General features: G+C 62.8%; 46 protein-coding genes and 3 pseudogenes (2 of these 49 only partly in view). 28 read left to right on the forward strand and 21 right to left on the reverse strand.

The genetic code is table 11. The features are described 5' to 3' along the window. The 8 genes in view from FGD77_RS03435 to FGD77_RS03470 are tightly spaced (at most 30 nt apart) and all read left to right on the forward strand, a layout consistent with a single transcriptional unit that may run on beyond the window. Positions 1 to 4,293: the 3' end of a YdbH domain-containing protein gene (locus FGD77_RS03435; RefSeq protein ID WP_255006401.1), read on the forward strand. 5,208 nt of this gene lie to the left of the window's left edge; the window shows 4,293 of its 9,501 coding nt (coding positions 5,209-9,501); its start codon lies off the left edge, out of view; it ends in the stop codon at positions 4,291 to 4,293. A 30-nt stretch (positions 4,294 to 4,323) separates the two neighbouring features. Continuing rightward, a complete protein-coding gene (locus FGD77_RS03440; protein ID WP_255006404.1) occupies positions 4,324 to 5,898 on the forward strand; it encodes a hypothetical protein in 1,575 nt (524 codons plus the stop codon). Between the two features lie 6 nt (positions 5,899 to 5,904). After that, positions 5,905 to 6,879: a hypothetical protein gene (locus FGD77_RS03445; protein WP_255006406.1), complete on the forward strand. Its 975-nt coding sequence runs from the start codon at positions 5,905 to 5,907 to the stop codon at positions 6,877 to 6,879. Next, a complete protein-coding gene (locus FGD77_RS03450) occupies positions 6,876 to 10,739 on the forward strand; it encodes a hypothetical protein (RefSeq protein ID WP_255006407.1) in 3,864 nt (1,287 codons plus the stop codon). Before FGD77_RS03445 ends, FGD77_RS03450 begins: the two co-directional genes overlap by 4 nt. Further along, positions 10,739 to 12,190 carry a hypothetical protein gene (locus FGD77_RS03455; RefSeq protein WP_255006408.1) on the forward strand — a complete coding sequence of 484 codons (1,452 nt, stop codon included), beginning with the start codon at positions 10,739 to 10,741 and terminating at the stop codon, positions 12,188 to 12,190. The genes FGD77_RS03450 and FGD77_RS03455 overlap by 1 nt, the downstream gene beginning before the upstream one ends. Positions 12,191 to 12,215: 25 nt before the next feature. Next, positions 12,216 to 12,497: a phosphopantetheine-binding protein gene (locus tag FGD77_RS03460; protein WP_255006409.1), complete on the forward strand. Its 282-nt coding sequence runs from the start codon at positions 12,216 to 12,218 to the stop codon at positions 12,495 to 12,497. Continuing rightward, complete coding sequence (locus FGD77_RS03465) at positions 12,494 to 13,729, forward strand: beta-ketoacyl synthase (RefSeq protein ID WP_255006410.1); 1,236 nt, start codon at positions 12,494 to 12,496, stop codon at positions 13,727 to 13,729. Before FGD77_RS03460 ends, FGD77_RS03465 begins: the two co-directional genes overlap by 4 nt. A gap of 5 nt (positions 13,730 to 13,734) precedes the next feature. Continuing rightward, a complete protein-coding gene (locus tag FGD77_RS03470) occupies positions 13,735 to 15,375 on the forward strand; it encodes an AMP-binding protein (protein WP_255006411.1) in 1,641 nt (546 codons plus the stop codon). 54 nt (positions 15,376 to 15,429) lie between these two features. On the opposite strand, the gene FGD77_RS03475 is transcribed toward FGD77_RS03470, so the two are convergent. From FGD77_RS03475 to FGD77_RS03500, 6 genes are all read right to left on the reverse strand, one after another. Further along, positions 15,430 to 16,818, reverse strand: coding sequence for a hypothetical protein (locus FGD77_RS03475; RefSeq protein ID WP_255006412.1), 1,389 nt, complete (start codon positions 16,816 to 16,818; stop codon positions 15,430 to 15,432). Positions 16,819 to 16,846: 28 nt separating this feature from the next. Further along, entirely contained in the window at positions 16,847 to 18,742 is a 1,896-nt protein-coding gene (locus tag FGD77_RS03480; RefSeq protein WP_255006413.1) for a DNA/RNA non-specific endonuclease, read from the reverse strand. 158 nt (positions 18,743 to 18,900) lie between these two features. Continuing rightward, on the reverse strand, positions 18,901 to 19,557 hold the full coding sequence (locus FGD77_RS03485; protein ID WP_255006414.1) for a hypothetical protein: 657 nt from the start codon (positions 19,555 to 19,557) through the stop codon (positions 18,901 to 18,903). A gap of 65 nt (positions 19,558 to 19,622) precedes the next feature. Continuing rightward, a complete protein-coding gene (locus FGD77_RS03490) occupies positions 19,623 to 20,042 on the reverse strand; it encodes a hypothetical protein (RefSeq protein WP_255006416.1) in 420 nt (139 codons plus the stop codon). Positions 20,043 to 20,052: 10 nt separating this feature from the next. Beyond that, positions 20,053 to 20,949, reverse strand: coding sequence for a hypothetical protein (locus tag FGD77_RS03495; protein ID WP_255006418.1), 897 nt, complete (start codon positions 20,947 to 20,949; stop codon positions 20,053 to 20,055). After that, positions 20,949 to 22,841: a peroxidase family protein gene (locus tag FGD77_RS03500; RefSeq protein ID WP_255006420.1), complete on the reverse strand. Its 1,893-nt coding sequence runs from the start codon at positions 22,839 to 22,841 to the stop codon at positions 20,949 to 20,951. The genes FGD77_RS03495 and FGD77_RS03500 overlap by 1 nt, the downstream gene beginning before the upstream one ends. A gap of 181 nt (positions 22,842 to 23,022) precedes the next feature. On the opposite strand from FGD77_RS03500, the gene FGD77_RS03505 reads away from it, so the two are divergent. From FGD77_RS03505 to FGD77_RS03540, 8 genes are all read left to right on the forward strand, one after another. Continuing rightward, positions 23,023 to 24,435 (forward strand): FAD-binding protein, encoded by a 1,413-nt coding sequence (locus FGD77_RS03505; RefSeq protein ID WP_255006422.1) that lies wholly within the window; start codon positions 23,023 to 23,025, stop codon positions 24,433 to 24,435. 3 nt (positions 24,436 to 24,438) lie between these two features. Beyond that, a complete protein-coding gene (locus FGD77_RS03510) occupies positions 24,439 to 24,852 on the forward strand; it encodes a hypothetical protein (protein WP_255006423.1) in 414 nt (137 codons plus the stop codon). 7 nt (positions 24,853 to 24,859) lie between these two features. Further along, positions 24,860 to 26,398 (forward strand): hypothetical protein, encoded by a 1,539-nt coding sequence (locus FGD77_RS03515; protein WP_255006424.1) that lies wholly within the window; start codon positions 24,860 to 24,862, stop codon positions 26,396 to 26,398. A gap of 7 nt (positions 26,399 to 26,405) precedes the next feature. Further along, entirely contained in the window at positions 26,406 to 27,377 is a 972-nt protein-coding gene (locus FGD77_RS03520) for a hypothetical protein (protein ID WP_255006425.1), read from the forward strand. A 299-nt stretch (positions 27,378 to 27,676) separates the two neighbouring features. Further along, the gene (gene sstT, locus FGD77_RS03525; protein WP_255006426.1) at positions 27,677 to 28,909 is read left to right on the forward strand and encodes a serine/threonine transporter SstT; all 1,233 of its coding nucleotides are present in this window, start codon (positions 27,677 to 27,679) and stop codon (positions 28,907 to 28,909) included. A gap of 232 nt (positions 28,910 to 29,141) precedes the next feature. Then, complete coding sequence (gene repA, locus FGD77_RS03530; protein ID WP_255006427.1) at positions 29,142 to 30,332, forward strand: plasmid partitioning protein RepA; 1,191 nt, start codon at positions 29,142 to 29,144, stop codon at positions 30,330 to 30,332. Next, a complete protein-coding gene (gene repB / locus FGD77_RS03535) occupies positions 30,332 to 31,312 on the forward strand; it encodes a plasmid partitioning protein RepB (RefSeq protein WP_255006428.1) in 981 nt (326 codons plus the stop codon). The genes repA and repB overlap by 1 nt, the downstream gene beginning before the upstream one ends. A gap of 21 nt (positions 31,313 to 31,333) precedes the next feature. Continuing rightward, a complete protein-coding gene (locus tag FGD77_RS03540; RefSeq protein WP_255006429.1) occupies positions 31,334 to 31,672 on the forward strand; it encodes a hypothetical protein in 339 nt (112 codons plus the stop codon). Between the two features lie 54 nt (positions 31,673 to 31,726). On the opposite strand, the gene FGD77_RS03545 is transcribed toward FGD77_RS03540, so the two are convergent. The 5 genes from FGD77_RS03545 to FGD77_RS03565 form a co-directional block, all read right to left on the reverse strand. Beyond that, entirely contained in the window at positions 31,727 to 33,154 is a 1,428-nt protein-coding gene (locus FGD77_RS03545) for an amidase (protein WP_255006432.1), read from the reverse strand. Positions 33,155 to 33,193: 39 nt separating this feature from the next. Next, positions 33,194 to 34,441, reverse strand: a complete 1,248-nt coding sequence (locus FGD77_RS03550; protein ID WP_255006434.1) for a TRAP transporter large permease — start codon at positions 34,439 to 34,441, stop codon at positions 33,194 to 33,196. Continuing rightward, complete coding sequence (locus FGD77_RS03555) at positions 34,438 to 34,950, reverse strand: TRAP transporter small permease (RefSeq protein ID WP_255006437.1); 513 nt, start codon at positions 34,948 to 34,950, stop codon at positions 34,438 to 34,440. The genes FGD77_RS03550 and FGD77_RS03555 overlap by 4 nt, the downstream gene beginning before the upstream one ends. A gap of 1 nt (position 34,951) precedes the next feature. Beyond that, on the reverse strand, positions 34,952 to 35,947 hold the full coding sequence (locus tag FGD77_RS03560) for a TRAP transporter substrate-binding protein (RefSeq protein ID WP_255006438.1): 996 nt from the start codon (positions 35,945 to 35,947) through the stop codon (positions 34,952 to 34,954). 88 nt (positions 35,948 to 36,035) lie between these two features. Further along, entirely contained in the window at positions 36,036 to 37,034 is a 999-nt protein-coding gene (locus FGD77_RS03565) for an LLM class flavin-dependent oxidoreductase (RefSeq protein ID WP_255006465.1), read from the reverse strand. Between the two features lie 133 nt (positions 37,035 to 37,167). On the opposite strand from FGD77_RS03565, the gene FGD77_RS03570 reads away from it, so the two are divergent. The 5 genes from FGD77_RS03570 to FGD77_RS03590 all read left to right on the forward strand — a co-directional run bounded on the left by FGD77_RS03570 (position 37,168) and on the right by FGD77_RS03590 (position 43,182). Continuing rightward, positions 37,168 to 39,588, forward strand: coding sequence for an FAD-dependent oxidoreductase (locus FGD77_RS03570; protein WP_255006439.1), 2,421 nt, complete (start codon positions 37,168 to 37,170; stop codon positions 39,586 to 39,588). Continuing rightward, positions 39,588 to 40,229 (forward strand): TetR/AcrR family transcriptional regulator, encoded by a 642-nt coding sequence (locus FGD77_RS03575; RefSeq protein WP_255006440.1) that lies wholly within the window; start codon positions 39,588 to 39,590, stop codon positions 40,227 to 40,229. The genes FGD77_RS03570 and FGD77_RS03575 overlap by 1 nt, the downstream gene beginning before the upstream one ends. A 168-nt stretch (positions 40,230 to 40,397) precedes the next feature. Next, positions 40,398 to 41,393 carry a TRAP transporter substrate-binding protein DctP gene (dctP, locus tag FGD77_RS03580; RefSeq protein WP_255006441.1) on the forward strand — a complete coding sequence of 332 codons (996 nt, stop codon included), beginning with the start codon at positions 40,398 to 40,400 and terminating at the stop codon, positions 41,391 to 41,393. Beyond that, a complete protein-coding gene (locus tag FGD77_RS03585; protein ID WP_255006467.1) occupies positions 41,377 to 41,892 on the forward strand; it encodes a TRAP transporter small permease in 516 nt (171 codons plus the stop codon). Before dctP ends, FGD77_RS03585 begins: the two co-directional genes overlap by 17 nt. Beyond that, positions 41,893 to 43,182, forward strand: a complete 1,290-nt coding sequence (locus FGD77_RS03590; protein WP_255006442.1) for a TRAP transporter large permease — start codon at positions 41,893 to 41,895, stop codon at positions 43,180 to 43,182. Between the two features lie 84 nt (positions 43,183 to 43,266). On the opposite strand, the pseudogene FGD77_RS03595 reads toward FGD77_RS03590, so the two are convergent. Then, positions 43,267 to 44,363, reverse strand: a pseudogene (locus FGD77_RS03595) (tyrosine-type recombinase/integrase). A gap of 126 nt (positions 44,364 to 44,489) precedes the next feature. Here FGD77_RS03595 and FGD77_RS03600 point away from each other — a divergent pair. From FGD77_RS03600 to mgtE, 3 genes are all read left to right on the forward strand, one after another. Continuing rightward, positions 44,490 to 44,864, forward strand: coding sequence for a DUF1403 family protein (locus tag FGD77_RS03600; RefSeq protein ID WP_255006443.1), 375 nt, complete (start codon positions 44,490 to 44,492; stop codon positions 44,862 to 44,864). Next, positions 44,779 to 45,318 carry an IS6 family transposase gene (locus tag FGD77_RS03605; protein WP_255006470.1) on the forward strand — a complete coding sequence of 180 codons (540 nt, stop codon included), beginning with the start codon at positions 44,779 to 44,781 and terminating at the stop codon, positions 45,316 to 45,318. The genes FGD77_RS03600 and FGD77_RS03605 overlap by 86 nt, the downstream gene beginning before the upstream one ends. Before the next feature lie 234 nt (positions 45,319 to 45,552). Next, positions 45,553 to 46,668, forward strand: a complete 1,116-nt coding sequence (gene mgtE / locus FGD77_RS03610) for a magnesium transporter (RefSeq protein ID WP_255006444.1) — start codon at positions 45,553 to 45,555, stop codon at positions 46,666 to 46,668. Positions 46,669 to 46,675: 7 nt separating this feature from the next. On the opposite strand, the gene FGD77_RS03615 is transcribed toward mgtE, so the two are convergent. Beyond that, complete coding sequence (locus FGD77_RS03615) at positions 46,676 to 47,926, reverse strand: IS256 family transposase (protein WP_255005911.1); 1,251 nt, start codon at positions 47,924 to 47,926, stop codon at positions 46,676 to 46,678. 49 nt (positions 47,927 to 47,975) lie between these two features. Between FGD77_RS03615 and FGD77_RS03620 the strand changes: the two genes are divergently transcribed. Beyond that, entirely contained in the window at positions 47,976 to 48,266 is a 291-nt protein-coding gene (locus FGD77_RS03620; protein ID WP_255006459.1) for a magnesium transporter, read from the forward strand. Positions 48,267 to 48,282: 16 nt separating this feature from the next. On the opposite strand, the gene FGD77_RS03625 is transcribed toward FGD77_RS03620, so the two are convergent. The 5 genes from FGD77_RS03625 to FGD77_RS03645 all read right to left on the reverse strand — a co-directional run bounded on the left by FGD77_RS03625 (position 48,283) and on the right by FGD77_RS03645 (position 53,524). Beyond that, positions 48,283 to 49,569, reverse strand: a complete 1,287-nt coding sequence (locus tag FGD77_RS03625; protein WP_255006446.1) for an MFS transporter — start codon at positions 49,567 to 49,569, stop codon at positions 48,283 to 48,285. 116 nt (positions 49,570 to 49,685) lie between these two features. Beyond that, positions 49,686 to 50,924 (reverse strand): MFS transporter, encoded by a 1,239-nt coding sequence (locus tag FGD77_RS03630; protein ID WP_255006448.1) that lies wholly within the window; start codon positions 50,922 to 50,924, stop codon positions 49,686 to 49,688. Positions 50,925 to 51,389: 465 nt separating this feature from the next. Next, entirely contained in the window at positions 51,390 to 51,548 is a 159-nt protein-coding gene (locus FGD77_RS03635; protein WP_255006450.1) for a TauD/TfdA family dioxygenase, read from the reverse strand. A gap of 1 nt (position 51,549) precedes the next feature. After that, positions 51,550 to 52,521, reverse strand: a complete 972-nt coding sequence (locus tag FGD77_RS03640) for a TauD/TfdA family dioxygenase (protein ID WP_255006452.1) — start codon at positions 52,519 to 52,521, stop codon at positions 51,550 to 51,552. Between the two features lie 322 nt (positions 52,522 to 52,843). Next, entirely contained in the window at positions 52,844 to 53,524 is a 681-nt protein-coding gene (locus FGD77_RS03645; protein WP_255006326.1) for an IS6 family transposase, read from the reverse strand. Positions 53,525 to 53,642: 118 nt separating this feature from the next. On the opposite strand from FGD77_RS03645, the gene FGD77_RS22150 reads away from it, so the two are divergent. Both FGD77_RS22150 and FGD77_RS22155 read left to right on the forward strand, forming a co-directional pair. Further along, positions 53,643 to 54,248 carry a pyridoxal-phosphate dependent enzyme gene (locus tag FGD77_RS22150; protein ID WP_303626336.1) on the forward strand — a complete coding sequence of 202 codons (606 nt, stop codon included), beginning with the start codon at positions 53,643 to 53,645 and terminating at the stop codon, positions 54,246 to 54,248. After that, the gene (locus FGD77_RS22155) at positions 54,238 to 54,687 is read left to right on the forward strand and encodes a hypothetical protein (protein ID WP_369682686.1); all 450 of its coding nucleotides are present in this window, start codon (positions 54,238 to 54,240) and stop codon (positions 54,685 to 54,687) included. The genes FGD77_RS22150 and FGD77_RS22155 overlap by 11 nt, the downstream gene beginning before the upstream one ends. A gap of 259 nt (positions 54,688 to 54,946) precedes the next feature. Here the strand turns inward: FGD77_RS22155 and FGD77_RS03655 are convergent, their stop codons facing one another. From FGD77_RS03655 to FGD77_RS03665, 3 genes and pseudogenes are all read right to left on the reverse strand, one after another. Next, a complete protein-coding gene (locus FGD77_RS03655) occupies positions 54,947 to 55,246 on the reverse strand; it encodes a CcdB family protein (RefSeq protein ID WP_255006328.1) in 300 nt (99 codons plus the stop codon). A 3-nt stretch (positions 55,247 to 55,249) separates the two neighbouring features. Continuing rightward, entirely contained in the window at positions 55,250 to 55,489 is a 240-nt protein-coding gene (locus FGD77_RS03660) for a type II toxin-antitoxin system CcdA family antitoxin (protein ID WP_255006330.1), read from the reverse strand. Between the two features lie 76 nt (positions 55,490 to 55,565). Further along, positions 55,566 to 56,257: pseudogene (locus tag FGD77_RS03665) on the reverse strand (DnaA N-terminal domain-containing protein). 544 nt (positions 56,258 to 56,801) lie between these two features. On the opposite strand from FGD77_RS03665, the pseudogene FGD77_RS03670 reads away from it, so the two are divergent. Continuing rightward, positions 56,802 to 57,671: pseudogene (locus FGD77_RS03670) on the forward strand (AAA family ATPase); it runs 436 nt beyond the window's last position.

The following is a 57,671-nucleotide window of genomic DNA, read 5'->3' on the forward strand; positions in this document are numbered from 1 at the left end:
CCCAACCTCTTTGGCGTGACGGACAAGACCGGCTATGACAAGGCGCTGGAAGCCGCGCTGGAGCTGTGGCTGCTGGATGTTCTGAAATACGTCCTGCCGCGCTATGTGTCGATCGTGGTGCTGAACACCAAGGCGGTCGAGGGCTGGCTGGACGCGCCGCTGACCGACAAGGTGCCACTGGAACCGGGCAAGGTGCTGGTCGATACCCAGATGCTGGTGATGAGTGGCAAGACCTACATCCTGAACGATTTGGACGCGCTGCTGGCGCTGGGGCCGGAGAAATTCCTGGGTGGTTTTGTCAAGGCGCTGACCCAGACGCAGATTCAGATCCTCGCCATTGGCGAGGGCGGCGGTATCTGGCTGGAGCCTGATCCGAACGACAGTGCCGCCTTTGGCATCCGCTTTGCTGTCACCGATCTGTCGCTGAAGGCGGCGCCGAATTTCGTGTTCCAGATCGGCGCCGAGGATACCAACTGGATTGCGCTGACCGGGGCGGACCCGAAGGATTTTGAATCCGGCATCGCCGCCTATGTACCGCTGGACGATCTGGTCCCCGATTTTGGCAAGCTGAAGCTGCGCCTGATCAATGTCGGCGTCGATTTTCAGGGCAAAACCGGCCAGCCGCTGATCGATCTGACCCGGTTCCAACTGGGCAAGATCAAACCGCGCGGCCTGATCTCGTTCGATTTCGCCAAGCCGAGCGTCGTCGACAGCTATGGCGGCGGCATCGACTTTGAGGACATTGCCATTTCGCTGGCGCCCAATGCGATGGTGCCTGGGGACAAGGGCAACGCGGTGGCCGAAAACCTGTTGGGGTCGGGCGATGATGACACCCAGTCCAACCCGCCGACCAACCCCGGTTTTTCCGCGCGGGCGGGCTATATCAGCGGGCATGATCTGGGGGTGGAGCTGTATGATTCCAGCGGCACCGGCCAGACCCGCATCTGGATTCCGGTGCAGCGCTCGTTCGGGCCGGTCACGGCGAACAAGATCGGCTTTGGCTGGGACAACCCCAAGCGGCTGGCCAGTGTGCTGTTCGATGGCAGCCTCAACCTTGCCGGTCTGACCGTCGACCTGATCGAGCTGTCGGTCAGCGTGAACGTGACCAAAATCACCGATTATTCGCAGTACGAACTGGATCTGGGCGGGCTTGCCGTCAGCTTTAACGGCGGCGCGGTGTCCATCGACGGCGGCCTGCTGAAAAACGATGATCCGCTGCGCTATGACGGGCAGCTGCTGGTCAAGATCGGCAGCTTTACGATCTATGCGGTCGGGTCCTTTGCGATGATCCCGAACGACCCCAACGACCCCTCCAAGGGCAACGCGATTTCGTTCTTTGTCTTTCTCAATGTCAACGCGCCGCTTGGCGGCGTGCCGGCCTTTTTCGTCAAAGGGATTGCCGGCGGTTTTTCGGTCAACCGCAACATCATCGTGCCCGATGCGGGTGACATCATGGGCTTTCCGCTGATCCAGGGGGCGATTTCGCAAGCGACCTTTGGCGATAATCCGACACCCAAGAGCGCGCTGGCCACCCTGTCTGACACGGTCTATCCCGAAATCGGAACCTACTGGGCGGCGGCGGGCCTCAAGTTCAGCAGCTTCGAACTGGTCGACGTCTTTGCCATGCTGCTGGTCAAATTCGGGCGCGAGTTTGAAATCGACGTGATCGGCGTGGCCAGCGCTAGCCTGCCCCCGGAAATCCCCCCCCCCAAGGCGCTTGCCTTTATCGAGCTGGCGGTCGTCGCCTCGTTCAAGATCACCGAGGGCGTAATTTCGGTGACCGCGCAGCTGACGCCCAATTCGTTCCTGCTGGTCAAGGATTGCAAGCTGACCGGGGGCTTTGCCGCCAAGTTCTGGTTCGGCACCAACCCCAACGCCGGTGATTTCGTCATTACGCTGGGTGGCTATCACCCGGCGTTCAAACCGCCGCCCTATTACCCCAACGTGCCGCGGCTGGGCTTTGACTGGCCGGTTCTGGATACGTCCTCGGTCAAGCTCAGCATCGGCGGCGGCACCTATTTCGCGCTGACCCCGTCGATGGTGATGGCGGGCGGCTACCTCAAGGCGTTGTTCAGTGCCGGGCCGCTGAAGGCGTGGTTCGATGCCGGGGCGGACTTCCTGATCTCATGGCAGCCGTTCTATTACACCATCGAGGTCCACATCACGGTCGGCGCCTCGCTGGGCGTCACGATCGGCGGGGTCGACATCACACTGACCGCCGAACTGGGGGCGCAGTTGCAGATATGGGGCCCGCCCACCGCCGGGATCGTGCATGTCAGCTGGTTCGTGATCTCGTTCGATATTCCGTTCGGCGTGCAGGATGACAAGGACGCCAGCAAGGCCGCCTTGCCCTGGCACATCTTTCAGGAGCGGATGCTGCCGCAACCGCCGAAGAAGGACGAAGTCGTCGCCATGGCCGTGGCCCAGGGCACCGCCCCTGCGGCCAAGCCCGGCTATGATCAGGTAGTCCTGAAGGTGCAGATCACCAACGGATTGCTGAGCGATCACACCGGTAACGGCGCCGTGGTCCAGGCGATGCCCTTTACGCTCGAACTGCGCTCGGTCATGCCCGGCAGCACGGTGACGGCGGCGCAATCCACCTATTCAGCGGCCAGCCCGCCGCTTGGGATTCAGCCCATGGGGCAGCCGGATGTCACCACCGCCATCGCCGCCACGCTCAAGACGCAGAACGACGCCAAGGACTGGGTCATCGTGTCGCTGGACCGCCCCGGCGTGGTCACGCAGGGCCTGACCGGCGGCGCCCCCGATGCCGTCTGGTCCACCAAGCAGTTCGAACCCGGCGGAGAGCCAACCGCCACCATGATTTCCGGCGCCCAGTTCGGCCTGTCGATCAGCACCACCGGCGATCATCTGGTCGATATTCTGGAAGGGATGGACCTGATCAAGGCGTTCGGCCACGAAAGCGCCGCCGCCCTGCCCCTGCCCTTTGATATCACGCCCAGCTTCCTGCCGGTTCCGCCGGCGCTGCCGCAGGATCAACGGTTCGCGACCCTAATGCGCACGGTCATGGATGCCAGTACCGCCGATGCCCCGGCCGCGCGCCGGGCCGCGATCATGCAGGCGGTGACGGATAGCGACGTCGCGGCGATTGTCGATCAGAACCTGAGCGTTCTGGCGAAATTCGCGGATGATCTGTTTCAGGCACCGCCGCATCTGGCCGAGCTTGGCTTTGATCAAGCGGCGACGGCGGCGCCCGTGGTCGACCTGGAAGCCACGCCCATGGCGCAGGTCTCTGCAGCGATGGGCGACCCCGAGCGCGCCGAAATTGCGCCGCGTTTTCTGGGCGGCACGCAAAGCTTCGCGTTGCCCGGCAAAGTGGCGGCGGCAGGCGAACGCTCGATCTACCTGGCCACTCCCAAGATCGTCGCGCGCTGGAAGGATGTCGATCACACCGGCCACAACGTTACCGAACGCGCGCACCACGCGCAGGATGGCCTGCAGACCGGTCTGCGCCGGGGTACTCTGGCGGTGCTGGATCTGGGCAGCGGCGCGGGGCAGCCGATGATTCAGGTGGATGGCGCGGTGCCGGTGCAGGTCTATGCCTTTGACGCCTCGGGGCGCATCCTGTCCGACGGCATCGTCGCGCCCGACGATGACACCGGCGACGTGGCGCTGCCGCAAGACGCGGCGCATGTGGCGTGCCTGGGTCTGGGGGCGTGCGATCACGGCGCCCCCGCCGGGTGGAACCTGCGCAGCACGCTGTTTCAGGTCGCCCATCACACGATGCTGGGCGATGGCTGCACGATCCGCCCCCAAAGCAGCCCGCGCCTGCGCCACAGCCGACGCGAACAGCGGCGCGGAACCATCAGCGGGCACGGTCTGATGACCAGCAACCGGGTGCAGCATGGCGTGGGCGAAACCGCCAGCGGCTGGGCCGAAACCATCTTTGGCAGCCCGGTTCGCACCGTCGCTGTCGTCCTGAAACATGGCGCCGATCCTTACGGCGTGCGCGTCAAATGTGCGGCGACGACATCCCCCTGGCATGTCAGCTATGACGGCGCCTCGGAACCGGTCGACGTGCTGGAGACATATGATGGCGTTGCGCTGATCTTTGACCTCACGGACCTGCCCGCCGGGACGCCGGACCGCCACGCGGTTCTGGTGTCGGGGACCGAGGATCTGGCCGGTGTGTACGGCTGGAAGGGCGATCGCGCGGCGGTCCTGCAAGGGTGGGAGGGCCATGTGCTGACCTCCTTGGCGCGGCCCCTGCCCGGGATCGAAGCCATGCGGGCCGCGAACGGGCGCACGACGCTTCGGGTCTACCGCGGATGAGACAGATATTTGCAAAAGTTAGGGCATGTCATGGCTAACCAGATCGCACTTGCCACCGACGATGAAATCAAACCGGGCGAAATCCGGTTCAGTCAGGCCGCCTTGCCCCCGTTGCCTGCCGGCGCCTACGCACTGTCCGGTCAGCAAGAGGTCGTGTTGCAGCACGAGGACGAAACACCCACCTATCAGGCAAAGCAGGAATTTATCGTGGATGGCCCACGCTTTGCGCTGGCGCCCACCGATGTGCAGATGGTGGTTCCCCCCGCAAATCAGGCGGGGGATTGGGAAAACTACATCCCCAATATCGTCCTGCGGCGGCGCATCTTGCCGTGGGTCAGAACCATTGACGGCAATCCTGTCCCCGCGGATACGGTATCGACGCCGTGGATGGGGCTGATCAGCCTGACCGCCGCCGAACTGGGCGGCGCCGCTGCGGAAATCGCGGCGCCCTCCCCGGTCGTGACCGGCACGGCGGGCGATCTGGTGCAGAGCGCGAATCCCGCGATTGCAGGCCCGAAGCTGAACCTCAGCCCGGACGAGCTGAAAACCCCGATGCTGTATCTGGATCTGGAGGCGCAGCTGTTTCAGGCCATCGCCCCGACGCTGGATGATCTGATGTATCTGGCGCATGTGCGCGACGTGAACACCGATGACAAGGAAATTCTGGGGCTGGACGAGGATGGCAGCTTTTCGGTCGTGGTCGGCAACCGGATCATCCAGACATCGAAAACCGACGACGTGGTGAACTATGTCTTCCTCGTCTCGCTGGAGGGGCATCAGGATCATCTGCCCGGACATGCGATTGCGGCGGGTGTCACCACCTTCCGGCTTGCGTCGCTGGCGTGGTGGAAGGTGCAGGCAATCCCGATGCCCGGCGACTTTATCGAGATCATGCAAAACCTGCCCAAGAAGGGCGGCGTCGATCTGGTCGGCGTGTCGCACAAGACGATCACCGCCACGGACGAGAATTCCAAAGTGGCGGCGATGGGGCTGGGGATGGGCTATGCGCCGCTGACCTACCGGATGCGCGCGGGCGAGGACGCAACCGCATGGTATCGCGGTCCGCTGTCGGCGGTTCCGACCAAGAATGACGATCTGGGCGCGTTTCAGTACGGCGATCTGGCCATTCGCTATGATCCGAAAACCGCGCTGTTTGACCTGTCCCAGGCGGCGGCATGGCAGATCGGGCGGCTGCTGGGGCTGTCCGACGCCACATTCGCCCGCCAACTCTATGACTGGCGCCGCGCCATGCACGCGGCGACCAAGGGCACCGCGAACCTTACCGCGCTGGCGCAGGCCCTGCCCGAGGTCGAGGCCGCGCCCCTGACCCCCAGCAGACCGCAGCCGGCGGGGCGCAGTCAGATGATGGCGCATTTCGCGGCCACCACCGCGCTTGGCAATGCGTTCGCCGCGATCGAGCCGCACGATACCGGCAGCCCCCTGTCCGCCATTCCCAGACGGCAACGCCGCGAGGACAGACCGCCCAGCCACGCGCCCCACGGCGAACGGTTGCAACGCCCGGCCTTGTCCTTTGCGCCGGAGGCTGCGGACGGATTGGACGATCTGCTGGATCAGGTCTTTGGCCCCATGCAAGAGGTGGAGTGAGCGCAGATGACACAGACACAAAACAACCGGCGCGTGCTTTTGACCGATGTGATGCGGACTGCCGCCGCGCCTGTGATGGAAAAAACCTCCGGCGCAAGCGTCGAGGCCGCCGAGGTCGCGGACGCCAACGCCTTGCCGGTGCCTCTGCCGCAGTCGGTGATCGACTGGCTGGCGCAGGCGTCGCTGCTGTACGGCGTGCCGTTTGAATATCTGGTGCCGCAGGCGCGGATGCTGCCCCGCGAATCCATCAGGTTTTTCTATATCGATACCAATTGGCTGCACCGGTTGGTCGAAGGCGCGGTCAGCATTGGCATGTCCAGCAGCGCCGACACCGTTCAGCTGATGGGCGCAATCGAAAAGATCGTCGATCAGGCCATGCTGGGCACGTCAGGCGTGCGGGCGAAAATGCGCGGCAAACCGGCGGCGCCCGCCGGACAGACCGTCGGGCCGATCACCGGATTCCTGCTGCGCTCGGCGGCGGTGTCGGGATGGCCGGGGATGGAAATTTCGGCCTATGCCGGGACCACGGCGGACAGTCAGAAACTGCCCCTGCTGCGGCTGGACCGGCTGTCGGACAACATCCTGATCGCCCTGTTCGAGGGGCTGCCCAAGCGGGTCGATATCCTGCAACCGCCCGAAAGCCTGCATTTTGGCATCCGCCCCGATGGCAGTGACTATTACAGCTTCCTGCGCTGGCTCAGCGCGGGCGGGTCGGGCAATGACAAACACGCGGCGGGCGAACAGATCGGCAGCGTCGAAGCGCCGGTCGCGATGCGCAGCAATACCGCCCACCCCGGCGTGCTGGACATTACCAAGACCGCCGAAAACCTGAAGGCGGCGCTGAAAAAGCAATCCGCGCTGGACCCGCAGGATACCTTCACCTCGGCGGAATTTGCGGTGCAGATGGTGCGTTCCGCCGGATTGCAAAGTTTTGAGTGGGGCGTTGCCAGCCCGTTGAACGCAGGGAGCACGCCACAATGACCGCGACAAACTCTGTCTCGACCCAAGGGTTTGACAACCCCCTGTGGCCCGGCCCGCGCATGTTGGTGCCCACCGCGCTGGAATGCCTGCTGATCGGCCAGCCAAACCAGAGCGGCACATGGGCCGATCTGACCATCGACTACCGCAAACTGGCCGAGGCGTTCGACCCCGAAAGCAAGGCGTTCGAACCCAGCGCCGCGCCGCCCGAAACCGGCGCACATTTGCAGATCACCCTGCCCTACAGTTTTCGCAACGGCACGCAATTGCCTGACGGATCGGTGCAGTTTCCGGCGATCCCCAACCGCTGGCTGTTCGTGCGCGCCCTCACGTCCGCCCCCGGCACCGCACCGGTGCTGACGGTGACGGTGCTGCAATCTGATTTTGTCGACGATACCGACGGCAGCAACAGCTATCCCGATCCCACGACGGTGGGCAAATCGGTGTGGATCGGCAAATCCTTTGACCTTGCGAAGTGGACGGACCCTGCCGGCCCGTCCGAGCCGCTGTTGCTGGCGATGGGGCCGGGCAGCGTCTCGTGGGTGTCGACCTATCAGAACACGCGCGATGTGTTGTGTTTTCATGACCCGCTGACGGGGATCGACGCGGGGCAGATCAGCTATGCCGCGGTGGGGTGGTATTCGGATGCCGGGTTTGACCCTGTCCTGGGGGTGACGCCTTCTGAACCGACCGGCTTCGCCACGCAAGAGGAATGGCAGGACATCCAGACTGCCCTGCGGTTCGGGCTGGGTGGCGCGGTCGGGTTGGAGGCGGCCCAGACGGACTGGCAGGCGTGGCAGAAGGATCATCCGATCACGAATCCCAAGGCGATCCCCGCGATACAGTACCAACTGGCCAGCCAATCGCTGTGCCACGGCATGGTCTACGGGATCGACTGGAAGGGGCCACAGGCCGCCTACCCGCGCGATCCCATTCTGGACGGGCAGAACCCGGTCACCATCGCCATTGGCGGCACTGGGTACGAAGGCATTGCCGCGTGGCTGGCCGCCGAGCTGAAACAGCCAACGCTGGAAAACCTGCTGCTGGCGGTTCAGCAGGATCTGGCCTTTGACTACATTCAGGAACCGTCGATCTTCGAGGAAAGGGCCTTTGGCGCGCGCTTTCCCAAAATCGACGGCGGCACCCGCTGGGTGGTCGCGCCGCCGTCAGATTCGGACGCGGATCGCGGTAAATCGCTTCAGACCGTCAACCTCAGCGAGGATCAGACCACCGCGCTGACCGCCCTGAACGAGGCCCAAACCGCGCTGGATGCCACGCTTGCGACCGTGGCAGGCTATAGCGAGGAACTGTTTGCGCTGGTGTTCAAGCTGGTGCGCACGCCCAGTTCGCCGTTTGATGACAAAAAAACCCAAGAGCGGCGCAAGCAGATCGAGGATGCGATTACCTCGGTCAGCGCCACCTTGGCGACGCTCAAGACCCGGCAAGCCAAGAATGAGGGGGATATGGGCGCGGCCAAAACCGCCCTGACCGAGGCGCTCGGCACTGCGTTTGTTCTGTCCAGCACCGGTGCCCCCCGGTTTCGCGCGCCGGCGACGCCCAGCCTGATGATTGCGGGCGCCAAGCAGGACACAAGGTTTCTGGCCCCCGGTCAGGATGGCAGCCCCGACGATCTGCTGCTGTGCCGGTTCACCGGCCAGACCATCACCGGGTTGACCGTTGTGGTCCCCGGCGCGACGATTGAAACGATCACCGCTGACGATCTGGCGGGCGCGGTGTCCCTGCCCCGCGCCCCGGCGGGTATCCCCAAGGAGCTGGACGATTTCCTGATCGAAATGCTGTTTTTCGACACCGCCAATGCCGAACTTCTGGCCAAGATCGCCTTTGCCAAGGCCGGGATATCCTCGCCCACCCCGGCCCAACTGACAGCCCTGACCCAGACCATCGCCGCCCAGCAGGCCGCCCCCGGCGCCGCAACGCCCCTGACGGATTTCGACGAACAGATCGTCGGCGCCTCGGTCGGGTTTCAAGGGGTCGTGCCGATGAAGCGCGCGATCATGGGCTGGTCCCCCCCGTGGTCGCCCCTGTTCATCGACTGGCAGGTGACATGGCATCCTTCGGCGCAGCAGGCCGACGGCATGTTGCAGGACTGGAATCTGGCCGGAATCCAATATGACTGGACCGGCACGGCCATCGCCAGCCAAAGCGAGACGATCACCGGCCGCACGGTACTGGGTACGCAGATCGCCGCAGGGCTGGCAGGCAAGCTCAAGGATTTCACGGAATCCGATCCCAATTTCAAGAAGCTGCCGATTTCGCAACAGACCGCCTTGCAAAATGCCTATCGCGAGATCGAAGATTTCGACGTGATCACCGGCACGATCGCCGCCCTTGGCCCCACCATGTTGCAGCGGGTCAGCCAGATGACGCAGCTGACCTACCCCGCCGACCCCGCGCTGGACAGCTATCTGCGACAGGCGCCGTCGATGGTGCCGCTGCCCGGCAATGGGCAGGCGCCCGGATTCTACCCCTTGCGCGCGGGGCATTTCACGCTGGATCAGGTCTGGATCGTGGATGCCTTCGGGCAGATCCTGCGCGTCACCAACCCCGGCGAAACCGTCCTGCCGATCCGGTCGCAATCGGTCACGACCCGCGACGCTGGCGGCAATGACAACGCCCGCTACATACAGATCGCCCCTGCGATGCAGCAACCCAGCCGCCTGCAGCTGACCCTGCTGGACGCCGACAATGACGCGATCAGGACCAATTCATCGAACCTGACGAACCCCGTGGTGGGCTGGCTGCTGCCGAACCATCTGGACAACTCGGTTCTGGTGTTCGACCAGTCCGGCACCCCTCTGGGAGAGCTGCTGCCGGTGATAACCGATGCCGGGGCCAGTATCCGCTGGGATCCCACGCCCGGCTCGAACGTGCCGCTTGGCGCGCCGCCGGCTATCGCGAACGCGCATCTGCTGGGCTTTGTCACTGCGCTGTTGGCGCAGGCCGACACCAGCGGCGATGCGGCGCTGCACGATTTGCTGGATGTGATCGACGTCACCATGTGGGCCACCGCAGGCACACAGCAACCGGCGGATGATAACCTTGCCGTGCTGATCGGACAGCCGGTGGCGGTGGTGCGGGCCGAAATCAATCTGGAACAGTCCGGTCCCGCTGCGGTCAATCAGTCGTGGGCAGAAACCGGCAAGGACAACACCGGCGGCCTGCCTGACATCGCCTTTCGCACGTTCATCGGGGATATCCACTATACCGGCAATGGGGCGCTGGGGTATTTTCTGAATGATGACTATTCCCTGCTGAACCCGCTGCGCGGCTTCTCGGCGTCGATGGGCGGGGTCCGGCGGGCGGTGCGGGCGCCGCGTGGCAGCGCCGCCAGCCAGCTATCGCAGACGTTGAATGACCTGCCGGGCCTTGTCGCGCTGAACGCGCCGTCGGCCTCGGGGTATCTGAACGCTGATCCGTCGGTTCCGTTGAAACCCGGTGGTGCTGTCGCCAAACTGACCGTGCTGATGGACCCGCGCGGCGTGATCCCGGTGATGTCGGGCGTGCTGCCCGTCCAGACCGCCGCGCTGCCGGCGGCGTCTGTGGCGGCGATGAATCAGCTATTGGCGACCTTCCGCATCGGGCCGATCCTGACCGATCCGGCGCAGGTCCAGATGCCCCTGCCCGCCAACGTGGCCGGCAACTGGAGCTGGATCGCGCGGACCGGTATCACGACGTGGGAGACGGTGAAGAACCTGCAACCGTCCCAGCCCGGCATGGTGGTGCCCAACCGCGTACCGACGCTGCGCGAGGGCTGGCTGGGGCTGGTGCCGAAACGACCCGTCGGCGGCGACAAGGACGCACCGCTGGCCGAAATGACCTTTATCGAACGAGAGGATGAGTGATGGAACTGACACAGGACCAGATCACGGCGACCCTCGCGCAGGCGGCGGCCAAGGCCAATGATGGCACCGGCCCGGAGCCGGCGTATCAATACCGGTTTGATCCCGCCAGCCTGTTCGTCGGGGCGATGGCCGCGCCGACATTGACCATCACCAACCCCAGCCGGACCGACGATGGCCCCAGTGGGCAGACCCTTTATATCCTGATCCCGATCGGGCCGGACCCGGATGACATCACCGTCGCGGCTGGCGGCATGACCATCGCCAGCCCCAACCGCAACTGGCAGATCAGCCCCTACCTGAATCAGGCCAAACCCTATGTGGCGCTGAAAGGCCCGGCGCTGAAGCCCCTCGAAAGCGTCAGTTTCACCTTCAACACCCTGCAAGTCAGCCCGTCCAAGGGCACTGCCGCGTTCGTCATTCAGGAATCGGCCAATCAGGCAAACGTGACCAAAACCATCGCCAAGGTCGCGACCGACCTGGACATCCACAGCTTCTACGCCTCGCCCGTGACCGTGACAAACGGCACCAAGACGAACCTGACTTGGGTCGTGTCCGGGGGCAGCTATGTGGTGCTGCAACCGGGCAGCATCCGGCGGGATATCAAGGGCACGGGCCGTTTTACCGACAGCTATCAGATCGACGTGGGCGCCCCCTCGCAAAGCTATCTGTTGCAGCTGTTCACCGATGACAGGCAGTCGACACAGGCGGTCACGGTGGCCTTTGTCGGCAGCGTCTCGGCCCGGCTGGAGAGCGATGCGACGGCGCCCATCGGCACCGCGGATGAGGTGACGCTGACATGGGAAAGCGAATTCGCCGACGCCGACCCCGTGCTGGAGGCCCCGGACAAGTCCGTCACCGTGGACAGGTCAGGCACCATGACGGTGACACCGGGCAGCGCCCTGACGGGCAACGTATCATCGGTGGTCTATACCCTGACGGCCAAGGGCCATGGCGGGCCGGCAACCGACACCGCCACCATCACATTCGAGCCGGTGCGCATCAGGTGGTTCCGCTATAGCGACATGACCAAGAAAACCGTCGAACCCCCGAGTGTTGCCAATCCGGCGCCGGGATGGCCCAAGACGGATTTGCAGACCGATAACAACGTGTTGACGACCTATGGCCCCGGCGCAGGGACCGGCCCGCTAAAGGCCTATCTTGGCACCGGGCCAGAACTCCAGGTTCAGGTGATCACCGCAGCGCCGGACAGCCCGGCACCGGGTCAGAACGTGGTGCTGAGCTACGCGACCGGCAATGCGGTTTCGGCCAGCCTGTCAATTGGCTTGGGCCAGCCGTCGAAACCTGTAGACTTGGACACAGCCAAACAGACCGGCACGACAACGATCAAGGCGCCGGATGCATCGACCACCTTGGTGCTGACGGTCACGGGCAACGGGTGCCCCGACGTGACCAGCGAATTTGATCTGACCGTGCAGCCGGGCACATCCTGACCGAAAAAATTGCGGAGATTGCCGAATGACCACCTCTAGCGCATCGTTGCCCGACAAGGCCACACTCTGGGCCGAGATCCGGGGGTGCATCGACAAGGTCATCCCGACGATGGCCGATGTCAGCATCACGCTGGAAACGGATCTTTCCAGCTTGGGCATCACGTCGATTGAAATGATCACCGTCATTTTCGAGATCGAGGAACTCTATGACATCGTCATCGTCGATTCCGGTCTGGACGTTTTCGACACGCCCGATGAGCTGGTCGACATCGTGCTGATGCTGCTGAGCAAGAAAGAGGCCGCATGAGCCAGATCGATCTGCGCCGCCCCGACGGATCGCACCGGGTGGTTGTCACCGGCATGGGCGCGGTGACGGGGTTCGGCGTCGGCCTTGGGCGCTATTGGCAGGGGATCTGCGAGGGGCGCACCGCGATTGCGCCGACAACGCGGTCGTTCGAAGATCTGGAGATCACGCGCCCCGCCGCCGTCATTGCCGATTACGTGCCCGAGGATCATTTCACCAATACCGAGCTGCTGATTGCCGAACCCTTCGTGCAATTTGCCCAGCTCGCCGCCCGCGAGGCCGTGGCCAATGCCGGCCTCGGCGCCGCGCAGCTGAGCGATGCGGCCATCATTCTGGGCTGCGGCGGCGGCGGCGAAAAATCGCGCGAGGACGTGGCCCGTCAGCTCTTTGGCAAAAAGCGGCCCCGCGCGCATCCGATGACCGTGCCGCGTACGAACCATCAGGCGGTGGTGGGGATCATTGCGATCGAACATCAGATCCTTGGCCCCGGCATGGTGATCGCCACCGGCTGCGCTGCCGGATCGCATGCGGTGGCGCAGGCCACGATGATGTTGCGCCATGGCTACGCCGATGTCGCCCTGACCGGCGGGACCGAGGCCAATATATTGTATTCCGCGATGCGCGCGTTTGATGCCGCCCGCACGGTGGCGCCGGATACCTGCCGCCCGTTTTCCATCGGGCGCGGCGGGCTGGCCTTTGGCGAAGGCGCGGGCGTTCTGGTGATCGAGACCCTGACATCGGCGCAGGCGCGCGGGGCCAACATCATTGCCGAAATCGCCGGGTTTGGCATGTCGTCGGACGCGCGCGATACGGTGCAGCCTACGCTGCGCGGCCCGGTGCGCGCGGTGACGCTGGCGCTGAAGGATGCGGCCATGCCCCCCGGCGACGTGGCCTATGTCAGCGCCCATGGCACCGGGACGCCGCTGAATGACGTGGTGGAAACACAGGTCGCACATGCCGTTTTCGGCCCGCATGCGGGCAATCTGATGATGTCGTCGACCAAATCGCAGATCGGCCATACCTTTGGCGCCGCCGGCGCGCTGGAGCTGATCGCCACCCTCAACGGCATGGCGCAGGGCGTCGTTCCGCCCACGGTGAACCATCAGGGGCCGGACCCGGAATGCGATATCGACTGCGTGCCGAACGCCGCGCGCGCGCAGCCCTTTTCAGCGGCCGTGTCGCAGTCCTTTGCCTTTGGCGGGGTGAACGCCGCGATTGCGGTGCGCAGGATCTAGGCGGTATGAGCGCCCTCAGGCAGATGATCGCGCGTCCTGCGGATCGCGATCCGATATGGCGCTTCCCTGCCGAAGACATCGATTTGCCGCTGCCCGATATCCTGTCCCGGGCGCGGCGCATGGCGGGCGGGATGGCGCAGAACGGGATCACCGCCAAAGACCGGGTTATCACGCTGCTCGATACCGGCTCGGACGCCGTGATCACCTTGCTGGCGATCTGGCATCTGGGGGCGGTGGCGGTTCCGCTGCGCCCGCAGCGCGCGGCGGAATGTGGCCGGAACCTGGTGAGCGACGTCATCGCGATATGCGCGGCCAAGGCGGTCATACATGGCACCGCGCCCGCCGGTCCCGACCGGCCAGACGGCGCGCGCGATCTGCATATCGCGCAGTTGATGGCCGCCTCCGCGCCCTACCCGCCCGCAGCCGAATGCGGCGCGGCGGATCTGGCGTTGATCCAGTTCACCTCGGGCAGCACCGGCCAGCCCCGGGGTGTGCGGGTGCGCTACGCGATGATCACGGCCCAGCTAGAGCAGCTGTGCGAAAACTACCGCGTGGGCGACCCTGCGATCAGCCCCGGTTCGGTCGGGTCGTGGTTGCCGATCTATCACGACATGGGGCTGTTCATCGGCATGCTGATGCCGCTGTATTGCGGCGCCGATGCGCTGCTGGCGCCACCGGAGTACTACGTGCGCAACCCCGCCCGCTGGTTTCGTGCCCTGTCCGACCGCAGATGCGATCTGACCTTTTCCACCAGCTCCATCCTCGCCGCCACATTGCGCGCAGCGCGGCGCCTGAGCGCAGAGGACTGCGATCTGTCCCGGCTGGTGCTGTATGTCGCCGCGGAAAAGATCAGCCCGCTGGTGATGGATGATCTGATGCGGCGGCTGGGTCCGCTGGGCCTCGGCCCGGCCAATCTGCGCACCGGGTACGGGATGGCGGAATACGCGCTGGGATGCACCAGTTCCGGATCTGGCCCGGTCGCGCGACAACATGTGCGGATCGACGGCGACAGGGTGATCCCGGGGCCAACCTGCCCGGACAGCTCAGAAATCGTTTCGATCGGCAAACCCAATACCGGGTGCACATTGGCGATCCGCGACCCCGCCGGAGTAGGATTGCCCGATTGGCGTCTGGGTGAAATCACACTGGTCGGCCCCTGCCTGACCGATGGCTACCAGAACGATCCGGCAGCCACCCGGCGGGCCTTGGGCTGCGGGTATCTGAAAACCGGCGATCTGGGGTTCACGGCGGCGGGCGAGGTTTATTTCGTCGGCAGGCAGGACGACACGATGACGGTGGCGGGCCGTCATATCGTGCCGGGCGACGTCGAATTGGAAATCGAGGCCCTGCCCTTTGTCGGCCCCGGCCGGTCCCGGCTGTTCGGCACGGACGCGATGGACACGCAGACCCCACGCCAAATCCTGCTGATCGAAAGCCCGACCCCGTGGACCACCGCGCAGGCCACCGAGCGCATTGCAACAATACGCCGCCTCACTCTGGGTCGCTTTGGCTTTGTGCCCAGTGACATCGTGCCGGTGCGCCGTGGCACGATTGAAAAAACCTCCAGCGGGAAAAAGCGCAACCGCGTGATCAAACAGCGGTGGCTGGCCGGGGAAATCCCGAGGCTGGCAACAGAGGGCGCCTGATCGCGGATCTCTGGGATAGGACGGCAGGCGCGCGCGCCATTCACGACCCTGTCTTCACGATGATGCCTGACGCACGGCAAAGGCGACCGGAGCGGCGGCGGCCGGGTGCCCGTCGAACGACAGTTGATACAGCCCGTGGCCCGGAATATCCGACAGAAACAGTGACAGTGTCGAAACCGGCGCCGTCTGTACAAGAACCGGGATTTCCTTTGGCGCGCCGCTGGCCTTTTGATCGTCGTCCAGCTTTTGCAGGACAAGTTTGCCCTTGATGCTGTCAGCCTGACCATTGTCGCCAAACGGGTCGACGATTGTCATCACAAGTTCGGCGGACTCGCCCAGATCATAGACCTGCCTGTCAAGGGACAGCTGAATCTGAACCTCACCGGGCTGCACGCCTTCCGGTAACACCTCCAGTGGGTCGCCCGCATCCTGACCGAACAACCGGAACAGGACCCTCTTGAACGCGAGCCCCTTGAAGACGGTCGCATGCTCGTTCACCACGATCTGGCGCAGACCGCGGGCGGGTATCGCCGAATATAGCGGGACCGTCCCATCGCCTGCCGACGCGGTTTTCGTGACCACGGATTGCGCGTGGTTCACCCCCTGCCCCGGCGTGTGCACGACATTGACGCGCGTGGCGGTCTGGTGCCCCGTGCCCGCGAAATAGGCATAGCGTATGTGCGCCGGGCGGCCCTCGCGTGACAGGATATCATGCACGGCCCGGGCGCTGGCAACCAGCTGATCGTCCATGCCCAGATCGGCGGCAACGGGCGGATCATAGGGGTCAAGCGGCGTGATGCTTGACCCCGCGATGTTCCAGATCGCGGCCTCTCCAGGGGCGGGCATCAGCTGATAGCCAGATGGGTAATCGCGGTTGGCGGCGAGCGCCGCGAAATCCTTGCCGCTGATCCCTAGCGCGCTGTCCATGCCGAACACCCGCGCCAGCGCGAGAGGCGCGCCCAGATGCGGCGTGCCGAAGGTGGCAAGCAGGGTTATCTTGCTGAACCATGGCTCAGCGTCGAACTTCCCGCCTTCCAGCATCAGCCGCGCGACCATTCCCCCCATCGAGTGGGCCAGCAGCAGGATTTCCTCTGCCCCCTGATCGTGCAGATCCGACAGCGTCGCGGCCAGGCGATCTGCGGTCTGAAAATTGTCCTGCCGCCAGTCATAGGCAAAATTCACCTGCCGCCGGTCAGCCGAGGTCTTGCCGTATTTCAACGCCTTCAGGTGCTGGTCCATCAGATTGTAAAAATCGTAGCACAGGATATTGTCGATGATGTCGCCCACCACCAGATCCGCGCGCTGCAAATCGGCGATGCGGTTGTAGCCAAAGATGACTTCACTCGGTTTGGGTGGCCAGACTTCTTCGCCGCGGCTTCCATCCTGTTTGCACAGGTGCAGGCGGGTTCCCATGATGCCGGGAATGACAATTGCCGCTTTCATGGATCACTTCCTTTCCTGAGGGGTGCGCTCACAGGCGCAGGTCGCGGGCTGTTTCGATCCGGCGCGCCCGCGCGGGCGCGATTTCATGGTCGCCGGGGCGCATCACGTCATGCGCGGCTATATGCGAAAAATCGAGCCCGGTGGCCTGCGATATCAGATCGATCTGCACCTGATAGGTCCGGTGCTGGCCAAAAACAAAGGGCAGTTCGGTGATGTCGCGGATCATCTCGCCGTGGCTCAGGACATAGCCCGCGCTGAGAAGTCTGTCGTTTTCGGCATCCACCAGCACGGCGACCTTCCAGAATTCCGTCGCAAGCCGCACAAGCCCCCGATACAGCCGGTCATCGCCGCGAAATACCGGCCCGGTAAAGACGGTCATGCGCAGATCCTTGACCTTGGCGGAATCCAGCAGGAAATCCTCCAGATTGTTCCAGACGCGCCGGTTCAGGTTTTTGTGCTGGGGGGCCGCATTGACATAGTGAAAGGTGTCTTCGTTCGCCTCTTCGGCGGCTTTCTTGGTGCCCCAGACCGGATCAAGGCGGCGCACCATGTGCCCGCGATCAAGGTCATTGGACAGGTATATTTCATTGCCAAGCTGCGCGGTGTCGGGAATACGGGTGTCGATGAACCATTTGTCATTGCTGCGAAAAACGCGGCGCGCCTGACTGCCGTCTATGTTAACCGCCGTCAAAAGCGGCAGTTTGCGCGACGCGCACATCACCACCGAAAAATGGCAGTAGTCCAGCGTCTTGCGCGCATTGCCCGGATCCGAAATATCGCCCGCCCACGCGCCGAAACCCGGAAGCGCGACGTCCGGGCCAAGAAAGCCCTCCTTGTAGCCCGCGCGATTGGCAAAATGCGCGGCATCGTTGCGGCCATCGGCAATGACCCTGACCGGCGGGGGCACGACAATGCTGGTTGACAGGCCGGCCAGCGCATCGGCGACAAAACTGGATTTGACGGCAAAGTTGGCTTGCAGGAACCGTCCCGAAAAATGCAGACCGACGACCTTGCCGCTATCAAGGCTGATCATTGGCGATCCCGACGCCCCGCCCAGCGTGGCGCAATCATGCGCGAACCAATGTTCGCCCGTGCCGGTATGGCTGACCTTGCCGGGGGCGAACCGTTTCACGTCAAAGACATCGCCAAAGATGCCTTGCATCGCATCCGCGCCATTTCGCGGATCAAACGCCGGGTAGCCGACGGTGCCGATGATCGCGCGCCGCGCCGGGGCTGCGGCGTCCAGATCAATCGGGTCGGGCAGCGGGACGTCGGTTTCAACCTCGAGAAACGCGATATCGGGGGCGCCACCCGGCGCGATATACAGGATTTTGGTCACCCGGACGGTCAGGTCGTCGACGGTGCCGATCTCTTCCCTGAAATCGACAGCCGCGCCCATTTGCTGAGTCAGAAAGTTGCTTCGGAAGACAAAGCCGTCCCCGTCCGGGCGCGCGAATTCAAGCGCGACGTGACGGTTGGTGGCAATCACGTTCGGCGCGACCAGCCAGCCGGTGGCGACCCATTCCAGATCCATGTGATTGAACAGCTCGATCCGCCCGGTCCGGGCGACGGCGTTCTCGATCACGCTTCTGGCGGTGTCCAGTTCGCTTTTCCAGATGGCGCTGTCGGGCGTGATGAAACTGCCCCCTTGGATAACCAGTGACGGGCGCCCTTCCAGCAGCACGATCGCCTCCAGCGCGCCGCTAGGTCGTGGTGGCGCAGTTGCGGCGCGGGGCAGTGATTCAAGCCCGCCCTGCCCACCTGCCCGAACGGCATCGCCCAGACGTTCGGCCAGGTCGTCGCCGGACATGCCAAGCTTGCGCGTGCCTTTCAAAGCGCCGCGCGCGGCCTTGTTCTGGATTTCCTCGACAAGGTCCCTGTCTTCCAGCAAAGACCGGAATTGGTAGGAATTCGAAATATCCACTCCACCCCCTTTGAAAACAAACGTTTAAAACGGTGACAGAAAAATCATAAACGCTGGACGAATTAAAATAATGTTTCCACCTGATGATATCCCAGAACCGGTGAATTCCCAAACTGGATTTTAGGGCGCGCTGGTTTTGAATGCGGCAACGGTCAACCCTATCGCCCGGCCTTTTCCCACAGCAAGGTGCGGCTTTTCGGGATTGCCAGCAGGTATTGATTGGCCACCGCGTTATGGAGCGCGTAGGTCTGTTCCTCGACCAGATCGCTTTTGCGGTGGTCAAAGCTGCGCCGCGTCGCGTTGCGCAGGCGCCACTGGTAGATGTCCGGGTTGCTGCGCTGGTGGTGAAACCCCGATTGGCGCTGCCACGCCAGATGGTATTCGGACGCGCGCGGGCGATAAACCAGATAGCCCGGCCCCCGGCCAAGGCGCCCGAACTCCAGGGCCAGCGGTTCGTCCTGCATCAGGTACTGGCTGTCGGGCGCGCGGTCCCCGGCGGCGGGATCCTCCAGAAGCCGGGCAAACCGGACCTGCGGGCTGCCCATCGAGCGGTTGTCGCCACTGCGCGAAATCCAGCCCCATGTGATGCCGCCCAGCTGCCGGTCCTTGCCGTCATAGCGGAACTGGGCGACCATTTCGGAATTGGCCAACCGGTAATAGACGCCCGAGCGCAGGTTTTCCGGCGTGCGCCCGAATTCGCGGTAGATGAACCATTGTCTGAGCGGGTTTGCCGCTGCGTCGGCGGGCAGGGCCGACAGGGCCAGCGCCATGCCCCCGATCTGCAGACCGGCGATGCGGCGCGTTACGTTTGCCATGGTCGTTTCCCTCCAGTGTCTGCGTTTCCTCGAAAATCGCGACCCTAATGGCACGCCCCCGGCGGTCAGGGCCGCGACATCAGCACCGCCCGCACCGCGCGGTTGAAAACGATATTCAGCGCCAGCGCGAGGCCGAATATCACCAGCGCAGTCAGCCAGAGGCACAGAAACAGGCAGACGATCGCGATGCCGTAGCGGCCGATGACGCCGATGATGACGGGCAGGCGGTTGCGGATCGGCTCCAGATAGCCGGGCAGCTGAAACATCACCGCCCACAGCACGAACGCGCCGGTCAGGGCGGGGCTGATCCCCGCGGCCTCGACCTCGGTCATGCCGAACCCAAAGATGGCAGATAGCAACAGCCACAGGCCGAACGCCGCCTCGACCAACAGCACATAGCCCAGCAGACGGCGGAACTGGTCGGTGCGCACCGCGCCCTGCCCGGTCGCTTCGGAAAGAGAGCGGATGGGGGTCATGGGGGTCATGGGTCTCTCCTTACGTGACTTGGGCGGGCAGAGTGCGCTCGCCGGTGGCCCGGAACCAGATCTCGGCCAGCATGGCGGGCACGACGCGATGGGCGGGACAGGCGCTCCAGCTATCTGACATGAAGGCGACCCGCGGATCGGCGCTGCGCTGCGCCGCCCCGTCAAGGCGCATGAAAACCAGAGTGCCCGGCGCAACCGTGCCTGCGGCGATGTCGGCATGCGCGCTGGCATGGCGCAGGACCGTGTCAGGCGCTGCCGCCGCACAGCCAAGCGCGCCCTTGGTCGACAGCGCCCGGCGCGTCGGTGCAGCAGCCAGCGCGCCGTCCAGCCGCTCGACCGCGCGCTGAAAGGTGTGCACGGCCACGCCGGTCGCGTGAACGGCGGCGGGATCGCCGTGCATGGCCTCGGACAGGGTGCGCTTGGCCCTCGTGACCTCGCCGGTGAGGGCCCAAAGCAGGCGCAGGGCCGGGTTGGTCAACGCCAGCGATCGGTTGATGACATGGGCCGCGCGCCATGTCCGGGGCGTGGCGCGAAAATCCGGCACGAACAGGCGCCCGACCGCCTGCTGGCACAGCGGTCCAATCGGCGCCTTGGCCCCGCGCAACCAATCGGCGATGGCTTGCAGGCTGTCGCCATCCCAAGGCGTATCCGCAGGGTCCAGCCGCTGCGCCAGCGCGTCCTGCATCGCGATCCGCGTGGCGTCCTCGCGCGGGAGGGCCGATGGCAGCGCCGCCTTGTCCGTGCGCAGCGAGCGGAGCCGGATATTCTGAATGATCCGGTTCAGAATCGGACCAAGCCGCGTCGCCCCCCGGTCCAGCACGGGATCGGCGGCCGCGTCCAGTATCTCGCCCGGCTGGTCGATGATCAGCAGGTCCAGCAGGCCCGGAATCCGAATGCGCTGCCCCATCAGCCCGCCCTGTCCCACGGGTAGAACACGTTGCGCACATCGTCGAAATGCGGGGCCAGCGCCGGAGAGTGCCGCCGGATCACATCCCTAAAGCCATTGCTTTGCACCCATGAATACCCGGCGGGCGTGTAGATTTCGGGCGTGAAATCGGTCGAAAAGAAGCGATCGGATTTCAGGCGTCGCGACGCCATCAGGATGAAGATCCGAAACGCCGTGTCCGAAAACCCAAAGCCCTTGGGCTGGCGGGACGACTGGAACTCGGCCATGCAGCCGATCAACAGGTCGACGCGATCAATGGTGCCATAGACCTCGCGCAGCAGTTTCTGGTCTGCCTCGACGCTGGTAAGCTCTTCAAACGACGTGATTTTCGGCATCCCCAGCGCCTCGCGAAAGGCGCAGTAGCGCGGCACGCCACGTTCGCGGTCGCGCAGGATGTCGACGGCGGCAAGGTCCATGAAAACGCCCTCTTCGGGCTTTTTCGACAGGTTTCGCAGGGTGTTCGGGAAATTGTGCAGCACCATGGCGCCGGGCGGCTGGGTGGACAGGGAATAGAGCGCGTCGTCGAACGTCGCCCCATCATAGACCGTCCGTGCCTGACCAAAGGCGACCCCGGTCAGGTTGCGCTCGAACAGCACGCGGTCGTCATCGGATGATCGGAATTCAAACTGGTCCGGCAGCAGCGCGTGCAGCCGGTAAACGGCGGTGAATTCTTCGGTCATCGCATAGGGCGACCCGTGGTGATCGGTCGGCGTGCCGGGAATACCGGCCACGACTTCGCTGTCGGACACGAGGCCGAACCCCTTGGCAAGCCGTTCGCCCGACAGGCCATAGAAATTGCCGCGCATCGCCATGCGCCCGACATCGCTGTCCATCAGGGCGGGCGTCCATTCGACAGTGTGAATCTTTGCGATCAGGGCGGCGTTGACCAGCCGCGCCTTTTGGAACAGCCATTCGCCACTGGCATTCGGGTGGTCGATGCGCAGGCGATCCACGATGGCGTTATGTTCGCGCGTGAACAGCGTGTGCAGCAGGCTCAGCCCGATCCACCAGTTGCCGTTGACGCCCGATAACTCCTGTTTCGGGCGTTTTTCCTGCATATCTTCGTCCAGCGGCAGCAGGCCGCGCTCGTCGACCCAAAACTTGCCATTCTCCAGCCGCGCGCCCGAGCGTTTGCCACCCTCGCGGCGCATCCGCTCCATCCGTGCCCAGGATGATCCATAGACCTGACTGGCGTCCCACCAATGGGTTTCGACGTTGCGAAACGTAACCGGGCGGCCCTCGTCCGCGTCGGTGCGGCTGGGATCGGCGCCGGTCGCCAGCACGTTCATCGGCCCGTTGGGCGCGTTCGGCTCGCGGTTCGGCGGCCACAGATCGTCGTCCTGCACCGGGATCTCGATCTTGCGTTTGGGATCGTTGGCGCCGTGCCCCAGCCAGTCATGGACCATGAACTGAATCCACGCGGCGGCCATCACGTTGAGCGACTCGACCGGCACGAATTCCTTGCGCTCCATCAGCTTGCGCGACACCTCGCGCGGGTTCGGGCTGAGCAGTTCTGTGTCACGCTCGGCAAAGCCCTTGGACAGCGCGACATTGCGCCCGAACCGCGCACCGGCCATGCCCATCCAGGGCGATTTCATGTCATTGTAGCTGCCGTCGGGCATGCGGAATTCGCGGGGATCGAAATCCTCGGGCAGGCCGTCGATCTTGCGCCCGCTCAGGTCGGGCGGCGCGGTTTCCGTGTCGATCAGATTGTGATGTCGCAGGTTGACCCGGTGCCCGATGATCGCCGCCAGCGCCATCAGAAACGGCAATCGGGTCCAGGAAATCGTCCGGTCGGAAATCCGGGCCCACACCCCCAATACGAAGTCCAATAGCCGTTCAAGCATAGTCATGCCTCCTGAAGACTGCGGTACTTTCCACTTTTAAAGCATATCGTATTTGCCGGTTCACACAAAGGATGATATGGTAAATCTTAATTCTACCGCAGGTTATTTTGGATTTTCACATGAATTAACTGGCGCGCACACGAACACGCGCGCCTGAGTATTTAGCGATAAATGAAGGGGATCTATTATGCCGCGCGTCCGCGTTCAAAACTGGAAACGCTCGATTACGTATCACGCCAATTCGGTCGAACGGATCAATAGCGCCGAAGACCTGCAAAGGATCGTCAGCGATACCCAGCGATACCCCTCCCCCGTGCGCGCCAAGGGCTCGCACCATTCCACTACGCGCTGCGTCGTCGCCGAGGCCGGGACGGTTTGCGACATGTCCGGGATGAACAAGATCCTGAAGATCGACAAGGCCGCCAAGACGATCACGCTGGAGGCCGGCTGCCTGCTGATAGACGCGGCCAAGGCGCTGGAAAAGGAAGGCCTGCAATTTTACGCGAATGTCGAACTGGGCAACCTGACCATGGGGTCGGGCGCGACAGGCGGCACCAAGGACGCCTCGTACTACGACGACGGCGAATGGGAATTCGGTCAGGTCTGTTCCTATTGCATCGCCATGAAGATCGTGCAGGTCGACGGGTCCATTCTGGAAGTGACCGAAGACAGCGACCCCACCCTGCTGGCGGCGCTGCGCACCGGCTATGGCATGCTGGGCATCACGTACGAGATGACCTACCGGGTCAAGGAAATCTCGGCGATGGGCGTCCATCACGAGATGTTCACCGTCGACCGCTTTGCCCAAGCCCTGCCCCAGCTGCTGGAGCGCAAGCAGTCCATCATGCTGTATCTGTTCCCGTTTCTGGATCGGGTGCTGGTCGAATTTCGCTATGACACGGATGAGAAACTGTCGCCGGGGTCCAAGACCTGGGCGATCCGCAACTACACGTGGAAAACAGTCTGGCCCTTCGTTTCGAACGTCTTGGCCTATTTGCCGTGGACATGGCTGCGCTATAAAATCATCGACGTGCTGAACCGGCTGACGCTGTGGTTCATGACCTACAAACTGAAGGACACGAACTCCAGCCCCGCCGACCAGATCATCCGCTATTCCGAGATGGGCGGCTTCGCGTCCTACACGTTTTCGATCTGGGCATTCCCGCGCGATGCCTATCCCGAAACGATCAAGGAATATTTCAAGTTCTGCAAGAAATACTACAAAGAAAACAACTATCGCTGCGACATGCTGAACGTGGGCTACCACATTGCGCAGGACCAGTCGGGGCTGTTTTCCTATACCCGCGACTGGCCGGCGCTGACGCTGGACCCGGTCGCCTCGGGGGCCAAGGGCTGGGAGGGGTTTCTGGTCGCCTATAATGAATGGTGCGTGCAGCACGGGGGCCGACCGCTGTTCAACCAGACCGGCAGCCTGACACCGCTACAGGCGATGAAATCCTTTGGGCCGCAGATTGCCCAGTTCAAGGCGCTGCGCAACACCATCGACCCCGACGAGCGGTTCCTGAACGAGCATTTCCGCACCCTGTTTTCCGAGGTCGACGCGGCCGAGACGCCGGATGCGCCCCCGGCCGGGGGCTGAGCCATGCCCACCTATCGCGCACTTGCAATTTTCCGGGGGCTGCTCTTTCTGGGGCTGCTTTTGAACGCGGCGTTCTTTGTGCCGGGGCTGTTCGCCCCGCGCGTTCTGGAGGGCTGGTTCGATTTCGGCATCACCAACACCGTGCATTGGCTACAGAATGTCTCGCTACTGCTGATCATCGTCACGGCGATGTACATCCCCGTCATGCGCGACCCGTTCCGCTATATCTTTATCACCTATCTCGCGGTCGGGGGGCGTTTCGCCGCCGGAACGCTGTTTTTATGGGGGGTGTGGTTCATGGACTATCCCCAAGGCGTGATGACGCTGGCGCTGGGGGATCTGACCCTGTCATCGGTGCAGGCCTTTGTCCTCTACCGGGTGCTACAGGACGGTGATCCCGACGCGGGCTGGTCATGAGGCAGCGATGATGACACGGCTCGACCGCTATCCCCCCCCCGAGACGCGCCTGTTCGCGCAAAAGCTGCGCAATCGGGGGGTTGTCATATTGGGGCTGTGGGGGTTGGCGGCGCTGATCCTGTACACCTTTCCGCCCGACCGCCCGGTCGAGCGGGACAGCGAGGTCGATCATTTCTACTACGGGTCGATCGGGTCGGACCGCACGGGCGGATTGCCGACCAAGGTGTTGCTGCTGCTGCCCGAACTGTTCCCCGAATACCTGCCCGAAGGCGCCCCGCACGATCTGACCGCGTTCGGGTTCATCCAGCAGAAGGACGAGCGCCTGCCCATCGGGTTTTCCATCCGCCGCCAGATCATCGACCGCACCCAGATCAACTGCGCCGCCTGCCATACCGGCATCGTCCGCGAAAGCGCCGACAGCGCGCCGATGATCCTGCCGGGAATGCCGGCGATCACCGTCGATCTGCACAGCTTCTACCGGTTTCTTTTTGACGTCGCCGCCGATGACCGCTTTACCGCAAGGACGATCATCGATGCGCTGGACGACCGGGGCACCCTCGGCTGGGTCGATCCTGTCGTCTACCGGGTCGGGATTCCGATCATGCGGGACGCGCTGCTGGGGCGCGAACTGCGCAACGCCTTCCTGTTTCAGCCGACCTATACCCCATTTCTGCCCGGCCGCGTGAACACGTTCGACACGTTCAAGGGCGACCAGTTCCGCGACTTTTACGCCGCCGAGGGCGTGACCCCGGACCCGGACGAGATGTTCGGCATCGTCGATTTCCCCGCCGTCTGGAATCAGGCACCCCGCGAAGGCATGTGGCTGCACTGGGACGCCAATCAATCCTCGGTCCGCGAGCGCAATTTTTCCGCTGCCATAGGCGCGGGCACCCTGCCCCACGAGATGGATATCGACGCGCTGTTGCGGGTCGAGGCGTGGCTGCGCGACCTGCCGCCGCCGCAATATCCGTTCGCCATCGACGAAACGCTGGCCGAAAAAGGCGCCGGGATCTATGCCGCCCGCTGCGCCGATTGCCATGATTTTGGCAGCCCGTTGATCGGTCAGGCGATCCCGCTGGCGGATATCGGCACCGATCCCTATCGGCTGTGGTCCTATACCGACACACTGCGCCGGGCGCAGATCGACTATACGTCGGGCTATTTCTGGGAATTTCAGACGTTCCGGGTGACGGATGGTTACGCGACGCAGCCGCTGGACGGTATCTGGGCGCGCGCGCCCTACCTGCATAACGGCGCCGTGCCCTCGATGTGGGATCTGCTGAGCCCCGACACGGATCGCCCCGTCGCCTTCGAGGTCGGCGTGGATATCTACGACCAGCAGCGCATGGGGTTTCAGACGGCCCGCCTGACGCCCACAGGCGATGGTTTCGTGACCGAGGGCGGCGACGCCTACACCGGCCCGAACCAACTGCTGGACACCCGGCTGAAAGGCAACCCCGCCACCGGCCATACCGGGCCGCGCTATGGCACGGATCTGGATCACGCCGACAAGCGCGCGCTTATCGAATACCTGAAAACCAAATGAGGCCTTCATGACAATTCTCGGCCTGATACTTGCCCTGCTGATCATCGCCTATGCCTGGAGCTGGGTCTGGCAGTCGGGCCGGCCCCATACCGGCCCTGCCGAAGCCCCCGCCGCGCCCCGCGTCACCGGCACCACGATCCTGCTGTGTCACCGGATGGCCAAACGCCAGTCCCGCGCCACGCTCGGCGCCGGGTGGGCCACGGCCCGCGCCGGTCTGGTGCAGGGCCACGCGGACGACATCGGCTATCGCACTTATGCGCAGGTGCTTCAGGTCTCGCGCTGGAACGTGATCTATCTGTTGCTGCGGATCAGCCGCAGCTGGCCGGTCGCGGCGAAATTTTCGGTCCTGCACGGGCTGCCCATCCCGCGCCTGACGCTTTTCAACCGCGAGGCCCGGCGCGAAGCCAAGCGTGAAGACTGGGACATGATCGAGCTGTTGGATTTCGCGGATGATGCTGCCGCCCTGCGGTTCGTGCAAAGCGCGGCAGCCGCGGCGCTGGCGCAGGATGCGCGCGCCCATACCAGCCGCTCGCAGGCGGTGGCGATGATCACCACGCGGGCCTTTCTGCGCGGCGCCATCGCGCCCGATGCCGCTGTCACGCTGTTCTGCCTGCGCGCCCGCCCGGTGCTGGGTCGCGACGGCATGCTGGACTACTGGCTGGACCGCCACCGCCCCTATGTGCAGGGGTTGGAGCCGATATTGGGCTACGCGTGGTACGATCAGCTGATCGCACGCGGCGCCGAAGGCCTGAGCGCCCCCGCCGCCGCGCTGGACAATGCCCCCGGCGCCCCTTGGGACGGGGTGGCCAATATCGGCTACAGCCATATGCGCGATGTGGTCCGGGGGCTGTGGGATCTGCGCGTGCAAACCACGAACATGAGGCTGGTCTATGACGAAACCCGGTTCATCGACCTGTCCAGATCTTCGCTGATGCTGGGCAATGTCCGCACGGTCGTGCGGGCCGGGCCGACGCTTTAGATCAGCAGCGGTTTTCAAATCAGGGCGCCCGCCGCGCGGCGGGATATATATCTAGCGCCACCTGCGAATTGAATTATAGTAAGTGCACGAAAGCATATAAAAAATATGGACCCCTTGAAAAACCTCGGGTTTCCGGCATGATCGATGGGATTGGGTGGGACAATCCGAAATCCTGCCGATGCCGAAACAGATACCGGTTACCTCACGTGCCCAGGCCACGAAAAAAGAGGGACGCGACAACGCAGTGCTGAATATCGCGCAGCCGCAGATGCAGCAGACCCATGCAGAGGAGATTTTTCATGCTGAACTTCATCTTACGAGGCAGGCTGGTAACGCAGATCATCGTCGGCCTCATCGCCGGGATCGCCCTTGCCGCTATCCTGCCGGGGGCCGCAATGGCAGTAGGTCTGCTTGGCGCCCTGTTTGTCGGCGCGCTCAAGGCCGTCGCCCCGGTTCTGGTCTTCATTCTGGTCTGCGCCGCCATCACCAACCACAAACAGGACAGTCAGGCGCGGATGGGCCCGGTGGTGGTGCTGTATTTTGTCGGCACGTTTCTGGCCGCGCTGCTCGCCGTCGTGGCAAGCTTCCTGTTTCCCGTCACCATTCATCTGAACGTCACCGCCGAAGCGATGACAGCGCCGACCGGTCTGGGCGAGGTTCTGATGAACATCCTGCTCAAGATCGTGGATAACCCGGTCAGCGCGATCGCGAACGCCAACTATATCGGCATCCTTGCGTGGGCCATCGCCCTTGGCGTGGTGCTGCGTCATGGCAGCGAAACGACCAAGAACCTGATGTCGGATCTGGAGGTCGCCATCACGGCGATCGTCAAGGCCGTCATCCGCTTTGCCCCTATCGGCATTTTCGGCATCGTCGCCTCGACCATCGCCGAAGCCGGGTTTGGAACGCTTGTAGGGTATGCCAACCTTCTGATGCTGCTGGTTGGCTGCATGCTCGCCATGGCACTGATCGTCAACCCGCTGATCGTGTTCGTGAAAATGCGCAAGAACCCCTATCCGCTGGTATTCACCTGCCTGAAGGAATCGGGGATCACCGCGTTTTTCATGCGCAGTTCGGCGGCCAATATTCCGGTCAACATGGAGCTGTGCCGCCGCATGAAGCTGGACGAGGAAACCTATGCGATGACCATCCCCATCGGCGCCACCGTCAACATGGGCGGCGCCGCCGTCACCATCACGGTGATGACGCTGGCGGCGGTGAACACGCTGGGCATCCAGGTGGATTTTGCCACGGCGCTGCTTCTGAGCTTCATCGCCTCCACCGCCGCTGCCGGCGCCTCGGGTGTCGCGGGCGGCTCGCTCTTGCTGATCCCGATGGCCGCCAGCCTGTTCGGCATCGACAATGCGACCGCCATGCAGGTGGTCAGCGTCGGATTCATCATCGGCGTGGTGCAGGATTCGGCCGAAACCGGGCTGAATTCGTCCACCGACGTGCTGTTCACCGCCGCGGGCTGCTATAAGAAGGGCGACCCGTATCCGCGCAAGCTGCCGCAGGAAGACGTGGCGGCGTAAGGCACCCTGCCCGCCCTACCGACGCAAGACTATAAGAAAGCCACCGGCGCGTTCTGCACCGGTGGCTTTTGCGTTGACAGCTTACCGCCCCGCCCCAACGCCAAAAAAATGTTGCTTGAAGACGACTTGCGTGTCATGAATTCAATTGTCGCAAGGTGGCGGAGATAACGCCGTTTTGCGACGATACGGAAATGATCCAGCAAGAGATCATCAGGGCAGAGCGAATTCAGACATGAAAACTATAGCGACCAGTGCTATTGCGGCCTCAATTGCGTCAAACGCCGCCCGCCTGTCGGAGGCGCTGAACGCGCATATGCGCAACAGCTTTCAGCCCGACAGCAGAAAGGCGCTGCGCAAATTTCATCCCGCCGAAGTGTCCGAGCTGACCGGCATCAGCATGTCCAACCTCCGGACACGCCATCAAGAAGGCGATTTCCCTGATGTAGAGACGGATTCGCGGGGTCGCAGGCTCTATACAGCGCAGGAAATCGACCAGATCCGCCATGTCATGGCGCGCACCGGGCGCAACGGCGAAACATATCTGCCGGGGCGGCGAGATGGGGATGCGCTTCAGGTCATTTCGATCGTCAACTTCAAGGGCGGCTCCAGCAAGACCACCAGCGCGATTCATCTGGCGCAACGCTATGCCTTGCGGGGGTACAGGGTGCTGGCCGTCGACATGGATCCGCAGGCCAGCCTGACCACGATGTTCGGATACCGCCCCGAGATTGAATTTGCTGAAAACGGCACGATCTACGATGCGCTGAAATACGAAGACCCGGTTCCCCTCAGTCAGGTTGTCCGCAAGACCTATTTTCACAACCTCGATCTGGCGCCCGCGGGCCTTTTGCTGTCGGAATACGAGACGGAAACCGCCTACGCGCTTCAGCACAAGGTTGATCCGCCGTTCACCCAGCGCCTTGCCATCGCGCTGGACGAAATCGAGGCCAGTTACGATCTGGTCATCATCGATTGCCCGCCTCAGCTGGGCTTTACCACGATGACGGCGCTGTTGGCGTCTACCGGCCTGCTGATCACGGTCGTGCCCAGCATGCTGGATGTGGCGTCGATGGCGCAATTCCTTGAAATGGCTGGGGAAACCGTTCAAACGCTTGAGGAGGCCGCCGGGCCGGTCGATTGGAAATTTCTCAAGTTTCTGGTCGCCCGATACGAGCCCACGGACGTGCCGCAATCGCAAATGGCGGGCTTTTTGCGCTCGATCCTGCTGGAACAGGTGCTGACCACGCCGATGCTGAAGTCCACGGCGATTTCCGACGCGGGCATGACACAGCAAACCATTTATGAACTCGACCCCGCGCAGGTCGTCAAGAAAACGCTGGGACGCATCCTCGAAAGCGTGAACGGCGTGGCAGACGAATTCGAAAAGACCATTCAGCAATCATGGGGAAGGGAACCCACATAATGGCCCGCAGAAACCTGTTCCAGCCCCCGCCCCCACCGCCGCCCGCCGACACCGCCGAGGCAACGCAGGCCGAGCAGAAACCCCGCTTTCCGAACACCGGCGCGATGAGCGGCGTGAAATCCACGCTCAAGGATGTCGCAAGCAACGCCGTGCGCGAAATCCCGGCTGACGTGATCGAGGAAAACGGACCCAAAGACCGCCTTTCGTTTACCGACGCGGACGTTTTGGCACTGGCCACAAGCATCAAGGCGCATGGCCAGCAAGTCCCGATCATGGTGCGCCCGCTTGCCGATAAACCGGGGCATTACCGGATCGTCTATGGGCGCCGCAGGCTGCGCGCCCTTCGCTCGCTTGGACTACCGGCCAAGGCCCTCGTCAGATCCCTGTCCGACGAAGAGGCCATCCTGGCCCAGGGGCAGGAAAACACGCAGCGTCTGGACCCCAGCTTTATCGAAAAGGCGCTGTTTGCGGCTGAATTGGGTCACAGCGGCTATGATCAGGCCATCATTCTGGATGCGCTGGCGGTGGACAAACCCATGCTGTCGCGGATGAGCAAGGTCGCCCGCGCCATCCCGGAATCGGTGATACAGATCATCGGATCAGCCCACGGGATCGGGCGCAGACGCTGGGAAGACCTTGCAGATCAATTGCGAAACAACAGCGTCGATCTGGACCGGATCATGGGAACGGTCAGGCTGGAGGATGCCAAAACCTCCGAAGACCGCTTTGGCGCCATCAGCGACGCCGTCACGCGGGCCTTGACCCCACAGGCGCCGAAACGCCCGGCATCGCCCCCTGCCCTGTCCATCAAACTGGGCGACGGGACGGCTGTGGCAGAGGTCAAGGAAACCGCCCGTGCGCTGACCGTCAAACTGTCCAAGACCCAGGCCCCCGAATTTGCCCGATGGATGCGCACCAACGCCGAAGCCGAGCTGATCCGCCTCTACGAGGCGTGGCAGTCAGAGCGAGAGTCTGACTGACCGGCGCGCGGGCAAAGGCATGTGCCAAAGATTCAGATCAGCGGCCTATTGTCCGCGGACAATCCCGCCGCCGAGCGGCACATCCTCGTCGCCAGACTCCGTGATGCGGCCGCGCGTTTGGGTCTGAACGCGCCGGGAAAAGTAGACACGCTTCATGACGGATTGCCCATGACCGGGATCAGCAGCCAAAGCTGTGACGCCGCTCAAACCTGTTCTGGGGCGATCAGAACACCGGCGGGGATCTTGGCGATCACGCAGGTCTGTCAAAAGATCAGGACGGTCGACGCCCATTTTCGCTCTATCACCACCGGATCAAGGCGTGCCCAACGCCCCGCGGCGGCCCGGCGTTATGCGCTGTGAAAATGCAATTGTCCGCGGACAATTTCTATCGCGCGCAATGCCCCGGCTGGCGGTTCAACCAGCCATCGGCGACAAGCGGTTGAACCACGGGCGCGCCTGCTCCAACTGTCCGGCAAGGCGGAACAGGATATCCTCGCGCCCGAAATCCGCCGACAGCATGACACCGATGGGCAGACCCTCTCCGGACCAGTGCAGCGGCACCGACATGCTGGGCGCGCCGGTCATGTTGTAGAGCTGCGTGAACGGCGTGAACGCGGCCAGTGCGGCGCGATACCCGTCCAGATCGGCGGTATCGGTGCGCTGCACGCCCAGCAGCGGCGGCGGGGTCGCCAATGTCGGGCAGAGGATCACGTCGAAACGGCTGTGCAGATCGGCCATGCGGCGGCTTTGGGCGTGGATCTGGTACATCGCTTCGGCGTAGTCCTGCGCCTGCATGTCCTTGGCGTCCTCCAGCGCGCTCCATGTGACGCGGTCGACCTCGTCCTGCGATACGGCGCGCCCGCGCCGGTCGCCGATGGCGCGGATGCTGCGCGCGACGTTGCTGGCCACCAACACCCAGATCGCGCGTTGCAGCGGATCGGGATGGCCGGGCAGGGTGGTCGCGTCCACGTCATGGCCAAGCGAGGACAGCAGATGCGCCGCATCCTCGGCCGCCGCACGGCAGGGGTCGGCGACATCCGCGCCGGTCATCGGCGCGATATGCCAGCCGATGCGCAGGCGACCGGGATCGCGGCGCGTCTCGTCCGCATAGGGGCGCACGCGGGGCGGGGCGCAGTAGGGATCGCCCGGCGCCATGCCGTGGGTCGCGTCCAGCATCGCGGCGCTGTCGCGCACCGACCTTGTGAGGACATGCGCCACAGACAGGCTGCCCCAGCCTTCGCCGCTAAGCGGGCCGGAGGGGTTGCGCGCACGCGATGGCTTCATCCCGAACAGGCCGCAGCACGATGCCGGGATGCGGATCGACCCGCCGCCATCGCTGCCATGGGCGGCGGGCACGATCCCCGCCGCGACGGCGGCAGCGGCCCCGCCGGACGATCCGCCGGCGATGCGCGCGGTGTCCCACGGGTTGCGCGTGGCGCCCGTCAGGCTGGTTTCGGTGGAGGCGGCCAGCGAAAATTCGGGCGTCGCCGTCTTGCCAAAGATCACCAGCCCCGCCGCCTTGTAGCGCGCGACCAAGACTGAATCGGCGCCCGCCGGGGCGCTGCGGGCCAGCAGGCGGGCGCCGTTGGCGGTGACATGGCCCTTCATCTCGGCCGAGGCATCCTTGAGCAGGAAGGGCACGCCGCGAAACGGACCATCCGGCAGGCCGTCGGCGATGGCCGCGCGGCCATGATCGAACAGCTGCTGGGACAGCGCATTGATGGCCGGATCGCGTGCCTGCGCACGCGCGATGGCCATGTCCAGCAGTTCACGCGGCGATGCTTCGCCGCGCGCGACCAGCGCGGCAAGGCCGGTAGCGTCATAGGTTTCATAGTCTTGCATCGCGCGCTAGTCCATTGATGTTGTTATATTTATGACCACTCAGAACAGAAGGGGCCCGAAACCGATCACCAGATACACCACGATCAGGATGCCCAGATACGGCAGCACGGCGCGGGTGATCTTTTCAATCGGCAGGTTTGCGGTGGTCGAAGCAACGAACAGGTTGATCGCGACGGGCGGTGTCACCATGCCGATGGCAAGGCCGACAACGATGATGATACCGAAATGCACCGTGCCAAGCCCCAGTTGCAGCGCCAGCGGCAGCAGCATCGGGGTCAGGATCACGAGGGCCGAGGCGGTCTCAAGGAACACGCCGGTGACGAGGATGATCACCATGATCACCAGCAGCAGCATGTAGAGGTTGCCGGTCAGCGCCAGCGCGAATTCGGCAATGGCGCCGGGCACCTGCCAACTGCTCAGCGCCCAGCTGAGCACCGACGAGGCCGAGATCACGAACATGATGACGGCGGTCGTCACGCCCGCGCGGATGACGATACGATAGAGCTGTTTCAGTGTCAGGTCGCGGTAGATGAACAGCGACACGAGGATCGCGTAGTTCACCGCGACGACGGCGGCCTCGGACGGGGTGAAGATGCCGGAAAAGATCCCGCCGAGGATGATCAGCGGAGCAAACAGGCCCCACATGGCGGACATCAGCGTGCGCGCGATTGTGGCCAGATTGAACGGCGTGCCGCGCGGATAGGCGCGCCGGTGGCCCTGGATCAGCGCGACGATGATCAGGCCGACGCCCATTGCGACACCGGGGATGAAGCCGTTGAGAAACAGTTTCGACACTGATTCCTGCGCGATCACGGCGTAGATGATCATCGGCACCGAGGGCGGGATCACCACTCCGATGGTGCCCGATGCCGCGATCAGCGATGCGGCGGCGGCGGGGTCATAGCCCTTGCGCTTGAGTTCGGGGACAAGGCTGGCGCCGACCGCTGCAGTCGTTGCCGCGCCCGAGCCGGAGATGGCGGCAAAGAACATGCCCGCAAGCACCGACACGATGCTCAGACCGCCCTTGATAAACCCGAACATGGAATCGGCGAACGCCACCAGACGTTTGGAAATTTCGCCCTGCGCCATCACATCGCCCGCCAGCACGAACATCGGGACCGCCACCAGCGCAAAGCTGTTGATGCCCGAAAACATCTGCTGCGGCACCACCATCAGCGGGATGCCCGACAGGTTCAGCGCGCCCATCGTCGCGGCACCGATCACCACCGCGATGGGGATACCCATCAGCAGGAACAGCACGAACAGACCGGCAAGGACGAGGCTCATTGGATCTCCGGCAGGTCGCTGGCCGCGTCGCGGGCAGGGCGCCCGGCAATCAGGCGGATCAGGTCGATGACCGACAGCATCGCCATCAGCGCGGCGGCGAGGGGCATGACGGCGTAGACATAGCTCATCGACAGGCGCAGCGACGGGGATTTCTGGAAGCTCTGCACGTTCATATAGCGGATGCCGATGATCGTCAGCGCCACCATGAAGGCAAGACTGACAAGGATCGCGGCGCCGGTGATCAGGCGGCGCGGGCCATCCGGCAGGCTGTCGCGCAGCAGCGCCACGGCCAGATGCCGGCCCTGTTGCCATGCCAGCGCCGCGCCCAGAAAAGTGATCCAGATCAACAGGAAGCGCGCGACCTCCTCGGTCCACGACACCGAGGTAAAGGCCACACGCGAGACGATTTGAAGGGTGATGACCGCCGTCAGGGCGGCCATCCCGATAAACACCACGGGCCTCAGGACTGCGCCCAGCAGGCGATCGATCCGATCAAGGCCCGCCAGCATGTTACTGCGCCGCGCCTGCGCTGATCTGCTCCTGAATGCGGGGCAGGTAATCACCGAATTTGGCGCCGTATTTCTCGTAGACCGGCTTGACCGCTTCGGCGAAAATGGTCAGGTCGGCGCTGTCGTTGATCACCATGCCCGCATCGCGCAGCGATTGCATCTGTGCGTCCTGCTCGCTGGCGTTCAGGGCGCGCTCGAATTCAGCGGCCTCTTGCGCGGCGTCCTCGATGATGGTCTGCGCCTGCTCGTCCAGCTTGTTCCAGACCGGCAGGCCCATGACGAAAATCGCGGGCGCGTAGGAGTGGCGCGTCATGGTCATGTTTGTCTGCGTCTCGTTCAGCTTGAAGGAATGGACGACGTTGACCGGGTTTTCCTGCCCGTCGATGGTGCCCTGCTGCATCGCGGTCAGCGCCTCGGTCCAGGCCATCGGGATGGCATCGGCGCCCAGCTCGCGGAAGGTGTCGATATAAACGGGGTTTTCCATGACGCGGATGCGCAGGCCCTGCATGTCGGCAGGGGTGTTCACCGCGCGCTCGGAATTGGTGAGGTTGCGAAACCCACGCTCGGCATAGGCGAGGCCCTTGAGGTTGACCTCGGACAGGCGGTCCAGCAATTCCTGACCGATCTCACCGTCCAGCACGTCATAGGCGGCCTGCGAGGACGGGAACAGGAAGGGCAGTTCGAACACGGCCATATCCTCAACGAAATTGGACACCGGCCCGTTGGTGATCAGGCCCATATCGACCGTGCCGATCTGCATCCCTTCCAGCAGCGTGCGCTCGTCGCCCAGCGTGGCGTTGGGGAAAACTTCGACGGTGATCGCGCCGCCCGAACGTTCGTCGACCAGATCGCGGAACTTGGTCGCGGCGGCGTGAAACGCGTCCTGTTCGTTCACCACATGCGCAAGGCGCAGGGTAACGGGCGCGATTTCGGCCAGCGCCGGCAGGGGGGCGGTAAGGGTGGCAGCGATGGCTGCGAGTTTGAAAAACGTTTTCATCTGGCATCTCCCGGGGACTATGGCGCGCGGCGCGCGGCTGGTGCGGGCATATGGCGCAAATGATCCGGGCGATGCAAGGGCAGGGGGATCAGGCGGCCCGAACCCCCTCGATCTGCGCCAGCACCTCGGCGACGAGGCGCAGGGAATGCTGGCGCGCCGCCGGATCGTGGATCTGGCTGGCAAGGATCATCTCATCGGGTTGGTAGCGATCCTTCAGCTGGGTCAGGGTCTTGGCGATCGTGGCCTTTGATCCCACCGCGGACACCCGCAGCGCCTGATTGACCGCGCGCGTCATGTCGGGGCCGATGGCGGCCTCGATATCGTCCACAGGGGCGGGCAGTTTGCCGGGCATGCCGGTGCGCAGCCGCGCGAACGCCTGCTGCATCGAGGTGGCAAGCCGCGCGCCCTCGGCATCCGTATCGGCGGCAAAGACATTGGCGGCCAGCATGAAATAAGGGCGGTCCAGATGCTGCGACGGTTCGAACCGCTCGCGGTAGATCTGCACGGCTTGGTCCAGCGCATCGGGCGCGAAATGCGAGGCGAACGCATAGGGCAGGCCCAGATGCGCCGCCAGTTGCGCACCGTATAGGCTGGACCCAAGGATCCACACCGGCACATGCGTGCCCTCGCCGGGATGGGCGGCAACGGGCGCGCCGGGGCGCGGATCGCCCAGATAGCCGATCAGCTCGGCCACGTCATCGGGGAAACTGTCGCCGCCCATGCCGCGCCGCAGCGCGCGCGCCACCGCCATATCGCCGCCCGGCGCGCGGCCAAGGCCCAGATCGATGCGGTCGGGGTGGATCGTGGCCAGCGTGCCGAACTGCTCGGCAATCGTCAGCGGCGCGTGGTTGGGCAGCATGATACCGCCTGCGCCAACGCGGATGTGCTTTGTGGCATTCGCGATATGGCCGATCAGCACCGACGTGGCGGCGCTGGCGATGCCGGGCATGTTGTGATGCTCGGCCAGCCAATAGCGGGTATAGCCTGCGCCCTCGGCCACGCGGGCCAGATCGACGCTGCTGGCGATGGCGGCGCGGGTGTCTGTCCCCTCGGGGACCGGCGCGAGGTCAAGAACGGAATAGAGCATGTCGGCCCCTTTCATCTGCTTGCCCCTGATCTGGGCATTGGCGACCCGGATGACAACAGCGGCGGCACTGGACAGGAATGTCTAGACAGAGTTCCACCGCCGATTTATCGTGCCTGAAACAGGGAGCAGCGCCATGAAATCGCATTACAGGGTTGTCGTCATCGGGGGCGGCGTGGTCGGGGCGTCGGTGCTGTATCACCTGGCCAAGATGGGCTGGCGCGATGTGTGCCTGATCGAACGGTCGATCCTGACCGCCGGATCGTCCTGGCATGCGGCGGGCGGGTTTCACGCGCTGAACGCCGATCCCAACATCGCCGCGCTGCAAGGCTATACCATCGACCTGCTGCCCCGGATCGAGGCCGAAAGCGGCCAGTCGGTCGGCATGCACATGACCGGGGGGCTGACGCTGGCCGGCACGCCGGATCGCTGGGACTGGCTGCAATCGGCCTACCGCGTGTTCCAGTCCATCGGGATCGAGGATTGCCGTCTGGTGACACCGGACGAGGCGGTGGAGCTGAACCCGCTATTGTCCAAGGACGGCATCCTTGGCGGCATGTGGGCGGATCGCGAGGGGTATCTGGACCCCACGGGGACAGTGCACGCCTACGCACGCGCCGCGAAGCTGAACGGCGCCGAGGTGATCGAACATAACCGCGTGCTGGAGCTGACCCAGACCGCCGATGGCTGGGAGGTCGTGACCGAGCAGGGCACCATCCACACCGAACATGTGGTCAACGCCGCCGGCCTCTGGGCCAAGCAGGTGGGCCGCATGGCGGGCATCGAACTGCCGGTCGCGCCGCTGAAACATCACTACCTGATTTCCGATGCGATCCCGGCGCTGGAGGCGATTGATTTCGAAGTGCCGATGACCGTGGATCTGGAGGGCTTCACCTATCTGCGGCAGGATCAGAAGGGTGTATTGCTGGGGATCTACGAGGTCGAGCATGAACACTGGGCGCTGGACGGCGCACCGTGGGATTACGGGATGGACCTGTTTCAGGAACAGACCGACCGGATCGAACACGAGCTGACCAAGGGGTTCGAACGCTACCCCGCGCTCCAGGAGGTCGGGGTCAAGACATGGGTCAACGGCGCGTTTACCTTTTCCCCCGATGGCAATCCGCTGGTCGGGCCGGTGCCGGGCAAGCGCGGCTATTGGTGCGCCTGCGCGGTGATGGCCGGGTTCCTGCAAGGTGGCGGCGTCGGCAAAAGCCTCGCCGAATGGATCATCCATGGCGAGCCGGAGGCCGATGTCTTTGGCATGGATGTGGCCCGCTATGGCGATTACGCGCAGAACAAACGCTTCATCCGCGAGACCACCGGCCAGTTCTACAGCCGCCGGTTCGTGATGACCTACCCGAATGAACAGCTGCCCGCCGGGCGCCCGCTGAAAATGGCGCCCGCGCATGACGCGATGACCGCCGCCGGCGCGCGCTGGGGTGCCTCTTACGGTCTGGAAGTGCCGCTGTATTTTGCCCCCGAGGGATTCGCCGAGCGCGGCTCGCTGAAACGCTCGAACGCGCATGATATCGTGGGGGATGAGTGCCGCGCGGTGCGCGAGGCGGCGGGGCTGCTCGATATCACCGCCTTTTCCCGCTACGAGGTGACGGGACCAAACGCGACCGAATGGCTGGACCGGCTGCTGCCCTGCCGCCTGCCGAAACCGGGGCGCGCGCGGCTGGCGCCGATGCTGGGCCATGACGGGCGGCTGAAAGGCGATCTGACGGTGTTCAACTGGGGGCAGGGGGCCGATGGCACGCCGGTCTACTGGCTGATGGGGTCGTATTACCTGCGCGCGTGGCACATGCGCTGGTTCAGTGACCATGCGCAGGCAGGCGCAGAGGTGCGCGATATCTCGGACGACACCACCGGTTTCGCCCTCGCCGGGCCGAAATCGCGCGAGATCCTGCAACGCCTGTGCGAGGCCGATATTTCCGCGCTGCCCTTCATGGGCTGCGATCACATCGACGTTGGCCTGATCCGCGCCAAGGTGGGCCGCCTGTCGGTGACGGGCGAACTGGGCTATGAAATCCACTGCCACTCCAGCCAGCATATCGCGCTGCGCCGCGAATTGCTGAAGGCGGGCGCCGATCTGGGCCTGCGCGAGGTCGGCTTCAACGCGCTGCTGTCCCTGCGGCTGGAGAAGAGTTTCGGCATCTGGTCGGCCGAATTCACCCAGGGCTATACGGCGGCGATGACCGGCATGGACCGCTGGATCGACTGGCAAAAGCCCGATTTCATCGGCCGCGACGCGGCACTGGCCGAACGCGACGGCACCGGTCCGGACAAGGTACTGGTGACGCTGGAGGTGGACGCAGACGGCGCCGATGCCAGCGGGTTCGAGCCGGTGTGGAAGGACGGCGAGAAGGTCGGCTTCGTCACCTCGGGCGGCTATGGGCACAGTCTGCAAAAATCGCTGGCGATGGCGCTGGTGCGCCCCGATGCCGCGACCGAGGGCACCGACCTGACCCTGCACATCGTCGGCGCCGAGCGCCCGGCGCGCGTCATCGCCCCGTCGCCCTATGACCCCGCAGGCACCGCGGTGCGGGGCTGATGCCCGGCGGCAACGTCAAGGTCACGCGCGCCGAGTGGCTGGCGGCGGCGCGCGACGTGCTGATCTCGGACGGGGTGGGCGAGGTGAAGGTGCTGACCCTCAGCGACAGGCTGGGCGTGTCGCGCTCCAGTTTCTACTGGTATTTCAAAAGCCGCGCCGACCTGCTGGAGGCGCTGCTGAGCGAATGGGAGGCGGGCAATACCGGCGTGTTGGTACGCCACACGCAAATGCCCAGCGACACGATCACCGGCGCCGTCTGCAATCTGTTTCGCTGTTTCGTCGACCCGGACCTGTTCAACCACCAGCTGGATTTCGCGGTGCGCGAATGGGCGCGGCGCGACGGTCATGTGCGCCATGTGATCGACCTTGGTGATACAAGCCGCCGCCTTGCGCTGACGCAGATGTTCGAGCGGTTCGGATACGCCCCCTACGAGGCCGACGCGCGGGCGCGGATCCTTTATTTCATGCAGATCGGCTATTACGCGCTGGACCTGTTCGAGCCGCTGGAGGAACGCCTGACCCGGATCGACGGCTATGTTCTGGGCTTTACCGGGCAAAACGCGCGCCCCGAGGAGCTGACCGCGCTGGCCGCCTATGCGCGCGGGGTGCAAGAGAAACAAGCCGTAGCCCGTCCTGCATAACCCAAGGCGACACCGACGGCACGTGGCCGGGCAGGGGGCAGGGCGCTGGCCCGGTGGTTGACGCAGGGGAAAACGAGATTGACAGAACTGGACAGATATGCCCAGTTAGCAAAATAATTCGGGTCGGGTGCCCTGGGGGAACCGACCGCACAGGGGGGGACACCACACATGATTTCCAAACATATTCTGGGGCTGGGCACAGCCATCGCACTGGTGCTGAGCGCGCCTGCCATGGCCGAAACCACGCTGAAACTGGCGACCGACTCGGGCGCCAAGGGATCGCCCTCGGGCGATGCGCTGGACCGCTGGGCGGCGCTGATCGCCGAGGGTACGGGCGGCGAAGTCACCGTCGACGTATTCTATCAAAACGAACTGGGCAGTCAGGCCGAGGTGCTGGATCTGCTGGTCGCCGGTGATCTGGACATGATGATCAACTGGCCCGTCACCTCGTATGACGAACGCCTTGGCGTGTTGTTCACCCCCTACATGGTCACCAGCTGGGAGGAGGCGTTCGAGGCCTACAAACCCGGCGGCTGGGTCAACGAGGTGCTGACCGATATCTGGGCCGATCTGGGGATCAAGTTCTTTGGCCCGTGGCCCGAAGGCTTTAACGGGATCGCCTCGCGCGACAAATACGCGATGACCCCCGAAGACGCATCGGATCTGAAGATCCGCGTGCCCGCCATGTTCCCGATGGCCGAATCGGTGCAGGCGCTGGGATACCAGACCGCCACCATCGACTGGTCCGAGGTGTTCAGCGCCATTCAGACCGGCGTGGTCGATGGCGATGGTGCGAACATCATCTACTGGGATTACGAGTATTTCCGCGACGTGCTGGACTATTACAACCAGGTCAAGATGCAGTTCATCACCGGCGTGATGACCATGAATCAGGGATCGTGGGAAGGCCTCAGCGAGGATCAGCAGCAGGCCGTCGCGGACGCCGCAACCACCGTGATGAACGAAGCGTTCGAGCAGGCGCAGGAACGCGATCAATACTACATCCAGCAGGCCAAGGACGCGGGCATGACCTATATCGAGCCTTCTGACGAGGAGCTGAAGGGCATGGCGAAAACCGTGCGCGAAAAGGTCTGGCCGCTGATGGAGGACCGCGTCGGCAAGGACATCATGGACCAGATCCGTGCCAATGCCGCCGAGCTCTGATATAGTCGCAGGTCCCGCCGCCCGTATCGGCGGGGCCATCGCGTGGCTGCTGGATATCGTCGCGGTGGCGACGTCACTGGCGGTCGCGGGGCTGATGGCGTTTCTGGTGCTGGCGCGCTACGTGCTGGGCCTGTCCATCGTCGGGCTGCATGAATTGATCATGCTGGCGGCGGTCGCGCTCTATATGGTTGGCGCTGTCATCGCCTCGCGCAAGCGCGACCATCTGACCGTCGACTGGATCGCCGGGGCCATCACGGCGCCGCGCGGCAAGGCGGCGCATGATCTGCTGATCGCGACGCTGACCATCATCATCACCATCTTCTTCATCGTCTGGGCTTATTGGATGTTTTCATGGGGGCTGAAACGCCCGCAGACGACACCGGCCTATCAGATCCCGCTCTGGGTGCCGCAAATGGCCATCGGCCTGGCTGCCATAGGGTGTTTTTGCTACGCGGTGCGCGATTTCATCGCTGCCCTGCTTCGACTAAGGCGCGTCTGAATGTATGCACTGCTCGCCCTGCCGCTTCTGATACTCCTGATGGGGATCGGGCTGCCCGTCGCATGGTCCTTTGCCGGGGTGCTGGCCTATCTGACCTATGTTTATGACGCGAACCTCAACACGCTGATGTTGCAGGGGTTCCGGTCGCTCAATTCGCTGGTGCTGGTGGCGCTGCCGCTGTTCATCCTGACCGGATACCTGATGCAATCGGGCGGTATCGCGCAGCGCATCATTTCATTCATCGAGCGGATGGCGACGGGCAGGGGCGGCATGGGCACGGCGATGGTCCTGTCCTCCAGCGTGTTCGGCGCCATTGCGGGGACGGCGACAGCGGCCATTGCCTCGATCGGGTCAATCATGACCGAACCGCTGGTCGCGCGGGGGTACCCGCGGGGACGGGTGGCGGCGCTGCTGGGAATTTCGTCGCTGCTGGGCATCCTGATTCCGCCCTCGATCACGATGATCCTGTTCGCCGTGGTCACGCGCCAATCGGTTGCCGCCTGCTTCGCCGCCACCATCGGCCCGGCGATCCTGCTGATCATCGGCCTGATCCTCTATAATCGGTTCCTCGTGGGCCGCGCGTTCGAAGAACTGCCCGCACCCGAGGATGCCGGCCCGCGCGAGAGCTTTGGCAAGGTCACGTTGCACGCGCTGCCGGCACTGTCGCTGCCGGTCATCATCCTCGGCGGGATCTATGGCGGGATCTTTACCCCGACCGAGGCCGCCGCCGTCGCCGCCGTCGCCGCGCTGATCGTGGGCGGGCTGATCTACCGCGAATTCACCTGGCGCACGCTGGGCCGCAGCGTGGTGCAGGCCGCCGAAACCACCGGCACGATCATCCTGATCCTGCTGTTTTCGTTCATGATCTCGCGCATCATGGCGTTCGAGCGGGTGCCGCAGGACCTGACCGAGGCGGTCCAGTCCGTCGTGACCAGCCCCATCGGCGCCCTGCTGATCGTCAACCTCGTGCTGATCGTCGCGGGGGCGCTGATGGACGATATTTCCGTCACCGTCGTGATCGCGCCGCTGTTCCTGCCGTTGATGGTGGCCAATGGCGTGGACCCGGTGCATTTCGCGGCCATCGTCGGCTGCTCGGTCGTGATCGGGGCCAACAGCCCGCCGGTGGCGCCGACGCTGTTCCTGTCGTGCAAGATCACCCGCGCGCCGATCATGCAGGCGGTGATGCCGGCGCTGGGGCTGATGACCTTCGTCGCGTTCCCGGTGATGCTGGTCACCACCTTCTGGCCCGCGCTGTCGCTGGCCATCCCGAGGGCGCTGGACCTGATGTGAGAGGGGCGCGCGGTCGCCTGATGCCGTTTTGGTGACAAACAACCAGCGCCATTTCTCGCAGGTCAAAGAACTGCTGCGCGAACGTCATAACCCCGCCGCCTTGGTCAGGTTCACGCGAAACCTGTCACGTCTGCGCTGATATCTGCGAGTCATCTCAGCCGAGGCGTGACCCAGCTGCTTCTGGATGTAGCGCTCGTCGACCTCGGCAGAGCTTGCCAGTCCGGCGCGGAGGGAGTGACCGGAGAAGAGGGCCAGACGTTCCTTCTGAGGCAGGTCTGATCGGAGCCCGGCATCCAGAACGGTCTGCTTGATCAGCCGTGCGACATGTTTGTCCGACAGTCGCGCATCAAGGGCGCGTTTGTTGTCCCGCGTGGTACGACAAAAGAGCGGGCCAAAGTCGATTTTCGCAAAATGCAGCCATTGCTCAAGCGCGTGAACCGGGCAGGTTTGTTCAGAAGACCCACGGCCAATCTCGACCTCGCGCCAGCCGGTCTTGCCCTGCAAGAACAGGATCGCCCCGCTTTTTTCGATCTCGACCCAGCCACGGCTGTCAGGCGTGTCGTCCTTGCCCGCATCGAGGCTCACGATCTCGGACCTGCGCAAGCCCCCGCATAGCCGATCAGCAGGATTGCCCTATCCCTGAGTCCACGCAAGTCAAAGGGCAGGGTGGCAACCATCGCCAGAATATCCCCGGCCAGTACGGCCTCTTTCTGCACGGGTGGCCGCGCGTGTTTGCGGCGAATTCCCGCGAGCACAGTCGCAATGTGACGGTCTTTGCGGTCCAACACAAAACCACGTTTTTGGTAGTGCCACGCAAGCCCGGACAATCTGCGCTCGATGGTAGAGACCGAAAGGGCAGGAGTCCTGGTGTCGGGCGCGGCACAATTGGCGATATAGAGGCCGATCAGCTCTGCAGACGGGGGCAGGGGGGGCGCCCCACGACGTCGGCACCAGCTGTTGAAATGCGCCCAGTCCGCGTTGTAGGCGGTGTTGGTGTTTTCGGCCGTGGCCTGGCGGGCGTAGTCGCGGGCGGTGTCGACCAACCGGTCAAGCGAGCCTGATCCAGCTACAACGTCAGGAACCCCGATGGCCTCTCCTGCGACAGCATCTCTCTCGCCATTCTCGTTGGACGAGGGCGCGATTGCTGGTGTTGAGGGCGATTTGCGGTCGGTTTCTGACATACCGCTGAGCGTATTTCTTCGCGTCCGATAATGCAAACTTATTGGACGTACAAAAATCTCGCGAGGCGAGGCGGTTATCTACCTGTCCAATAGCATAAAGCGCCGTTGTGAATTGGGCCGCTTTTTATGAACCAGTCGCTCAAGCACGCTCCGAATGCGCTCCCAACGCCGATCCTGCCATTCTGGATCTTCGATCATCAGACACCAGACTGCCTTGAAGACGCTGCGTTTTTCAGTGGAGCGGCGATTTCTTTGCTGCATGTGTTGCTCAATGACCCGACCCTTGGCGCCCCAGTCGAATTGTTGCGTTCGCGGCTGGCGCTGCGCGCCGCCGTGCAGTGTGGTAAGATTGAGGGCAGGGTATCGTTGGGTGCAGAAGTTCGGACCAGAGCTAACCAAGCGGACCGAAAAACATCTGCGCCGCGCGAGTCTCGACTGGCATGTGGACGAGAGCTACATCCGCGTCGGTGGCACGTGGAGGTATCTGTGGCGCGCTGTTGATGCGAACGGACAGATGGTCGATTTTCGCCTGACCGCGCGGCGGGATGCAAGAGCGGCCAAAGCCTTTCTGAACAAGGCCATTGAGCGCGTGCGCCTGCATCGACCAGTCACAATCTGCACGGACAAGGCGCAGGCATATCGACGCGTTATCCGAGAGATCAATCATCGATATGATCCGCTTTTCGACAGCATCCGACACATCGACCGAAAGTGGCGAAACAATCTGATCGAGAGCAACCACGCGGCTCTGAAACGGCTGCTCGGGTATCGTCAGAGCTTTCGATCTCGGCGCACAGCCGAGGCGACCTTGAGCGGCATCGAAACAATACGAACCATCAAACGCGGCCACATCCATCACAAAAACCCGGCGTATGCGGCGAAATCGCGTTCATTGCCCAGCTGTTCGAAACCGCCGCGTGACATTCCACTTCGACCAACGTCAGCTTCATCGTGAAGAGATTAATGCAACTTCCACCGCACGGATCAAGGACGTCAGCGCGGTCGGGTCTATTGTGCTATCAAAATGCAGACAGCGGCCGCAAAGGCGGCGACCCAATCCGCGTGGCACAGTGTCGGACGCATGCCCGGCGCAAACTGAAGGAGGTGTTCGACCGTGTGATCAGCTCAACCAATACAAGAAACGTGGTCCATGAGCGGCTACTTATCACCGCCACAGAAAGTTCCCAACATGTCACCAGATCATCTCCCGCATCCGGCCGACACCAGTGATGCCGGCATTCAGGAATTCATAGGTTCAGCGCATCTCATCGACGTGGTCTCTTGGCTCGGCCGATTACCGCTTGAACAGGCGGCGCGCCAGCTTGCAAGTATCGACCTGCAAAGAAGGGCGATGGTCTTTGAAAACCTGCCACTCGATACTCAGGTCACATTTGCGCGGGCGCTTCCGCAGACCGATCTGACTGGCATTGTGACAGCGATGCATGCGGATGATCGTGCGGATCTTTTCAAACAGCTTTCGAACGATGAACAGAACCGCATGATCAGCGACCTCGAGCCTCACGTCGCCGCCGATATCCGCCGACTCTCGGCCCATGCCGAGGAATGCGCCGGTGCGCTTATGACATCGGATTACGCGACGCTCGATGCAGACACGACAGCCGCGACCGCAATTGCAGCGCTCCGGCGTCAGGCCCCCGGAAAGGAGACCATCTATCGTTCTTATGTCGTCGACGATGATCACCATCTGATCGGATCGGTGAGGCTGCATACGCTGATACTGGCGACCGACGAGACGCTGATCAAAGAGATCATGGAGCCTACTCCAATCTCGGTTACACTCGACACCGATCAGGAAGATGTCGGGAAACTAATCGCCCATTATGACCTTCTTGCTATTCCAGTGGTGGACGCAAGTGGACGATTGGTTGGTATTGTCACGCATGACGATGCGGCCGATGTGATGCAGGCAGAAGCGACTGAGGACTTTCAGAAAATGTCCACCGTCGTGCCGTTTTCGCAGAGTCTTCGCGAGGCCGGGATTGGGATGCTCTATTCCAAGCGCATCGTCTGGCTGGCTCTTCTGGTATTCGGAAACCTCTTTTCAGGTGCGGGCATCGCCTATTTCGAAGATATGATCCTGGCCTATGTCTCATTGGTGTTTTTCTTGCCGTTGCTGATCGACAGCAGCGGCAATGCCGGGTCGCAATCGGCCACGCTCATGGTGCGCGCGCTGGCGACCGGCGATGTCGAGATGAAGGACTGGCGCGATCTGATCTTGCGCGAACTGGCTGTCGCGGCAGCACTGGGTGCGACGATGGCGGGAGATATGGGCAAAAGTTGGTGACGCTTGATCAGGCGGCAGCTTGAAGTTGGCGGATCCCATCGCGGAACTCAATCCCCTGGATGATCTCGGGCATGCGGTTTTGACCGTCGAGCTTGCGCCACTTCTTCTGCGCCGACATCATCAGCTTGAAGGCCATGGCCAGACCGGTCTTGCGGCTGAGGCACCCCTTGGTTCGTTTGGTGCGATGCCGGACGGTGGCAAAGGTGCTTTCGATCGGGTTTGACGTCCGGATGTGTTTCCAGTGTTCCGCCGGATAATCGTAGAAGGTCAGTAACGCGTCCCTGTCTTTAACCAGCTTGGCCACCGCCTTATCCCATTTCACTCCGTAGTTTTCGACGAAGAAATCAAAGGCGAGGTTGGCCTTGGCTTTTGTCTCGGCCTGCCAGATATCGTGCAGATGGCCCTTGGCTTTTGCCTGCACGGATTTCGGCATCGCGTTCAGCACGTTCATGGTCTTGTGAACCCAGCACCGCTGTTCCCTCGTCGTGGCGAATGCCTCGCGCAGCGCCGTCCAGAACCCCAGGGCGCCGTCGCCGATGGCAAGCTTGGGATCCTGTTTCAGGCCGCGACGTCTGAGATCGAGCAGTAGCTCGCGCCAGCTTTGCGTGCTTTCGCGAAAGCCGTCGGTCATGGCCAGAAGTTCCTTGCGGCCATATTCGTCGGCCCCGACAACCACCAGAACGCATTGTTTTTCCTCGGCCATTCTCGGTTTGAAATAGACGCCATCCGCCCAGATGTAGAGAAAGCGGCGGTTGCCGAGATCGCGTTTCTGCCAAGCCTCGTAGTCTTTCCACCAGTCAGCCTTCAGCCGCGTGACAGTCTTGGCAGACAGGCCCTTGGCGTTCGGACCCAGCAACGCCTCCAGCGCCTCGGTGAAATCACCCGTGGACACGCCCTTGAGGTATAGCCACGGCAGCAGCTCTTCGACCGATTTCGCTTTGCGAAGATACCGCGGCAGGATGCTGGGCGTGAAGGTGATCTTGTCTTCGCCAGCGCCCCGATCCCGCACGCGCGGCACTTTCACGGGCACTGGCCCAATGCCGGTCATCACCTCGCGTTCGGGTAGGTGACCATGGCGCACCAGGCGTGCCCGCCCGTCCTCCAGCCTTTCTCCGGAAAAGGCGGCCATGAGCGTCGCCAGTTCGGCGTGGATCGCCTGTTCGATCAACTTGCGTGCGCCATCGCGGAGGACATCCGTGAACGCGTCGGTGCTAAATCCCGATGGATCGGGCAGTTGGGTAATGGTAGTCTCTGACATGTGGCATATCCTTTTCTCAGCAGAGAATCGACGGCGTCTGAACACCGCCATGATATGCCGCCCCTCAGGGCATCACCAACTTTCGCGCGTAACTCCGATGGCGGCAGTCGTCTTTCCTGTTGGTGCATGGCGTGGCGGAGTGGACGTCGCCCTGACTGTTGGCCTGACAATGTTCGTGGTTGTGCTTATCGGCAGCCTCGTCGGTATGTCACTGCCGTTCCTGCTCAACCGGTTGAGGCTTGATCCCGCAACGGCAAGTGGACCTCTGGTCACGACAATCTCGGACGGAGTCGGCGTGCTGATCTATTTTTCCATCGCGAGTGCGGTGCTCAGCCTCTGATCGCCAGCGATGGTGATCAATCTTGCACTACGTTTGCCGAGCGGCGCGGTTTCGACACATTTGGTTCGGTGCGCGGGTCAAGACCCATGGCAACTGGCGAAATATCAGGAAGTGGTATGAATTTTTCCCGCCCTTCCTTTGGTAATTTCGGCCCGATCCTGACACTGACGAGAACAAAGATTGCATAGCCCACAGCGATGGCGGATTCGAACAAAAAGAAAGAACGTGGGCCGTAGACGGACATCAGCGATGACGCGAGCAATGGGCCGATTGTGGCACCTATCGAATACACCATCAGCAGACGCCCCGATGCCGCGACATAGTATTTTCGGTCCAGCCGGTCGAATGTCTGCGCGACACAAAGCGGATAGACGCTGCTGATTGCCCCGCCGAACGCCACGGCCATGACCATGAGGGCCACCAAAGGCACATCGCTTGAAATCGAGCTCGACAGCACCCCCCATGACGTTCCGACCGCGATCAGGATGCAGGACATCACAATCCGTCGGTCAAATTTATCTGCCAGCATTCCGACCGGCACCTGCGCTGCAAGGCCGCCAAGCACGACCGTGCTCATGAACAGCGCGGCTTCCGTAACGCTGAGCCCAATCTGACGGGCAAACACGACACCAAGAGCGTAGAATGAGCCAACCAGTATGCCAGCAACACCCGCCCCGACCACCCCGACACGCGACGCCTTATACAGTTTCTTCACACCCAGAACGCGAAGCTCACTCAGGTTGGGTTCGCCAAGACCGGTAAGCGCGATAGGAATAAGTGAAAGACCGATCAACGCAGCGGCAATCATCAAAAGATCACTGCCCTCCATAGGGGCGATATTCACCATCGTCTGGCCGACGGCGATAGCTAGGTAAAAGGCCAGCATGTAATATCCAAGGACGCGTCCGCGTGTTTCATTGCTGCTGCGATCATTAAGCCAGCTTTCGATGGAGGTGGTCATCCCCGCTATGCAAAATCCATTGATAATTCGCAGGATCACCCAAGCGGCCGGGTTGAAAAAGAACGCATAGGCAAGACACACGGCAGCGGTCAGCGCCGCGAATGTTGAAAAAGCGCGGATGTGTCCGATCCTGAGAATGACGTGTTTGGCCTTGAACCCGCCAAACGCCAACCCCAGGTAATATGCCGCCATGATCACGCCGGTCAGCGCAATTGGATACTCAGCGGCCTCCATCCGAAGGGGCAGCACCACACCAAGCAAGCTGTTGCCAGCCATGAAAGCCGCCGTGCCGCCAAGGAGAGATTTTACGGGGGCAAGAAGCATCCGCAGCGATTGAGCCATAGTTCAGTCCGGTGACTTACCCCCTTGCGGGGACGGTGACATTCATCTCGCGCCTGTCTAGCAGACGTTGACACTTACATGAACAAGACAAAATAAAATACCGGGCCAACGGACCCTCAACTTTTGATATCGTCGAGGCCCTTGGTGACAAAGATCGACGCCAGTGCCATGCAAGCAAAGATCAGCAGCGTGGCTTTGGCACCCGCCAGTGACGCCAGCGCCCCAAACACCCCCGAGCCCAAAAGTACGATCCCGATCACCGTATTTGACACAGCCGTATAGGTCGCGCGGTTGTCTTTTGGGGCCATGTCCACCAGATAGATCACCCGACCCTGCCGCACCCCGTGATAGGCGATCATGAGGACGAACAGCACCGCGGGCAGCGCCCAAATGGTATCGGAAGCCCCCGCAAGATCCACCGCAACTGCTGCCAGCAGTGCCAGTGCCCCGACCATTCCGGAGAACATGAGCACGCGACGGCTGGACCTGTCCGCCAAGCGGCCCCAGACCCATGAGCTGATGAATGACGCAATCGAAGAGGCCAGCACCAGCGCGCCGAGGCGGTCAAACGTCCCCTGCCCGGCCTGTGCGCCCAACAGAACGATGTAGGGCGGCGCAAGCGCTGTAGAGGTCAATAGTCCGCGCGCCCAGATAAACCGCGTCAGTTGTGGGTCGCAGCGCAGGATATTCAACTGCCCAAGCGCCGCGGCGCGCCTCTCGCCCGGCGCGGGTTCTTCCCACAGGGTAGAGAAAACAAAACCCGCCCCCAACCACAACAGGGCCGCAAGTGCTATTGCAGCGATCACCAGTGTCGCACGGTCAGGCACGCCTGATATCAAAAGCAGCGCGAATATGACGACGGCCCCCGCCCCCAGCGACGTGGCCGTTCCCGTCGCCGCACCGCGCCGCGATTGCCCGACCGTTTTGCCCAGCACATCGCTGTAGCTGACCGAACAAACAGAGCGCGCCACAGCCAGCACTGCAAGCGACGCGCAAATCACCACCCCGGCAGCGGCACCCGACAGCGACACAGCGGCCAGCACGATCCCCGCCGCCGCTGCCCCCTGCCCGATGCTGCCCGCGACCCACGCCCATTTTCGACGCGCCATCGCCTGCACGCGGGGGGCGGTGAACAATTGTGGCAGCAACGCGCCCGCCTCGCGAATTGGGACCAGCAGCCCGACAAAAAACGAAGACGCACCCAGATGCGACAGCAGCCACGACAAAACCAGTTTGGGATCAATCAGCCCGTCGGCAACCTTGCTCATTGAGAGAGAGACAGCGTGGCGCAGGAAATTAGCTGGCTCACGGCGCGCCTGTGCGCCAGTCAGGCCCTCCCTTACCGCTGGTGTCATCCACCCGGGCCTCAAACAATCTCTTTTCCAGCTTTGTTACGGGCATTGTCGTTTCTCTGAGTTTGCTAAAGCGTTTCGCGAAAAACCTGAATCACTGCTTTTCTCGAAACGCCCGCGACATACTAGCATTACACGCGTTTCACCTTAAATGAGTGCCTCAAGTTTAAGGCGAAACGCTTTAGCAACTTTCGATTGTGCAGCGTAGTTTTCCTACGGTCGCAATACACAGGCACAACGATACCACAACCTCCCGAGATGAACATGACGCGAGATGACGTCATCAGGTGCAGGGCGCGAAACAAAGCGGTCCGATCCTCAACGTATCTGGGCCGTGCATTGTGGCGGCAACTGACTGGATGCCACCGCCGTCGCCGCGTCGAGAGGGCACAGGCAGCGAATGTCTTGCTGTGGATGCCTTCTCTGGTGGGCTCTCGCGCAATTCGCACGTTTGGTCCTGGCGGTCGATCAGGCCGCCTTGGCGGCGCTGACAGTGCGCGCCAACATCCGCAGACGAGAGCTGAATTCGCCGCGGTCGACATAGCAGCCGTGCAGATGTCGAAAACCTGTCGCCGGATCGAACGAGTCGCGACCATGCAACACCCGCCGATTGTCAAAGACCACCATTTCACCGCCCTTCAACTTCAAGGTCAGGCGGTATTTCCGGATCCCGTGTTTTGGCCATATAGGCGCGATAGGCGCGGTAATAGTCGGGCATGATCTCGGACGGCATGTCGAAAATTCCCGCCAGATGGGCGTTGTAGCGGATCTCGATCACCTCACCTGAGCGGTCCAACGTGATCACTGGTTCATAGACGCGGATATCCGCATCGCGGTCGTTGAAACGGAAGGGAATAGGCACCTCGCAGAGCAGGCGGAACGCCTCTGGGTCTTCGGTCCGAAGATCCTCGGCCATCGCAAACCCATCGGCGAACAGCGAACCGCCCCCTGTCGCCTCATTCGCCAGGCAGTGCAAAAACTGATAGCCTGGCGGAACTTCCTGGTTCGGCAAATCCGTATGAAGCGGCAGGGCGACAGAGGTGTAGGCCAGGTTGTTGGGATCGGGTTTGTTGATCACTTCGAAGGTTGTGCCAAAATTCGTTTCCCGCAGGAATCCGATCCGTTGGGCCACATCGACGCCTGCGCTGGTTCGATCCTCAAGGTGGTCAACAATCGCGATGCCGTATTTTGCCGTCGCCTGCATCCATGCGTTCAAGGCATGATCCTCTGCCAGAATCGGGGCCGCCGCATAACGGGGGACGGTCGCCGCAGTCATATCCGCGCGCCAAAGCTGGGGCGCAATAGCGGCCGCATCAGTTGCACGCTGGCCGGGGCGATGCGCGCTGAGCAAGGCCACCGGCATGTGGCTGGCATGGCCGTCCTCATAGCTCAGCACAACGTCGCCATGGGCAATCTGCGCCGAGGTCAGCACAGGCGAGGCGTCCAGCGCCAACAGATCCAGCAGCCGCTCGTGGGTTTGCGGATGCAACCCCGAAGGGCAATTGTCACGCAGCCAGATGGTCGGGAATGAAGTCGACGTGTTGTCCGCCCAAGTCACGACCAGCGTGTCGGGGTGGACCAAAAGATCGTCTATGGTCATCGGGTATCCTGTTCATTTTGAGATGTTGATCGCAGATACGCGGGTCAACCGCAGGGGGGCGGCCACCATTCCTGCGTCTTGCCGTAGGGGGCGCCAGAGGCACGCCAACCCAGCTCAAAATGTGTGAATTCCGATCTCATGATTGGATGCTAAATCCGTTCAGACTTACCGACAAGTAGCAACATCGTGCTTGAGGGGATGTAGGTCGTGCACCACCACTCAATGGCCCGGCGCGAGAATCCCCGCTGCCGTCTGTGCAATCATGATGGGACTATTGCATTAATCTCTTCACGATGAAGCTGACGTTGGTCGAAGTGGAATGTCACGCGGCGATTTCGCCGCATACGCCGGGTTTCTTGTGATGGATGTGGCCGCGTTTGATGGTTCGTATTGTTTCGATGCCGCTCAAGGTCGCCTCGGCTGTGCGCCGAGATCGAAAGCTCTGACGATACCCGAGCAGCCGTTTCAGAGCCGCGTGGTCGCTCTCGGTCAGATTGTTTCGCCACTTTCGGTCGATGTGTCGGATGCTGTCGAAAAGCGGATCATATCGATGATTGATCTCTCGGATAACGCGTCGATATGCCTGCGCCTTGTCCGTGCAGATTGTGACTGGCCGATGCAGGTGCACGCGCTCAATGGCCTTGTTCAGAAAGGCTTTGGCCGCTCTTGCATCCCGCCGCGCGGTCAGGCGAAAATCGATCATCTGTCCGTTTGCATCAGCAGCGCGCCACAGATACCTCCACGTGCCACCGACGCGGATGTAGGTCTCGTCCACATGCCAGTCGACACTCGCGCGGCGCAGATGTTTTTCGGTCCGCTTGGTTAGCTCTGGTCCGAATTTCTGCACCCAACGATAAACGGTTGACCGATCAACGACGATGCTGCGCTCAGCCAGAAGATCCACGTCTTGGTAGGACAGCGGATAGCGTAGATACCAACGGACAGCACAGAGTATGATTTCGCGAGGAAACCGATAGTGCTTGAACCGAGATTTGCGCGCCACGCTTGACCTCAAAACCCTCGAACTGGTCAAACAACCCGATTAATGCAAAAGTCCCGATCAAATCTGTCTAAATGGAAATCCCGGCAAGGTATGCATTGCTTACAATCGGAGCATCTCGATGAACAACTGGGTCACGGACGCATTAGGCAAGATAAATGCGGATGCGCATCGGTCGGCAGATACCCACCTGTTCAAACTGCCGCTACCTCGACTTGAAGGGGTGGACATCTACCTCAAGGACGAAAGCACCCATCCGACAGGTAGCCTCAAACATCGGTTGGCGCGGTCGTTATTTCTATATGCACTGTGCAATGGCCGGATCAAGCAAGATACCACAGTCGTCGAGGCATCGTCGGGCAGCACTGCGGTGTCCGAGGCCTATTTCGCGCGGATGATCGGCGTGCCTTTCACTGCGGTTCTGCCCAAGAGCACCGCGCGCAGCAAAATCAAACTCATTGAGTTTTATGGTGGGCAGATACACTTTGTGGACAGCGCCCCGCAGATGCACGACGCATCGGTCACCCTTGCAAAGGAGATCGGCGGTTATTTCATGGACCAGTTCACCTATGCAGAGCGCGCGACGGACTGGCGGGGCAACAACAACATTGCAGAGAGCTTGTTTACCCAAATGGAGCATGAGCCGCATCCCATTCCCGCGCGTCTTGTGATGAGCGCGGGAACCGGGAGGTACGTCTGCGACGCTGGGTCGCTACATTCGATATAAGGGCTATGATACGGCCCTTACAGTCGTCGATCCGGAAAACTCTGTCTTTTACGACAGTTACATGTCTGGCGATCGCAGTCTGACCTCTGACATGTCCAGCCGCATCGAAGGCATCGGGCGCCCCAAGGTCGAGCATTCGTTCCAACCCGGCGTGATCGACGATATGATCAGAGTGCCGGACGCGGCCAGTATTGCGACCATGCTGTGGCTGGAAAAACTGATTGGCCGAAAGGCAGGGCCATCCACAGGAACAAACCTTTGGGGTGCCTTGCAGATGGCAAAAGACATGAAAGAGGCAAAGCGCGATGGCTCGATCGTGACCCTGCTGTGCGACAGTGGTGAACGGTATCTGGACTCATACTACAACCCTGACTGGGTCAAAGAGTGCATCGGTGACTATCAGGACTATTCCGCAAGGTTGGACACCGGGTTTTCCTGACGGGCCAGTCGCTACATTACGCTCTCGGCGGTGCGTCACCCCCCCTTCTGATGGATGCCAGATCTGCGAGTCCGTTCCCAAGTGTCGATTTGGAACGGAGACGGCGTTGGTCGGATTACCGAGATGTCGCGCCATCAAAACCTCGCTCGATAGTCATCCGCAGCATCCAGCCCAAGCGCGAAATAACCCGGTCAGGAGGTCAAGAGCTGCATCTCGGGCGGGCCTGTTTCAGGCTCTAATCCGCATCACAGAGCCTATTTCAGATCCCCGACAGCAGCGCATCCAGCGCGCGCACCAACGCGTCGCGCTGCGCGGCCAGCGACCCGACTCGCGTGCCCAGTTCCGACAGGGTCAGGGTCGCGGCCAGTTGCGGCATAAACAGATACACGTCCTCGCCCAGCGTCACGGCAGGGTTCAGCGCGGGCAGTGCCTGCGTCAGCGCGCCCGCCGGGATCAGCGGCGCGACGACGCGGGTGTGCATCCCGTCCAGAAGATCGCTTTGCAGTACGGTGACCAGCGCGCCGTCCGCCATGCGATACAGATCAAACTGCGCGGCCATGTGTCAGAATTTCCGATGCGTCGCCAGCGGCACGCCGCCCGCGTCGATATAGGCGTTGTATTCGGCGATGGCGCCCGCGTTCTGCTGCTTCCACAGCTTGGCCCGCTCGGCCCGGATCGCAGAAATCACGCCACTTTCCGCCGCCCGCGAGACGTTGATGCCCAAGGCCCGTGCCTCCTCCAGAATCGCGCCGTCCAGCGTCATGCTGGTTGATTTTCTGGGTGTCTGATTGGCCTGTGCCACGATGCGGCCTCCGCGTATAGCTGCTGATATATATACGATCATACCGCATAAAAGCGGTATTGAACAGGGCGGCGCCTCACGCCGTCACCACAACCTCGCTCAGATCGGCATCGACGGACCGGCAGGCCGCCAGCAGCCGCCCGGCCAGGTGGGTCTGCACATAGTTGCCATGAAACCGGCTGGGCGCGGCCAGCACCAGACGCGCCCCATCGCGCCGCAACCGCACCAGCCCGGCAAACCATGTCTGGTAAATCGCCGGATCCTCGGCATGCAGAATCCCCTGCGCCAGCGCCCAGTCGGTCCCGGCGCTCAGATCGGGGTAAGCACAGGCGCGCCCTTGCGCAGCGGCATCGCCACGACATTGCCGGGCGCCGCGGCGTCCTGCGGTGACAGGCGCTGCACGAAATCGGGGCCTATCGCCGCCCATTGGTCCTGCGTATCGTCAAGGATTCGCGCGATATCCAGACTGTATTCCGTGACTCGCCCGCGCGCGCCCTGCCGTTTCACCCGCAGCCAGCCACAGGCCCGCAGGCGGGCCATCTCGCGCTTGACCGTGCGTTCCTCGACCGACCAAAGCCGCGCGATCTCGCGCTGGCCAACCGCCAGTTCATCGCGCGCCCAGTTGTAACGCGCCGTGACCAGCGTCATCAATCGCAGGGTCATCCGCTGCTCGGCCTTGCCCCGCGCCAGGGCAAATGCGCCCATCGCCGTCAGCAAATCGTATTTGCGTGCCGAGGCCATCTGGCCAACTGGTTTCTTGATCTGCATCTCGTGCCCTCACCGTCCGCTCGCCCCTATTGCCAAGGGCGGCGGTATCATTACCTCGTCATGCCGGGCATTCTGTGGCCCATGTCATGTGCGGATGGTTGATAAAAGGTAAACCCAACGTTCTTCAACCATCTTTGGTGATTAGCGTCCGAATTACCGATTCTGTCAAGAGAGGATGACCAATGGCCGTTTCTCTTCCAAGTCGAAAAGATAAAAAATAGGTATTATTGGTAGAGGGGGACACCCTGGCTGTCCCCTATTAGGGTGAAAATGTCCCCCAATCCGTTGCGGGCGTATCCCACCTGTCCCCCTATATGCAGCGTCTGTCCGGACGCGTTGTCCCATCTCAGCGCGGATGGGCGCGAATCGCTCGGGGTGCCCGGTTTCCCGGCAAAAGCCGCTTTTTGCCTTTTCCCAGAATGACGATAATGCCTTTTGCCTTTTTTGCAAATCCGGCGTAATTGAAAAGTAACGCAGGATTAGCGTCCGGTCAGATGGCGCCCTGCCCTTCGTCCCCGCGGGGACGCATCCCGAAGGAGAGACGATGTTCACCCACGAAGACCTTGCCCAGCTTCAGGCGCAATCGCTCAAGATGCAGGGCTGGATCCGCCAACAGACCTTTTCACCGGATGCAGACAAGGCGCTGCGCCGCTTTTCCAGCTGGGAGGTGGCCGAGCTGATCTTTCGCGTCAATCAATCCACCCTGCGCGGCCGCCTTGCCGCCGACCCGTCGCTGCCGCAGGGCCTGGTCGAGGAGGACGGGCGCCAGCGCTGGTACAGCCTGGACGAGATCAACGAGATGCGCCGCCGGATCAAGGTCAACCGCCGCTCGCTGATGCCCGCCCGCCCGGCAGGCAAACGCGCCCTGCGCGCCGCCATCGCCAATTTCAAGGGCGGCGCCGGCAAATCCACCGTCGCGCTGCATTTCGCCCATGCCGCTGCGCTGGATGGTTACCGCGTCCTGTGCGTCGATTTCGACCCTCAGGCGACGCTGAGCCATTCGATGGGGCTGACCGACGTGGCCGAGGATTACACGGTCTGGGGCATCATGGCGCGCGATCTGATCCACGAGACGACCCGCATGAACGCCAGCGCGCGGGGCGCTGAATCGGGCGCCGCCCTGCCGCGTCGCACCCTGCCCAGCTCGATCACCGAACTGGGGCTGGACGGGCTGCGCGTGTCGGACTTCATCAAGCCGACCTGCTGGCCCACGATCGACCTGATCCCCAGCTGCGCCAACGCGGCCTTTGTCGAATTTGCCAGCGCGCAGTACCGTCACCTCAATCCTGAATGGTCGTTCTTTGCCGCCGTCAGCCGCTATCTGGATGCGCTGCCCGATGACGCCTATGACCTGATCCTGTTCGACTGCCCGCCCGCCATCGGCTACCAGTCGATGAACGCGGTCTTCGCCGCC

This window comes from Roseovarius sp. M141 (assembly GCF_024355225.1).
Taxonomy (GTDB): Bacteria; Pseudomonadota; Alphaproteobacteria; order Rhodobacterales; family Rhodobacteraceae; genus Roseovarius.

Coding starts and splice junctions, on each gene's coding strand:
- FGD77_RS03520 (WP_255006425.1), top strand. CDS start 26,406: ATGACAATTCTCGGCCTGATACTTGCCCTGCTGATCATCGCCTATGCC.
- FGD77_RS03550 (WP_255006434.1), bottom strand. CDS start 34,441: ATGAGCCTCGTCCTTGCCGGTCTGTTCGTGCTGTTCCTGCTGATGGGT.
- FGD77_RS03440 (WP_255006404.1), top strand. CDS start 4,324: ATGGCTAACCAGATCGCACTTGCCACCGACGATGAAATCAAACCGGGC.
- FGD77_RS03655 (WP_255006328.1), bottom strand. CDS start 55,246: ATGGCCGCGCAGTTTGATCTGTATCGCATGGCGGACGGCGCGCTGGTC.
- FGD77_RS03495 (WP_255006418.1), bottom strand. CDS start 20,949: ATGGGGCAGCGCATTCGGATTCCGGGCCTGCTGGACCTGCTGATCATC.
- FGD77_RS03585 (WP_255006467.1), top strand. CDS start 41,377: ATGCCGCCGAGCTCTGATATAGTCGCAGGTCCCGCCGCCCGTATCGGC.
- sstT (WP_255006426.1), top strand. CDS start 27,677: ATGCTGAACTTCATCTTACGAGGCAGGCTGGTAACGCAGATCATCGTC.
- FGD77_RS03510 (WP_255006423.1), top strand. CDS start 24,439: ATGCCCACCTATCGCGCACTTGCAATTTTCCGGGGGCTGCTCTTTCTG.
- mgtE (WP_255006444.1), top strand. CDS start 45,553: ATGTCACCAGATCATCTCCCGCATCCGGCCGACACCAGTGATGCCGGC.
- FGD77_RS03455 (WP_255006408.1), top strand. CDS start 10,739: ATGGAACTGACACAGGACCAGATCACGGCGACCCTCGCGCAGGCGGCG.
- FGD77_RS03625 (WP_255006446.1), bottom strand. CDS start 49,569: ATGGCTCAATCGCTGCGGATGCTTCTTGCCCCCGTAAAATCTCTCCTT.
- FGD77_RS03635 (WP_255006450.1), bottom strand. CDS start 51,548: ATGGTGGTCTTTGACAATCGGCGGGTGTTGCATGGTCGCGACTCGTTC.
- FGD77_RS03500 (WP_255006420.1), bottom strand. CDS start 22,841: ATGACTATGCTTGAACGGCTATTGGACTTCGTATTGGGGGTGTGGGCC.
- FGD77_RS22150 (WP_303626336.1), top strand. CDS start 53,643: ATGAACAACTGGGTCACGGACGCATTAGGCAAGATAAATGCGGATGCG.
- FGD77_RS03615 (WP_255005911.1), bottom strand. CDS start 47,926: ATGTCAGAGACTACCATTACCCAACTGCCCGATCCATCGGGATTTAGC.
- FGD77_RS03460 (WP_255006409.1), top strand. CDS start 12,216: ATGACCACCTCTAGCGCATCGTTGCCCGACAAGGCCACACTCTGGGCC.
- FGD77_RS03450 (WP_255006407.1), top strand. CDS start 6,876: ATGACCGCGACAAACTCTGTCTCGACCCAAGGGTTTGACAACCCCCTG.
- FGD77_RS03485 (WP_255006414.1), bottom strand. CDS start 19,557: ATGGCAAACGTAACGCGCCGCATCGCCGGTCTGCAGATCGGGGGCATG.
- FGD77_RS03470 (WP_255006411.1), top strand. CDS start 13,735: ATGAGCGCCCTCAGGCAGATGATCGCGCGTCCTGCGGATCGCGATCCG.
- FGD77_RS03570 (WP_255006439.1), top strand. CDS start 37,168: ATGAAATCGCATTACAGGGTTGTCGTCATCGGGGGCGGCGTGGTCGGG.
- FGD77_RS03555 (WP_255006437.1), bottom strand. CDS start 34,950: ATGCTGGCGGGCCTTGATCGGATCGATCGCCTGCTGGGCGCAGTCCTG.
- FGD77_RS03620 (WP_255006459.1), top strand. CDS start 47,976: ATGATATGCCGCCCCTCAGGGCATCACCAACTTTCGCGCGTAACTCCG.
- FGD77_RS03490 (WP_255006416.1), bottom strand. CDS start 20,042: ATGACCCCCATGACCCCCATCCGCTCTCTTTCCGAAGCGACCGGGCAG.
- FGD77_RS03545 (WP_255006432.1), bottom strand. CDS start 33,154: ATGCAAGACTATGAAACCTATGACGCTACCGGCCTTGCCGCGCTGGTC.
- repB (WP_255006428.1), top strand. CDS start 30,332: ATGGCCCGCAGAAACCTGTTCCAGCCCCCGCCCCCACCGCCGCCCGCC.
- FGD77_RS03575 (WP_255006440.1), top strand. CDS start 39,588: ATGCCCGGCGGCAACGTCAAGGTCACGCGCGCCGAGTGGCTGGCGGCG.
- FGD77_RS03445 (WP_255006406.1), top strand. CDS start 5,905: ATGACACAGACACAAAACAACCGGCGCGTGCTTTTGACCGATGTGATG.
- FGD77_RS03560 (WP_255006438.1), bottom strand. CDS start 35,947: ATGAAAACGTTTTTCAAACTCGCAGCCATCGCTGCCACCCTTACCGCC.
- FGD77_RS03505 (WP_255006422.1), top strand. CDS start 23,023: ATGCCGCGCGTCCGCGTTCAAAACTGGAAACGCTCGATTACGTATCAC.
- repA (WP_255006427.1), top strand. CDS start 29,142: ATGAAAACTATAGCGACCAGTGCTATTGCGGCCTCAATTGCGTCAAAC.
- FGD77_RS03465 (WP_255006410.1), top strand. CDS start 12,494: ATGAGCCAGATCGATCTGCGCCGCCCCGACGGATCGCACCGGGTGGTT.
- dctP (WP_255006441.1), top strand. CDS start 40,398: ATGATTTCCAAACATATTCTGGGGCTGGGCACAGCCATCGCACTGGTG.
- FGD77_RS03630 (WP_255006448.1), bottom strand. CDS start 50,924: ATGACACCAGCGGTAAGGGAGGGCCTGACTGGCGCACAGGCGCGCCGT.
- FGD77_RS03590 (WP_255006442.1), top strand. CDS start 41,893: ATGTATGCACTGCTCGCCCTGCCGCTTCTGATACTCCTGATGGGGATC.
- FGD77_RS03515 (WP_255006424.1), top strand. CDS start 24,860: ATGATGACACGGCTCGACCGCTATCCCCCCCCCGAGACGCGCCTGTTC.
- FGD77_RS03600 (WP_255006443.1), top strand. CDS start 44,490: ATGAACCAGTCGCTCAAGCACGCTCCGAATGCGCTCCCAACGCCGATC.
- FGD77_RS03565 (WP_255006465.1), bottom strand. CDS start 37,034: ATGCTCTATTCCGTTCTTGACCTCGCGCCGGTCCCCGAGGGGACAGAC.
- FGD77_RS03640 (WP_255006452.1), bottom strand. CDS start 52,521: ATGACCATAGACGATCTTTTGGTCCACCCCGACACGCTGGTCGTGACT.
- FGD77_RS03475 (WP_255006412.1), bottom strand. CDS start 16,818: ATGAAAGCGGCAATTGTCATTCCCGGCATCATGGGAACCCGCCTGCAC.